Annotated in this window: 35 protein-coding genes and 1 tRNA gene (2 of these 36 running past the window's edge); 11 read left to right on the top strand and 25 right to left on the bottom strand. The window is 69.3% G+C overall.

All coding sequences use genetic code 11. The annotated features are described in order from the left end of the window. Together ACI796_RS03880 and ACI796_RS03875 are read right to left on the bottom strand one after the other, a co-directional pair. On the bottom strand, positions 1-770 hold the 5' portion of the coding sequence (locus tag ACI796_RS03880) for a DUF2470 domain-containing protein (protein ID WP_456939949.1). 1 nt of this gene lie to the left of the window's left edge; 770 of the gene's 771 nt are visible here — the first part of the coding sequence; it begins with the start codon at positions 768-770; its stop codon straddles the left edge of the window (only 2 of its three bases are visible, at positions 1-2). Between the two features lie 65 nt (positions 771-835). Further along, positions 836-1,324: a hypothetical protein gene (locus tag ACI796_RS03875; RefSeq protein WP_456939948.1), complete on the bottom strand. Its 489-nt coding sequence runs from the start codon at positions 1,322-1,324 to the stop codon at positions 836-838. Positions 1,325-1,433: 109 nt separating this feature from the next. Between ACI796_RS03875 and surE the strand changes: the two genes are divergently transcribed. Beyond that, entirely contained in the window at positions 1,434-2,201 is a 768-nt protein-coding gene (gene surE, locus ACI796_RS03870; RefSeq protein WP_456939947.1) for a 5'/3'-nucleotidase SurE, read from the top strand. Positions 2,202-2,345: 144 nt separating this feature from the next. Here surE and ACI796_RS03865 read toward each other — a convergent pair whose 3' ends face one another. Continuing rightward, positions 2,346-2,609 (bottom strand): hypothetical protein, encoded by a 264-nt coding sequence (locus ACI796_RS03865; RefSeq protein ID WP_456939946.1) that lies wholly within the window; start codon positions 2,607-2,609, stop codon positions 2,346-2,348. Between the two features lie 121 nt (positions 2,610-2,730). On the opposite strand from ACI796_RS03865, the gene ACI796_RS03860 reads away from it, so the two are divergent. The 4 genes from ACI796_RS03860 (at position 2,731) to ACI796_RS03845 (ending at position 5,637) form a co-directional block, all read left to right on the top strand. Then, positions 2,731-2,931 (top strand): DUF5703 family protein, encoded by a 201-nt coding sequence (locus ACI796_RS03860; RefSeq protein ID WP_387989578.1) that lies wholly within the window; start codon positions 2,731-2,733, stop codon positions 2,929-2,931. 71 nt (positions 2,932-3,002) lie between these two features. Then, positions 3,003-3,587 carry a TetR/AcrR family transcriptional regulator gene (locus ACI796_RS03855; RefSeq protein WP_456939945.1) on the top strand — a complete coding sequence of 195 codons (585 nt, stop codon included), beginning with the start codon at positions 3,003-3,005 and terminating at the stop codon, positions 3,585-3,587. 11 nt (positions 3,588-3,598) lie between these two features. Continuing rightward, entirely contained in the window at positions 3,599-4,873 is a 1,275-nt protein-coding gene (locus tag ACI796_RS03850; RefSeq protein WP_456939944.1) for a nucleotide disphospho-sugar-binding domain-containing protein, read from the top strand. Positions 4,874-4,896: 23 nt separating this feature from the next. After that, complete coding sequence (locus tag ACI796_RS03845) at positions 4,897-5,637, top strand: hemerythrin domain-containing protein (RefSeq protein ID WP_456939943.1); 741 nt, start codon at positions 4,897-4,899, stop codon at positions 5,635-5,637. Between the two features lie 42 nt (positions 5,638-5,679). Here ACI796_RS03845 and ACI796_RS03840 read toward each other — a convergent pair whose 3' ends face one another. Genes ACI796_RS03840 through ACI796_RS03830 form a run of 3 tightly spaced genes read right to left on the bottom strand, consistent with a single transcriptional unit; the run spans position 5,680 to position 8,871 of the window. After that, positions 5,680-6,633, bottom strand: a complete 954-nt coding sequence (locus ACI796_RS03840) for an NADPH:quinone oxidoreductase family protein (RefSeq protein ID WP_456939942.1) — start codon at positions 6,631-6,633, stop codon at positions 5,680-5,682. 57 nt (positions 6,634-6,690) lie between these two features. After that, positions 6,691-7,497: an SDR family oxidoreductase gene (locus tag ACI796_RS03835; protein ID WP_456939941.1), complete on the bottom strand. Its 807-nt coding sequence runs from the start codon at positions 7,495-7,497 to the stop codon at positions 6,691-6,693. A gap of 54 nt (positions 7,498-7,551) precedes the next feature. Beyond that, complete coding sequence (locus tag ACI796_RS03830; protein ID WP_456939940.1) at positions 7,552-8,871, bottom strand: M20/M25/M40 family metallo-hydrolase; 1,320 nt, start codon at positions 8,869-8,871, stop codon at positions 7,552-7,554. Between the two features lie 118 nt (positions 8,872-8,989). Between ACI796_RS03830 and ACI796_RS03825 the strand changes: the two genes are divergently transcribed. Beyond that, a tRNA-Leu gene (locus ACI796_RS03825) sits at positions 8,990-9,077 on the top strand. Here the strand turns inward: ACI796_RS03825 and ACI796_RS03820 are convergent. The 4 genes from ACI796_RS03820 to ACI796_RS03805 all read right to left on the bottom strand — a co-directional run bounded on the left by ACI796_RS03820 (position 9,056) and on the right by ACI796_RS03805 (position 15,311). Continuing rightward, the gene (locus ACI796_RS03820; protein ID WP_456939939.1) at positions 9,056-10,759 is read right to left on the bottom strand and encodes a recombinase family protein; all 1,704 of its coding nucleotides are present in this window, start codon (positions 10,757-10,759) and stop codon (positions 9,056-9,058) included. The two genes, ACI796_RS03825 and ACI796_RS03820, sit on opposite strands and share 22 nt — an antisense overlap. A gap of 106 nt (positions 10,760-10,865) precedes the next feature. After that, complete coding sequence (locus tag ACI796_RS03815; RefSeq protein ID WP_456939938.1) at positions 10,866-12,539, bottom strand: recombinase family protein; 1,674 nt, start codon at positions 12,537-12,539, stop codon at positions 10,866-10,868. A gap of 402 nt (positions 12,540-12,941) precedes the next feature. Then, positions 12,942-14,144 (bottom strand): replication-relaxation family protein, encoded by a 1,203-nt coding sequence (locus ACI796_RS03810; protein ID WP_456939937.1) that lies wholly within the window; start codon positions 14,142-14,144, stop codon positions 12,942-12,944. 912 nt (positions 14,145-15,056) lie between these two features. Further along, a complete protein-coding gene (locus tag ACI796_RS03805) occupies positions 15,057-15,311 on the bottom strand; it encodes a hypothetical protein (protein WP_456939936.1) in 255 nt (84 codons plus the stop codon). A 598-nt stretch (positions 15,312-15,909) separates the two neighbouring features. Here ACI796_RS03805 and ACI796_RS03800 point away from each other — a divergent pair. The 4 genes from ACI796_RS03800 (at position 15,910) to ACI796_RS03785 (ending at position 19,487) form a co-directional block, all read left to right on the top strand. Then, the gene (locus ACI796_RS03800) at positions 15,910-16,488 is read left to right on the top strand and encodes a hypothetical protein (protein WP_456939935.1); all 579 of its coding nucleotides are present in this window, start codon (positions 15,910-15,912) and stop codon (positions 16,486-16,488) included. Between the two features lie 994 nt (positions 16,489-17,482). Further along, a complete protein-coding gene (locus ACI796_RS03795; RefSeq protein ID WP_456939934.1) occupies positions 17,483-17,758 on the top strand; it encodes a helix-turn-helix transcriptional regulator in 276 nt (91 codons plus the stop codon). Between the two features lie 103 nt (positions 17,759-17,861). Continuing rightward, positions 17,862-18,407: a hypothetical protein gene (locus tag ACI796_RS03790; protein WP_456939933.1), complete on the top strand. Its 546-nt coding sequence runs from the start codon at positions 17,862-17,864 to the stop codon at positions 18,405-18,407. A 510-nt stretch (positions 18,408-18,917) separates the two neighbouring features. Continuing rightward, positions 18,918-19,487: a homing endonuclease associated repeat-containing protein gene (locus ACI796_RS03785; protein ID WP_456940120.1), complete on the top strand. Its 570-nt coding sequence runs from the start codon at positions 18,918-18,920 to the stop codon at positions 19,485-19,487. 181 nt (positions 19,488-19,668) lie between these two features. On the opposite strand, the gene ACI796_RS03780 is transcribed toward ACI796_RS03785, so the two are convergent. From ACI796_RS03780 to pglW, 6 genes are all read right to left on the bottom strand, one after another. Beyond that, positions 19,669-21,783 carry a DEAD/DEAH box helicase gene (locus ACI796_RS03780; protein WP_456939932.1) on the bottom strand — a complete coding sequence of 705 codons (2,115 nt, stop codon included), beginning with the start codon at positions 21,781-21,783 and terminating at the stop codon, positions 19,669-19,671. A 3-nt stretch (positions 21,784-21,786) separates the two neighbouring features. Beyond that, positions 21,787-23,124 (bottom strand): BREX system ATP-binding protein BrxD, encoded by a 1,338-nt coding sequence (brxD, locus tag ACI796_RS03775; protein ID WP_456939931.1) that lies wholly within the window; start codon positions 23,122-23,124, stop codon positions 21,787-21,789. Further along, positions 23,124-25,823 carry a BREX-2 system phosphatase PglZ gene (gene pglZ, locus ACI796_RS03770; protein WP_456939930.1) on the bottom strand — a complete coding sequence of 900 codons (2,700 nt, stop codon included), beginning with the start codon at positions 25,821-25,823 and terminating at the stop codon, positions 23,124-23,126. Before pglZ ends, brxD begins: the two co-directional genes overlap by 1 nt. Continuing rightward, positions 25,820-29,659, bottom strand: a complete 3,840-nt coding sequence (locus ACI796_RS03765) for a DUF6079 family protein (RefSeq protein ID WP_456939929.1) — start codon at positions 29,657-29,659, stop codon at positions 25,820-25,822. The genes pglZ and ACI796_RS03765 overlap by 4 nt, the downstream gene beginning before the upstream one ends. Before the next feature lie 64 nt (positions 29,660-29,723). Beyond that, positions 29,724-33,317, bottom strand: a complete 3,594-nt coding sequence (pglX, locus tag ACI796_RS03760) for a BREX-2 system adenine-specific DNA-methyltransferase PglX (protein WP_456939928.1) — start codon at positions 33,315-33,317, stop codon at positions 29,724-29,726. Then, positions 33,314-37,486, bottom strand: a complete 4,173-nt coding sequence (pglW, locus tag ACI796_RS03755) for a BREX system serine/threonine kinase PglW (protein WP_456939927.1) — start codon at positions 37,484-37,486, stop codon at positions 33,314-33,316. The genes pglX and pglW overlap by 4 nt, the downstream gene beginning before the upstream one ends. Before the next feature lie 560 nt (positions 37,487-38,046). Between pglW and ACI796_RS03750 the strand changes: the two genes are divergently transcribed. Further along, a complete protein-coding gene (locus tag ACI796_RS03750; RefSeq protein WP_456939926.1) occupies positions 38,047-38,586 on the top strand; it encodes an OST-HTH/LOTUS domain-containing protein in 540 nt (179 codons plus the stop codon). 309 nt (positions 38,587-38,895) lie between these two features. Here ACI796_RS03750 and ACI796_RS03745 read toward each other — a convergent pair whose 3' ends face one another. The 9 genes from ACI796_RS03745 to ACI796_RS03705 form a co-directional block, all read right to left on the bottom strand. Beyond that, positions 38,896-39,963: an ADP-ribosylglycohydrolase family protein gene (locus ACI796_RS03745; RefSeq protein ID WP_456939925.1), complete on the bottom strand. Its 1,068-nt coding sequence runs from the start codon at positions 39,961-39,963 to the stop codon at positions 38,896-38,898. Positions 39,964-40,142: 179 nt separating this feature from the next. After that, a complete protein-coding gene (locus ACI796_RS03740; protein ID WP_456939924.1) occupies positions 40,143-43,859 on the bottom strand; it encodes an AAA family ATPase in 3,717 nt (1,238 codons plus the stop codon). Beyond that, on the bottom strand, positions 43,856-47,155 hold the full coding sequence (locus tag ACI796_RS03735; RefSeq protein WP_456939923.1) for a DEAD/DEAH box helicase: 3,300 nt from the start codon (positions 47,153-47,155) through the stop codon (positions 43,856-43,858). Before ACI796_RS03735 ends, ACI796_RS03740 begins: the two co-directional genes overlap by 4 nt. Before the next feature lie 80 nt (positions 47,156-47,235). Then, positions 47,236-48,699 carry a GTPase gene (locus tag ACI796_RS03730; RefSeq protein WP_456939922.1) on the bottom strand — a complete coding sequence of 488 codons (1,464 nt, stop codon included), beginning with the start codon at positions 48,697-48,699 and terminating at the stop codon, positions 47,236-47,238. A gap of 107 nt (positions 48,700-48,806) precedes the next feature. Beyond that, a complete protein-coding gene (locus ACI796_RS03725; RefSeq protein WP_456939921.1) occupies positions 48,807-52,460 on the bottom strand; it encodes a GTPase in 3,654 nt (1,217 codons plus the stop codon). 195 nt (positions 52,461-52,655) lie between these two features. Continuing rightward, positions 52,656-54,410, bottom strand: coding sequence for a helicase-related protein (locus ACI796_RS03720; RefSeq protein ID WP_456939920.1), 1,755 nt, complete (start codon positions 54,408-54,410; stop codon positions 52,656-52,658). A 46-nt stretch (positions 54,411-54,456) separates the two neighbouring features. Next, a complete protein-coding gene (locus tag ACI796_RS03715) occupies positions 54,457-55,014 on the bottom strand; it encodes a hypothetical protein (protein ID WP_456939919.1) in 558 nt (185 codons plus the stop codon). Continuing rightward, positions 55,014-55,451 (bottom strand): hypothetical protein, encoded by a 438-nt coding sequence (locus ACI796_RS03710; protein ID WP_456939918.1) that lies wholly within the window; start codon positions 55,449-55,451, stop codon positions 55,014-55,016. Before ACI796_RS03710 ends, ACI796_RS03715 begins: the two co-directional genes overlap by 1 nt. Next, positions 55,448-57,671, bottom strand: partial view of a hypothetical protein gene (locus ACI796_RS03705; protein WP_456939917.1) — the 3' portion only. 98 nt of this gene lie beyond the right edge of the window; only the last 2,224 of its 2,322 coding nucleotides appear in the window; the start codon falls outside the window, past its right edge — the gene reads right to left on this strand; it ends in the stop codon at positions 55,448-55,450. The genes ACI796_RS03710 and ACI796_RS03705 overlap by 4 nt, the downstream gene beginning before the upstream one ends.

Raw genomic sequence — 57,671 nt, 5'->3', positions numbered from 1 at the left:
TAGTCCCGGCGGGTGAGGCCGGCGCGGAGGGCGCACAGCAGCTGGGACGTCGCCGCGCGCAGCTGGCCGGGGCAGGTGAGCGGCCGGGGGAAGGGCACCCGGACGTCGCGGTGCCCGCCCGGCCGCTCCACGCGCAGCCGGTAGCCGAACCGGTCGACGCCCAGCGGGCGCACCGTCTCCCCCGGCGCGGCCGGCACCCGGCTGCGCAGGACGGCGAGCACGTCGGGGTGGTCGCGGTCGAGGTGCTGCAGCATCCGCGCCTCGACGGCGGCGAGCGGGTCGGGGCGGGCGGCGGCGAACTCGCCCGGCGCCACCTCGGTGCACGCGTCGCCCTCGCGCAGCACGACCTCGGCGAGGTCCAGGCGCAGCAGCGTGGCCGCCGTCCCGACGTCGAGCAGCGCGCCCTCGGGCCGGACCTCGGCGAAGGCGACCGCGGCCGCCCGCCGGTCGACCTCGGGCACCGGGGTGAGCCAGCCGGCCAGCCACAGGGTGGCCCGCACCGGGTCGCGCAGCGGCACCGGCGCGCGGTCGCTGACCATGAGCAGCGCCGAGACGTCCCGGCCCGGCGCGGCCCCGAGCGCGGCGGCGACCTCGCCGTCGGCGGGGACCAGCACGAGCACCTGCCCGGCGGCGGTGGTGGCGTGCGCGAGGGGGCGGCTCGGCTCGCGGCCGGCGACGCACAGCGCCGCGGCGCTGCGGGTCGCGGCGGTGCGGGCCCGTTCGGGGGCGCCGGCGACGGAGAGCGCAGGAGAACCCGGGCAGGTGGTCATGGCTCCCCTTCAGGACGACGGTAAGGGAAGCCTAACCACACTCCCGGCGCAGGGGAAGCGGAACGTCATCCCCCGTTGGCGGTGCGCGCCCGCCGCAGGTTGCGCCGGACCGTCGCCGGGAGCAGCGCCAGGTTGGCGATCGCCCCCGCGGCGAGCACCACCAGCAGGTAGACCACCCCGCCGGCGTCGAGCACCACGGCCAGGACCACCGCGGCCAGCAGGCACAGCCCGGCCAGCCCGAGGACGACGGACGCGGCGCGGTCGCGGCGGGCGTGCGCGGCGGACTGCTCGTCGAGGACGGCCAGCGTCGTGCCGGCCCAGTCGGCGGCCGCCGGGCGCAGCCGCGCGTCGCCCACCGCCCGGCCGCGGGTCACCGCCGTCTGCACGGTGTCGGCCTCGGCACCGCTCAGCCCGTGCCGGGCGACCACCTCGGCGCGCAGGTCGCGGGTGCCCGGGCCGCGCAGGTCCGCCCAGAACCGGCGACCGGCCAGCGACCAGGCCAGCAGCGGCAGCACGAGCGCGACGAGGAGCAGGAACACCAGCACGAGGGGCACCCGCCGAGCATGCCGGGGGGCGCCCGCCCGGGGACGTGGCCACCCCGGACGGGTGTGCCGGACGCGCCCGCGGGGCACCGGGTCGCCGACCCGACCGGGAGGGGGCGGCGTGCACGCACTGGTGACCAACGACGACGGGGTCGACAGCCCGGGTGTGCACCTGCTGGCCCGGGTGGCGGCGGAGACCGGCCTGGAGGTGACGCTGGCCGCGCCCGACCGGGAGTCCAGCGGGTCCAGCGCGTCGCTGACCGCGCTGCTGCAGGGCGACCGGCTGGCGGTCCGGGAGCGCCGGCCGCCCGGTGCGGGCGCCGTCCGCTCCCTGGCCGTCGAGGCCTCCCCCGCGCTCATCGCCTTCGCCGGGGTGCGCGGCGCGTTCGGGCCGCGGCCGGACCTCGTGCTCTCCGGCGTCAACCGGGGTCCCAACACCGGGACGGCGGTGCTGCACTCGGGCACCGTGGGCGCCGCGCTGACCGGCACCCTGCACGGGCTCCCCGGGCTGGCGGTGTCCCTGGCCGGCAGCGCCGACCCGACCGCGGCGCACGCGTGGGCCACCGCCGAGGAGGTCACCCGCCGGGCGCTGCGGTGGACCCTCGCGCACCCGCCGGGGCCGGTGGTGGTCAACGTCAACGTCCCCGACGTCCCGCCGGAGCGGCTGCGCGGGCTGTGCCCGGCCCGGCTGGCGTCCTTCGGCGCGGTGCAGGTCGAGGTGGGCGAGACCGGCGAGGACTTCGTGGCGCTCACCTTCCGCGAGACCCCCGACGGGCCCGTGCCGGGCACCGACGACGCCCTGCTGCAGGAGGGGTGGGCCACGGTGACCCTGCTGCGGCCGCCCGCCGAGGCGCCCGGGGCGGACTACCCGGGGCTCGACGGCGCCTGAGCGGGCAGCGGGCGCAGGTGCTCGTGCGCCCGGGAGGCGAGCGTCGCCGGCGTGGTGGTGGGGACGGTGCGCGGCCCTCGGACCTGGCGTCCCGCAGGACCGCGGCCGTGCCGGGGGTCCACCGGCCCCCGCCGACGGTCCCGGTCAGGCGGTGCGGTCGTCGTCGTCGAAGGGGACGTCCGCCTCCTGCTCCAGGACGTCGGCCTCGTTGGCGTCGACGTCGCCGACCGGGCGCAGCGGGCCGGCCGAGCCCGGCGCGGTCGCCAGCTGCTGCTCGAGCGCGTCGGCCTCGTTCGCGTCGAGGTCGCCGACCGGTCCCGCGTCGCCGGCCCCGGCGGGGGCCGCGGGCTCGAGGAGGGCCTCCTGCTCGGCGCGGTCGGCGTCGGTGGCGGAACCGGGATCGGTCACGTCGTCCTCCCTCGGGTGCGGACCGGGTCGCCGTCCATCCTGCCGCCGGTCCCCGGCAGCGGCAGTCCGGGGGCCGCCGCCCGGGTGACCAGCAGGTGTCCACCGTGGCAACATCGGGCGGGTGAACGCCGCCGACTGGGAGTACGCGCCGCTGCGGATCCCCCCGGGCACGTCCCGTTCCGCAGCGGCGACCATGTTGAGCCTCCAATCCGACGTCGGCGGGTGGGAGCTGGCCCGCCTCCAGCTGCACGCGGACGGCACCCGCAAGGTCGTCCTGCGGCGCCGCGCGCGGCTGTCCTACCTGCCGATGCCCGTCACCTGACCCCGGCTCCCGTTTGAGCCGACGTCAAGGACTCGCTTGACCACAGGTCAAACGAGGGCCACGCTCTGCCTGTGACGCAGAGCACGTCCGGCACGCGGGCGGGTGCCGTCGAGCGCACCCGCGAGCGCGTCCTCGCCGTCGCCCGCGACCGCTTCGTGGACCGGCCCTACGACGAGGTCCGCATCGCCGAGATCGCCGCGACGGCGGGCGTGACCCAGCAGACGCTGCTCAACCACTTCCGGTCCAAGGAGGGGTTGTTCCTCGCCGTCGCCGAGCTGCTGCGGCCCGAGGTGGAGGCACTGCGCGGCCGCGTCGTCCCCGGGGACGTCCCCGGGTTCGTCCGCGGGCTGGTGCGGCAGTACGAGGCGCTCGGCGACGCCAACGTCCGCCTGGAGGCCGTCGCCGAGCGCATCGCCGACCTCGCCGTGGCGGTCGGCCGGGCCCGTGTCCACCACCGCGCGCTGCTCGAGCAGGCCTTCGCCCCGGACCTGCCGGACGAGCCGCGGGCCCGGCGACGCGCGCTGGCCGCGCTCTACGCGGTCACGGACGTGCACGCGTGGAAGCTGCTGCGCCGCGACCTCGGGCACTCCCGCGCCGAGACCACGGCGGTCCTCACCCACCTCGTCCGGGCCGCCCTCGCGACCGCCCCGTCCTGAGGAGGCGTGCCGTGCACGTACAGGTCGCGCTGTGGGACGGCGGCGGCACCGTGCCGGCGGAGGTCGGGGTCGTGCGGCGGCTGGTGTCCCGGGGCCACACGGTCGACGTCCTGGGCGATCCCACGCTGGAGCCCGGGGTCCGCGCGGCCGGGGCCGCGTTCCGCCCCTGGCGGCAGGCGCCGCACCGCCGGTCCTCGGCCGACCGGGACCTGGTCGACGACACGGCCTGCCGGACGCCGCTGCAGGTGCTCGACCGGCTGCTCACCCGGGTCCTCACCGGCCCCGCCGGGGCCTACGCCGCCGAGGTCGGGGCCGCACTGGCGGCGCGGCCGGCCGACGTGCTCGTGGCCAGCGGGGTGCTCCTGGGCGCCCTGGTGGCCGCGGAGGCCTCGGGCACCCCCTCCGTGGCGCTCTGCGCGAACGCCTACTCCCGGCCCACGCCGGACCTGCCGCCGTTCGGGTCGGGCCTGCCCCCGGCGCGCGGGCCCCTCGGCCGGGCGCGCGACCGGTCGCTCGACACCCTGGTCCGGCGCGCGTGGAACCGGGGTCTCCCCGACCTCAACGCCGTCCGGGCCGGGCTCGGCCTGGCCCCGCTGCGCGACCTGTGGGCGCAGTGGGACCGTGCCGCCCGGGTGCTCGTGCTCACCTCCGCGGCCTTCGACCTGCCCGCGCGGCTGCCGCCGAACGTGCGGTACGTCGGGCCGGTGCTCGACGACCCGGTCTGGGCCGGGCCGGTCGCACCGCCGGCCGGGGACGGGCCGCTGGTGGTCGCGGGGTTCTCCAGCACCTACCAGGCCCAGGAGGACGTGCTGCGCCGCGTCGCCACCGCCCTCGGGCGCCTGCCGGTGCGCGCCGTCGTCCCCACCGGCCCGATGGTCGACCCCGCCTGCGTCCCGGGGGCCGGCGGCGTCGTGGTGGTGCCGTCGGCGGCACACGCCCCGCTGTTCGCGGTCGCCGACGTCGTCGTCACGCACGCCGGGCACGGGACGCTGCTGAAGGCCCTCGCGGCCGGCGTCCCCGCGCTGTGCCTGCCCATGGGCCGCGACCAGCGGGACAACGTCGTCCGGGCCCGCCGGCACGGTGCGGTCCTGAGCCTCCGGCCGGGCGCCTCACCCGACCGGATCGCGGCCGCCGTGCGGCGGCTGCTCGCCGACCCCCGCTACCGGCGCGCCGCCCGGGCACTCGGGACCCGGCTCCGCGCCGACGCCGCCGGTCCCCGCCTGGTCGAGGAGATCGAGTGCGGCGCGGGGACCGGCACGTCCGACGACCGGCGGACGCCGGCCTGAACCCCCACCCACCGGAGGACGCCATGTCCACCACCCTGACCCCGCACCGACCGGCCTCGGCCCAGCTCCGCCTCCCCGGCCAGGCCGACGCACCGGACGGCCCGGTCGACCTCACCCTGATGTGGGTGATGCACCACGGCTTCCGCCGTGACCTCGCCGCCTTCGGCCGCGCGGTCGAGCACACGCCGCTCGAGGACCGCCGGACGTGGGAGCTGCTGCGCCGGCGCTGGGAGTACTTCGCCGCGACCCTCCACCACCACCACACCGCCGAGGACGCCGGGCTGTGGCCCCTGCTGCTCGAGCGGACAGCCGCGGCCGGGGACGCGGAGGGCCGGGCGACCCTGGAGGCGATGGCGGCGGAGCACGCGGCGATCGACCCGCTGCTCGGGGAGTGCTCGCACGGTTTCGCGCGGCTGGCGGGTGTGGCCGACGGGCCCGCACGGGAGGCGCTGGCCGCGGCCGTCACGTCCGCCCACGTCCACGTCGACCGGCACCTGGCCCACGAGGAGCGCGACGCCATGCGGGTGCTGCAGGACCACCTGCAGCCGGCCGACTGGGAGTGGGTCGGCGCCCGGTTCTTCGACACCGCGTACACCACCCCGCGGCTGCTGGACCTGGTCGCCTGGGTCCTGCACGAGATGCCCCCGGAGGGCGTGGCCGCCCTGGAGCGGCAGGAGCGCGGGCGGGCCCTCGTGGCCGTCTGGCGTCTGGTCCTCCGGCGCCCGTTCCGGCGGCGGGAGCGGGCGGTCTTCCGCCACGCCTGACCCCGGTCCGCCGGGCGGCCCGAGGCCGCCCGGCGCATCTGGTCAGGGGACGAGCACGACCTTGCCGACGGTGCCGCGGTCGGCCAGCGCGGCCAGCGCCTGCGGCGCCCGGTCCAGCGGCAGGACCTGGCCGACGAGCGGGTCGATCGCGCCCGCGGTGACCAGCCGGACCAGCTCGTCGTGCGTCTGCCCGATCACGGCCGGGTCCTTCTTCTTGTACAGCCCCCAGTGCAGGCCGACGACGCTGTAGTTCTTGACCAGCGCGTGGTTGGCCGGCGCCTCGGGGATCCGCCCGCTGGTGAACCCGACGACGACCAGCCGGCCCTCGAAGGCGATGCACTTCCGGCTCCTGTCGAACACGTCGCCGCCGACCGGGTCGTAGACGACGTCGGCGCCCTCGCCGCCGGTGAGCTCCTTGACGACGGGGACGAAGTCCTCGGTCGTGTAGTCGACGACGTGGTCGGCGCCGAGCTCGCGGCACACCTCGACCTTGTGCGCGCCGCCGGCGGTGGCGACGACCTTCGCGCCGGCGGCCTTGCCGAGCTGGATCGCCGCCGAGCCGACGCCGCCCGCGCCGGCGTGCACCAGCAGCCACTCCCCCGCCTGCAGGTGCGCCCGGCGGTGCAGGCCGACGTGGCCGGTCTGGTAGGTGATCCACAGCGCCGCGGCCTTCTCGTCGGACAGCACGTCGGGCACCGGCCAGGCGTCGCGGGCGTCCATCAGCGCGTACTCGGCGAAGGCGCCGGGGCCGCCGGCCGGCGGGCCGATCACCCGCCGGCCGTCCTCGGTCTCCCCGCACAGCTCCATGCCGGGCGTGTAGGGCAGCGGCGGGCGCTCCTGGTACCGCCCCTGCGCCATGAGCACGTCGGGGAAGTTCAGCGCCGCCGCCCGGACGCGGACCTTGACCTGGCCCTCGGCCGGGGTCGGCTCCTCGACGTCCTCCAGCCGCATGACCTCCGAGGGGTCGCCGAGCTCGTGTACCCGCCACGCACGCATGCGCCCGACCCTGCCAGAGGGCCGGTGACGCCGGTCACCGGCCCCCGGCAGGAGCGCTCAGAGCATGGACGGCGGCCGCAGCGCCTCGGGGACGACGGCGGTCTCGCCGGTCGCGGTCTTCGCGCTCGGCACGCCCTTGAACTTGTAGGGCACCGTGCCGACGCCGGGCTGGATGACGTACGCGGCGCCGGGCTCGCCCGAGGTCCAGGCCATGACCATCGCGTCGGCGACCTCGGCGGCCGGGATGACCGGGAAGTCCGCGGCCTCGAACTCGTGCCGGATGCGGTCGATGATCGCGGTGTCGGCGAAGCCGGGGCAGATCGCGCTGATGGTGATGCCCTCGCGGGTCAGCCGCGGCGCCATCGACCGGACGAACGCGATCGCGCCGCCCTTGGCCACGCTGTAGCCGGGGTCGGTGGGCATCGGCGACAGGCCCGCCAGCGACGCCGTCACCACGATCGCGCCGCCACCGGCCCGCTTGATCGCCGGGCGCGCGGCCTGCACGCCGTAGACGACGCCGAACAGGTCGATGTCGACCACGCGCATGAACTCGTCGAGGTCGAGGGCGTCGTCGCTCTTGGCCGCGGAGATGCCGGCGTTGAGGTAGGCGGCGTCGAGCCGGCCGTGCTCGGCCTCCACCTGCGCGACGACGGCCTCGTTGGCGGCGCGGTCGGTGACGTCGAGGGCGACGAAGTGCGCGCCGAGCTCCTCGGCCACCGACCGGTTGCGCTCGGAGTCGAGGTCGGCGGCGACGACGGTGACGTCCCGCTCGCGCAGCTTCTGGGTGAGGGCGCGGCCGAAGCCGCCGGTCCCTCCGGTGATCAGCGCGACGGAACCCGGTCCGGGAGGTGTGGGAGAGGTCACCCCGGCATCACACCACGGCGCCCGCCCGGCGCTCCCGGGCCCTCCTGGGCCGCGTCAGACGCCGCGGAGGAAGCGGTCGAGCACCCGGACGCCGAAGCGCAGCGACTCCACCGGCACCCGCTCGTCGATGCCGTGGAACAGCGAGGCGAAGTCGAGGTCGGCGGGCAGCCGCAGCGGCGAGAAGCCGAAGCAGCGCATGCCCAGCCGCTCGAAGCTCTTGGCGTCGGTGCCGCCGCTCATCGTGAACGGCACCGGCCGCGCGCCGTCGTCCTCGGCCTCCAGCGCCGCGGTCATCATGTCGACCAGCGGGCCGTCGAACGTCGTCTCCACGGCCTGGTCGTGGACGATCCACTCGCGCTGGATGCCCTCGCCGACGAGGGAGGCGAGCTGCCGCTCGAACTCCTCCTCCTGGCCGTGCAGGAAGCGGCCGTCGACGGTGGCGCTCGCCGTCCCGGGGATCACGTTGGTCTTGTAGCCGGCGGCGAGCATCGTGGGGTTGGCGGTGTTGCGCAGCGCCGCGCCGATCATCCGGCTGATGCTGCCCAGCCGGGCCAGCGCCTCCTCCGGCTCGTCCGGGTCGATCTCGATGCCGTAGGCGTCCTCGACCGCGGCGAGGAACTGCCGCATCGGCGGGGTGAGCACGGTGGGCAGCCGGGTCGAGCCCAGCCGCGCGACGGCCTGGCACAGCCGGGTGACGGCGTTGTCGTCGTGGACGAACGAGCCGTGCCCGGGCCGCCCGCCGGCGGTCAGGCGCATCCACGCCAGGCCCTTCTCCGCCGTCTGGACCAGGTAGAGGCGCAGGTCGTCGCGGACGGTGATGGAGAAGCCGCCGACCTCGCTGATCGCCTCGGAGCAGTCGGCGAACAGGTCGGGGTGCTCGTCGACCAGCCAGCGGGCACCGAGCCTCCCGCCGGCCTCCTCGTCGGCGACGAAGGCGAGGACGACGTCGCGCGGCGGCTGCACGCCGGTGCGGGCCCACTCGCGCACCAGCGCCAGGACCATCGCGTCCATGTCCTTCATGTCGACCGCGCCGCGGCCCCACACGTAGCCGTCGCGCTCCTCGCCGGAGAACGGGTGCACGCTCCACTCGGCCGGGTCCGCGGGGACGACGTCGAGGTGGCCGTGCACCAGCAGCGCCGGGCGGCTGCGGTCGGCGCCGGGGACGCGGGCGACGAGGCTGGCCCGCCCGCGCTCGGACTCCAGGATCTGCGAGGCGATGCCGACCTCGTCCAGCTTGCCGGCGACCCACTCGGCGGCGGTCCGCTCGCCGGCGCTGGTGGCGGTGTCGCCGGTGTTGGTCGTGTCGATCCGGATCAGCTCCCTGAGCAGCTCGGCGACCTCGGCCTGGGCCTGGACGGGACCTCGGTTCTCCACCCCGGCGACACTACGGCCCGCCCCGGCCTCCGATCGGGACGGACGACCGGGCGATGCGACACGGCGGGGTACCCGTGCCGGACCGCGGAGGGCGTCGGGTAGTCTCGGTCCCGCACTCGTCCGGGTGGCGGAATGGCAGACGCGCTAGCTTGAGGTGCTAGTGCCCTTTATCGGGCGTGGGGGTTCAAGTCCCCCCTCGGACACCACGTTTTGCACACGCCTCGGCCGTGTTCACTTCGGCGACCAGTTCTCCGCTGTCATGGTGGTAGTCCAGGCGTACTCCGAGGTCACCGTAGAGCGCGGCCTTGGTCTCGGCAGACGCCGCTGACAGGCGGCTGACCAGCAGAGACATGTCGCCGAGCACTGCGGTGAGGTCCGCCCGGCTGATCTCGGCCGGGACTTCGTTGTTGAGCAGTGCGAGGTCGGTGCGCGCTCGGGCGAGATCGGCCTGGGCCTCGTTGATCCAGGTGCTCACGACTGCCGGATCGGCGCCGTGGGCCAAGGCGGCCTTGAACTGGTCGAGGCGTTGCTGCGAGTCGGTGAGGCGTCGCGTGATGGCCATTCGCCTGCTGTCCTCAGCAAGGGAAACGTGATCCGTCGCGCTGAGGTCTTCGACCAGGGTCTCGACGCCGTCGGGATCGAGCGCCTTGACGAGCCAGTCGTCGAGTTGACGGACGAGGGCGTCCTCGCGGAGGTAGACGGTGCTCGGGTGTGCGGCTTGCTGTGATGGGACGAGATCGGTGGCGCGGCAACGGTAGTAGAGCGTCGGTCCGCGGCGGTGACCTGACATACGGCGGCCGCACAGGCCGCAGTGCAAGCGTCCACGCAGTTGGTACGGGCTGGTGGAGGAGCGGACTGTCCGAGGGCGCTCCCCTGCGTCTCGAGAGCCCGAGGTGAGCAGGTCCTGGACGCGCGTGAACGTCTCGTTCGACACGAGAGCGGGATGCGCCCGCTCGGTGCTGGTCACGACACGTTCGGGGCCGCTCTTCCGGAAGACGGTGACTGTCCCGGCGGCGACGTCCTTCGGGTCGAGCAGCCGCTCGACACGGTGCCAGCGGCCCCAGACCTGGTGGCCGAGGTACCGGGGGTTCGTGAGGACGGCGCGGACGGTGGAGGCCTGCCAGCCGTCCTTGAGCCGGTGGGTGTTGCGGTTCGGGTCGTGCGCCGATGGGCAGGGCAGCCCCTCGGTGTTCAGCCGTGCGGCGATCGCCCGGAGGCCCGTGCCCCCGACATAGAGGTCGAAGATCCGTTGCACCACCGGCGCCGTCACGGGGTCCGCTTCGAGCACATGCAACGTGATGCCGTCGGCGGCCTTGCTCGGGTTGGGATGTGGGCCGGCGCTCACGATGACGTAGCCGTAGGGCGGCCGGCCGCCGAGGAAGCGCCCCTGGTTGACGGTCGCCGCTTCCATTGCGCCGATGACCCGTCGCTGGATGCGTCGGCGTTCGCCCTTCGAGATGCCCCCGAAGATGGTCATCATCAATTCGTGGACGTCGGAGTCGGGGTCGATCCTGCCGCCGACGTCTGGCACCCACAGATCGACGCCGAAGTGCTGGAGGACGGGGAAGGTGTCGCTGAACTGGGCCCCGTAGAACGCGCGCTGCGGCTCGCCGATGACCACCGCGTCGAAGGTGCGGCTGGGTGCGGCGATGGCTTCCAGGAGGCGCGTCGCCTCCGGACGACGCCGCCAGGGAAGGGATCGGCTGTAGCCGATGTCGAAGAACTCCTCGACGATCGCCCCGTGCCCCTCGGTGAGTAGCGTGGCCGCGCGCCGCTGCCAGCCGAGGCTGGTCTGCGGGTCCTGAAGGTCCTCCGTGGAGCAGCGGCCGTAGAACGCGAAGCGCGTCAGACCTCCGCTGGTGCTTCCGGTCGTGCTGCTGCTCGCCATGTGGCCTCCCGTGCGTGTGACCTGCTCGACTGCAGGATCTAGCACGGGTCCGACAGGACACGGCGGTCTCCGGAGGTCCGGACGGGTGACCTCTCGGCTCAGCCGCCTACTGAGCCTCGACGGCTGCTTCCTCAGGTCGGTATACGAGGCGAACGTCCAACGCTTCGTAGAGGGCGGCCTTCTGTCCCGGCGCGGCGTGCTCGAGACACCTGCGGACCGCATCGAGGTCACCAGTAAGGCGTTCGATGTCCTCTCGGGTGAGCCGGTCCTCCGAGGCTTCATCCAGTTCCGCCAACGCCCCGCGTGCTGCGGCGAGATCCGCCTGAGCCTCCTCCAGCCACGTCACCACGAGAGCCGGATCGGCTCCGGCACCGAGGGCGGCCTTGTACTGCGACAACCGCTTCTCCTGCTCGGCCACCCTGCGCGTCATCGCCTGCCGCTGGGCTGTCTCTGTAAGGGAGGGGCGGTCCGCGGCCAGGAGGGCATCGACCGTGGCCTCGAACTGGGTTGGGGCCAAGAGCCCGAGGATCCAGTCGTCCAGAGCAGGGACGATGTGGCCCTCCTTGACGTAGACCGTGCTCGGGTGCTGCACATCCCGCAGACCCGGGACCGCCTCCTTGGCGCGGCAGCGGTAGTACACCTGGCCGTGGTTGCGGTTGCCCTGCATCCGGCGTCCGCAGATCCCGCAATGGAGGCGCCCCCGCAGCAGGTAGGGGGCGGACGATGCCCGCGGGCTGCGGGACCGCCGCGGCCCGTTGGCGGCGGTCGGTGCGGCAAGGCGCGCTTGCACCTGCTCGAAGACGTCCGGCGTGATGACCGACGGGTGCGCCTTCTCGCGACTGGTCACGATTCGATGCGGCTCACTGCGGCGAAACCCCACCACAGTCCCTGCAGCAACGTCCATCGGGTTGAGGAGCCTCTCGACCCGATGCGAGCGCGCCCACTGCGCGTAGCCCGTGTAGCGCCGGTTCGTCAGGATGGCGCGGACGGTGGAGGGCTGCCAGCCGTCCGCGGCGCGGTGCGGATTGCGCTCGCGATCGTGCGCCGAGGGGCATGGGACGCCCTCCGTGTTGAGCCGCTCCGCGATGGCGCGCAGGCCCACGCCACGCAAGTAGAGCGTGAAGATGCGCTCGACGACGGGGGCCGCGGCGGGATCCAGTTCGAGGACGTGCAGTTGCAGACCCTCGGCTGCCTTGCGCGGATTGGGATGGGGGCCGGCGGGGGCGAGCCGGTAGCCGTAGGGAGGACGCCCGCCTAGGAACCTCCCCTGGTCCACGGTGGCCGCTTCCATTGCACCGGTCACGCGCGCCTGCACGCGCTTGCGCTCCGCCTTGGACACGCCGCCGAAGATGGTCATCACCAGGTCGTGCGCATCAGAGTCCGGGTCGACGGGACCGCCGATCTCGGGCACCCACAGAGTCAGCCCGTAGTGCTGGAAGAGGGGAAAGGTGTTGCCGAACTGGTTGCCGTAGAAGGCGCGCTGCGGCTCCCCGATCACGACGGCGTCGAAACCACGATCCGGACGGGCCATGGCCTCGAGCAGACGGGCAGCCTCTGGACGACGCTGCCAGGGCAGAGAGCGACTCTGGCCCAGGTCGAAGAACTCCGTGACCACTCGGCCATGACCCGCGATGAGTTGCTCCGCGGCGCGCAGTTGCCAGCCGCGGCTCGTCGTCGGGTCCTGCAGATCCTCGGTCGAGCAGCGGCCGTACCAGGCGAATGTCAGTTCTCCGCTGGCGGTCCCGTGGCCGATCGCAGCGCTTTCCGAGAAGCGGTTCATGACGCCTGCTCCATGTGATGAGTCGAAGGCACCGCGCCCGCAGCGGAGTCACCAGAACGCAGGATGGCCAGAAGGATCCGGGCAGCATCGGGCGTCAGCACAGGGAAGGCGGACCCGGTCCGAAAGGCGATCCGACTTTCGCTGGTGACTGCGGTTGAGCGGTGCATGAGCAGTCACATCGGCCGGCCGCGCGCCAATTTGGGCGATTCGGAACAGAAGATGCTCACCCGTTTGAGTGATTTCATGCCTCGAATGATGTTTCGGGCTTGCGACACGCCACTTTTAACACTCCGTCGGGATGGTTCAACCAATGGTGGACCCATGGAAGCGACCCATTCCTCGCGATGGTGGCATTGATGCCGCAGGGCGGTATTGCGGAGTCGGTTCCTTGCCGAACAGCGCTCAGGAACGCATGCCGGGTCGCCTGCCGGAGTGGGGGTCGGCCGACTCGGCTGAATCGTCGATCGGTTCCAAGGCTTCGGCGGCTGCGTCGGCGAGGCCCATGTCCTGCAGCCAAGCGATCAGGTCCCGCTTGGGGACCTGACGAAGCATGCGTTCAGGCGGCATCTCGGGTTGGGGGCGCTTGGGCCGTAGAGGCGTGGTCCGCTCCGGGAAGCGGTCATAGCGCGGCTGTGGGGCTGCGAGTGTGAGCACCATGTCTTCGGCGCCGACCTCGATTGCCGCGGCTCGTACCTTGGCCAGGATCGTCTGCGAAGGACTGATGTAGAGGACGTGGGCGTACTTGCCTGTTCGCTCAGCGGTCCTCCGATAGGCCAACAGCACCCGCTGGTAGTCCCGTGGGTCCTTGTCCGTGCGCTCGTACTCGACGGCGATTGCTCCACGGACTCGCCCTCCGCGCTGTGATCCGACGGAAACGATCAGGGCGTCGGGAAAGGCACGGGACCCGTTCACGGAGAGGTAGCCGTAGACCGGCTCGTCGGGCATGTACGGCTCGCCACCAGGCGCGAGAAACACTCGGGACTGCTCGCGCGCCTGATACTGCGCCGGCCTCCGCATCGGCGCCTTGTCCACGGCAGTGATCTCGCGTTCTGTCACGATTCGGACCGGACGGGAGAACCCGTCCGGGAGCCAGCCTCGACCGTTCTCCCACGCGATCACGCAGTCATTGAGCAGCAAGGTGTGCTCGAGCGTGGCTGCCGAGGGGTGGGCGAGGTACTGCGTCTCGACGTCCGGATACACGTCGCAGGAGACGTCATAGCCGGCGCGGGTCAGTTGATAGACGGGCCAGCGAGTGGCCAGCGGGGTGCGCTTCTCCACCCACCCGAGGCGCTGCAGCCGCGACAGCAGCGCCGACACGGCCTGACGGGGAGGCATGGCCTCACGGGGCCATACCCGCCGCATCACCTGCGGGGCGGTTGCCAGACGCACGCGTGCGAGCCAGCCGACGACCTCGAGGTCCCTCCCCTGCGGGAAGACCCCGCGCTCAGCCACCCCTCGGCGGGGACGCTGCTTCCGGGAGAGGTTCCCGGGCCTGGAGGTGAGTGCATCCCCGGCGGGGTCGGCGCGGGGAGCCGGGGTACCCGCGAAGATGTTTACCTCCCCGCCGCTCAGGACGAACGGGGAGTCGAAGGCGTTGCTGGTCATGAGGAACTCCGTCGTGGGAGGCAGGTGTCGTCGCCTCATGTGTCGACGGCTCAGGGCTCATGCTTGACGTTGCTCCTGTCGTTGTTCGAGCGTTGCCCCGGGACAACGGCAGCCAGTCGGGTTTGTCGGCAAGAAACCGCAGGTCAACCGGTAGTAGACGCTCCAACCGCGAGCCAAGTCCAGGGGCACCTGAGGGGCCTCCTCGCTCCGCTCGTCGGGGCTTCCGGTCGAGCGGTCCACCGGAGCGCTCCATCCTGACGGTCGCTGGCGGTGGCCCGGGCGGCCCAGGTGGCTTCCCCTGCGGGGGTCGCATCGCTGCGCTCGCTTCCCCGCAGCGTTCCCCCTCGGCCTCTGAGGGGTGGCCCGCAACGGAGGGGGCCTGGGTGGCCGGACTACCTACCCGCTGACTGACGGCTCCCCTCCCCCGCGTGAGTCCCCCCGTACGGCTTCTCTCATCGCCCCGGCAGGCGGTCCTCCCTCCCCCCTCCCTCCCTCACTCCCCTGGGTCGCGGAGGAACCGGGTACCCCGGCTCCCCTCCCCCTTGTCGGGGTGATGTCGGGTGCCGGGATCGGTGGCGTTCTGCCCCCCGATGCGTCGCACTGCGCTCGCAGGGCTCGCTCCGGGCCAACGCAGGGCAGGCCGCCACCTCGCCGCTAACGACGGCTCGGCTTCTCGTGCCTCAATCGGACGGCGCAGTCGCGCCCTGGGGGCGCTCCTGAGCGGCGCCGCGTCTGGCAGCCCGACCCCTTCGGGGCCGCGCTGCTGTTTCGTCTTTCCCCGCCCGGGCGCGCAGCGCCCAAAGACCGCAGCCTCGTGTGCCTTACCGCCGCCGCGTTGCGCGATCTCGATCTGGGTGCCTGGTCCCGGATCCACTCCGGTTCTTCCAGCGGACACATCGGGGTAGCCGGTCCTCAGTCGGGCACCGGGGCTGCCACGGCGTCGGCCTCGTCGCCGTCTAACTGCCGGTTCACCAGTCCGGGACGCTCATTGGTGTCGATCTGGATTACCGATGGCGCCCAACTGTCCGAGGACACGCTGCGCCGTATGTCGACCGGAACGGTGGCCGTGAGCCCATTGATCGCCGCCTGGGCGTGCCGCCAGTCGTGGGGCCAAAGGAAGCCGCCGTTTCCGTGGTCCCGTGTCGGGGACGCGGCGGCCTCGTTCACCGGTCCTCCGGAGGGCGTCAGGTGCGGGCTGGTGAGAGGACTGTTGACCGTCTCGACTGAGCACAGGTCCGGCGATACCTTGCCGGGCCTGCCTGGATCTGGTCCACGGTGCGATTGGCCATACCGTCGAATACGGTCACCGGCTCACACTGTGGGTGCCCCTCAGCGCGCGCCTTCGCGGTGCCGAGACGCGGACTGCTTCCGCACCCGCTGCTGTGGAAGCAGTCCGGTGTACCGATCTTGACACCGGCCATGGGCCGGTGGGTGCACGACCCCGATAGACCCCGCGCACCCAGCCGGGGCCGGGAGTGCGTGCGCTCGTGCCGCGAGCCGCGCGAAGCGAGGCAGCGGCCACGGCGCCTACCCCGCAGACCGGCGACAGGCTCCGACGCTGGGTGGCCCGGTGGCCTCGACGCAAAGGCGTGGGACACGCCTCCCCGGCGATCCGGAATTCCGGCGGCCCGCCGGGGAACGTCCCCCGGCGTTGACCCCGACCGCCGGCCGGACGTCACAAGGCGGGTTGACGCCGTGGCCGGGGCGGTGCTGCACGGTGACGGGGGTGGGGGGGCGGTCATGAGGGCTGCGGCGCACACAGTCCGTGTTCCAGTTCGGCGCCGGTGTTCAGGGACTGCGGAGCGAGGCCGACAACCGACTGGACCACCAAGAACACAGACTGTATCCGCGGGGAGAGGGAACACCGATGCCGAAGAAGAGGGGCGAGCCAAAGCCGCCGCCGATCCTGAAGTTCCAGACGTCGACGGAGTACGAACACGCCGAGCGCATCCGAGAACTGCTCGATCAAGCCCGCCTGATCGCCGCGACTGGCAGCGTCGGCGCCGTTGCCCGCAAGCGGCAGTACCTCAATGCCTTTATCAACCCGCACGCCACCTCGTTCGTATACGAGGACCACGGAGGGCAGCGACGAGCCACGGTGACCCTTTCCAGCAATATCGCGCGGGATCGGCTCGACTCCGTCCGGGCCCTGCGCATCGACGGACGGACCCGCGAGGAGGTCGGTGATTTGCTGGGCGTCACTAAGTCAGCGGTGCAGGCTCTCGAGGAGCGGGCCGAGGGCAAGCGAGCCAAGCAGAAGCGAATCAGCCTCAAGGACGCCGAACGCCTGGAAGCGGTCAAGATCGCCGATGCCGCGATGGCGCCTCCCGTGCCGGCCCTCTGAACCGTCCAAGCGCGGGCGGGACCGCGTCGGCAGTGCCGTCGGACCCTGTAGTCCTGCCTTGAGTTCCCGAGATGACGCGCCGAGGGTGGGGTGTGGAGCGTCGCCGAGGCTACTGAGGCCCGGCCGGGTGTCGCACTGGTCCGCTCTGCCCCGGGACACCGGAGGCAGAGCGGGTGCCCGAGCCGACCTGGCTCCGGCTCGCGCACACCCTGGGCCGCCCGCTACGCGGCCCAGGGGCCAGTGATCCCAGGACCCGGCCATCAGCCCTGGGTTCTGGGTGGAGCCGTCTGTCATCCGGCTCCACCCAGTAGGGACCGTAGGGCCGCCCTACGACAGCCCCTATAGACCCCGCGTCTGCTGCACTCGAATCGAAGCGTTACGAGTTGCCCAGACGAGTGTGGAGGGAACACCGCTCAAGAAGCCCTCTGACCGCTTACTTCGTCCCCTGGGCCCCGCCGGGCATCAACATCACGATGGCCGGCCGGCGTCGAGGTACGGCGAGGTGGTGCACTTCTACTGTCACGTCCACTTGGTGAACATCGCGGCACCTCCTTGGTCAGGCAGCAGAACGTCAGCGCGGTCGGCGACGTTGCTTGCGGCTCGCCATGGCGCGAGGCGGGGAAGCCACTTCTTCGCGTGCGGCAGAGCGAACTGGACGGCTGCCAACGCCAGGTTGCTGCGTGTCGGGCGGAATCCGGGCTTCCAGTCTGGTTGGCGTCATCGTTCATCTCGTCGACGAACCGGTCGAACTGGTTTGCCCACGTCGTCGGGCATCACGATGCTGGCCTTGGACATGCTGGGCGCCATGGGCTCTGGGGAGCGAGCACTCGTTCGGCGGCAGCGCCCGTCGTCGCGCACCGTGTCCAGCCACGGATGGGGCTCCTCCTTGGCCTTAGCGATTGCCCCCGCCAGGAGAGCTGACTGCGTCAACAGTCGAGTCGAACCGTGTTGATCGGGATAAGGACTGTGCCCCCTGAGTCCTCAAGATCGTTGGGTGCCCGCGACCGCCGAAGTCAGGACGGCCAGGCGCAAGGCACAAGGCGCCGCCGTGCGAGACCGACGGCAATTCCTGGGCCTCAGTCAGGAAGCACTGGCACAACGAGCCGGAGTGGAACGCAAATCCGTTAGCCGCGTGAAGACGGGTACGTACTCACCGTCCGTCGATCGACTCTGGGATATCTGCGACGCCCTGGAGGTTTCTCTACCTGTTCTCCTCTCACCGACAGGCCCAGATGGACAACGCGACGGGTCTGTAACCAATTCAAACTGACGCGCCGAAGCCACGTGGCGAGGTATTCCGCCTCCACCCTGGCACCCGACATCACGAGGCTGGTCGTAGAAGACCTCAAGTCGGCCGGGAACGAGCCGACATCATGGGCATGACTTCTTCGCTCGTGATCAGCACCGATGCCGCGACCTCGCCTCACCTGGTGAATCTCACGGTCGACGCGAATCCCGCCAATCCCTTCGTGCGGCTCGCCATGTCGGGCCGGATGTGGTGTGTCGCCCACCAGGTTCCCCTTATCCCGTGCCCTTCTCCCTGTGCCGGGCACCAAGTCGAGGCCACCCTGCGCCTCCCGCGAAGTTCGGTGCTGACGGTCGCGGAAGCGCTGCGCGAGAGGATCCGCGACGCGGTCGGAGGCGAAGTCCCCGTCAGCGCGTCGGTGTACCCGGAGGGGGACTTGAGCGTCGCCGGCTCCCGGGTTTGGAGCAATCCAGCGATGCTCGTCGAGCACAGGAGGCCGGACCTGTTCCAGATTAGGATCCTTCTCGAGGAGGACTTCGGGGAAGACGCAACGCAGGACCGGCAGATCACGATGCCGCTGCCGCAAGGGGCGTCCGCCTACCTGGAAGGCGCACTCACCAACTGGCTACAGCGGCGTGTCACTCCGGCGCGAAAGGGTCTCGCCCGGTCGTAGCAGAACGCCCGGTCGGTCACGGTGTCGCCACACTCCCCCAGCCCGACGAGGCGTTTACTGCCGCTGCCGGTCGGCGCTTGAGCGGCGCTGAGGGGTGACCTCGTACAGGGTCCGTCAAGGCATCGGCCGTCGTTGATGCGCTGTCCCCCGAAGATGATCATTCAAGGGTAATTGGCGGCAGTTCCCACCTCACGGCGGTCACCGATGCGGACGCCAACGGCGGCGGCACGCTGTACCTGCCTTGCGGCGTCGAGCTGCGCCAGGACGGAGAGGTTGGGTTGCTGTCCCGGCGGACCGCGGCGTCCGTTGGTCCAAGCAGACAAGTCAACCCCGTGGCTTGCCCAACAGGTCAGCGTGCTGCGTGGCGCCATCGGCAACGCTCGACTCCTTGCCGCGTAGCGTGGAACTGTGGAGCCGAGCAAGACGCCGCCCAGGGGGCCCACCATCGGCGAACGCGATCTCATTCGGCTCCGCCGAAGTGCACAGCGCTTGCTCGACTCACAAGGCCCAATGACAGCGACCGAGCTAGCCGAACGCCTTGGCGTCGATTTAAGTATCATTGGTGCAATACTGCCCAGCAGGGGCAAGGGTGACTTATTGCATGGCGGTGTTCGGACGTCTGAAAGATTCACCGACGAAGCTATCCTCGCCGAGCTGCGAGCACTTTCCGCTGCGCTGGGCGGGACGGCCGTCTCCCTATCGGCTTGGAGCAAGTTGCGGCGAAAAGACAGAACCCCGAGTGGCCGCGTTGTCGTTGAGCGATTTGGATCGTGGGTTCTTGCATGCGAAGCCGCTGGGATCCCTACGAGCCGGGGGCGTGGTAGCTATGTCTCCCAATGGACTGACGATCAGGTCCTGCAGGCGCTCGCTGACTTCCTGCGTGATGGAACCGGCGAACATACGTCGTACAACTACGACAGATGGGCTTCCGGTCGGCCTGGGACGCCGTCTGGAAGCACGCTTCGACAGCGATTTGGCGGTTGGAATGCCGCTCGACGTACCCTCGCCTCGCGGGTTAGGACCGAAGGCAACACCCGTGCCAATGACCGGAAGGGGCCGTCGACAAGCACACGGTCATAGAGGCGGCTTCCGGTGAAGCGATCCCGCTCACGGCGGAGGACGTCGTCTGATGCCCGCAGCGGCCTGTGGACCCACTCGTGGCGCGTCCGGCAGAGCAAGCGACGTACTTGACGGTCAGTCCCTCAACCTTCGAGCCGACCAGTCTTAACCCGGAGTTGAACAACTCGACTCGACTGCACATTCATCGCCCACCGACGGCCATCGGTGGATCGCCACCCGCTGCAGCGCTTATGTCTCGGGCGACGAAGTGCGCGCCGGCGCGGTCAGCGAACCGCTCGGCGAGCGTCTTGAGCGCGGTCGACCCCGGAAGGGCAGCCGAGAATTTGAGGCTCTCGACCATCTCCATCGGAACGCGGGGCACGACGTCGTCGAATGAAACTTCGGCCAGTCGGGCGAGCTCGCCCGCACCGCGGAGGACCATCACATCGTTGTATGATTGCCCCTCCGCCCCACCCAGAGCGGCGCGCAGGGTCTCGTTCGCTTTCAGCCCCGCCCACGTCCACAGGTGAACGTCGTCCCCGGACCTCTCGACGACGGGCCCCTCGACTGAGACCTGGTTCGCTCGGGCTTCGCGCGCGAGGTCCAGCCGGTCGACCGCTCGCCGCGACAGCGGAACGTCCGGCGTCGCGCCGAGGAGCACGTCGCGTTGCGCGCGCATCATTTCGAACGACAACGCGATGGCGTCGCTGTGCCATCGGACGTCGCCCTTGTAGGCCACCGGGCTGACGAGGACCTCGAACCTCTCCCAGTTCACCTGCTCGACGTGCCAAGCCCGCCCGTTCATGAGGATGGGTTTCGCGTCGAGCCTCGCGGATCCTTCGCGCGGAAGCGCAAGTGGCGAGATGAAGCCGAGTTCCTTGTTGCCGCTCACCACTCGAAGTTCCTTCTCCGCGTCGAAGGAGCTGAGCAGGTCCATGAAGTGGCGTCGCCCGAAGGCCTTTTCGGCGGCGGGTCCGATCATCAGCAGGCCGCCGTCATCGACGAGAAAGCCCTCGTCGCGCAGGTAGGCGAGCACTTCGTCGCCGTCGTCCATCAGCGCGAGCGTCCCCCACCACTCCCGCCACGTGTTGGCCCCGTAGGAGCCTTCCTGAAGGGCGAGCGCCAGCAACTGCTGGGCGGTGAGATGCCGCGGATGCGGAGGCGGAGTGATGGGTTCGACGAAGCCTCGCTTCCACAACAGGAGGAGCCCAGCAGCTTCGAGGAAGGCATCGGAGCTCGTGGCGAGGAACAACGCGTTCCGCGAGGTCCCCGGCCGGCGACCCGTTCGACCGAGTCGCTGAAGAAACGACGCGACGGTGCGGGGTGCGTCGATCTGGATGACGCGGTCGAGGTCTCCGATGTCGATGCCAAGCTCGAGCGTCGAGGTCGCGACGATGACGGTGTTCTGGCCTTCGGCGAACGCCCACTCCGACCTGCGCCGTTCCTCCGCGGACAGCGAGGAGTGGGACACGAATGTCTCGACGCCCAGGTCGCGCAACTCGAACGCGAGCTGTTCGCTCACCCGGCGGGACTCGCAGAAGACGAGTCGCTTCTCGCCGCGGTGCAGCGACGCGACGACCTTGGCTGCGTTCGCCACCGAGCCGACGTAGTCGAGCAGCACCTCGGGTTGGGGCGCCGTCGCGGTGGCCTCTTCCGAAACCAGCCGCAGTTCCCGCTCGCCGACGTCGCCCTGGGCCTCCCCGCTCTGTAGCCAGCGCCCGATCTCCTGCGGGTTGCCGACAGTCGCGGAGAGCCCAATTCGCTGGATCGGCCGCCCGGCCAACCTCGCGAGTCGCGCGAGCACACCGAGAAGGTGCCATCCGCGGTCGGAGGCCGCGAACGAGTGCAACTCGTCCACAACGATGGCTCGCAGGCCGGCGAAGAGTCTGTCGTGGTCGACGCGACGCGAGACGAGCATCGCTTCGAGTGACTCGGGTGTGGTCAGCAGGATGTCGGGCGGCTCGGTGAGGATGCGCTTACGGGCGGTGTCGCCGACGTCGCCGTGCCAGATCCCGACTCGACGGCCCAGCCAGTCGCCGTACCTGGTGATGCGTGGGTTCAGGTTGTTCAGAAGGGCTCGGAGCGGCGTCACGTAGAGAACGGAGAGTCCCTGCCACTGCTCCTGAACCATCGAGGAGAGCAGCGGGAAGACGGCGGCCTCGGTCTTTCCCCCTGCAGTCGGTGCGATGAGCATGCAGTCGGCACCCGATCGCACGGGCTCGACGGCGGCCGCCTGCAGCGGGCGGAGGTCAGTCCAACCGAGCGAGTTGACGACGTGGTACTCGATGGCCTCGTCCAGGCCTGTGCCGCCTGCCATTTGCTAGAAGCCGAGGTCGACGTCGTCGACCGAGGACGCGGCGCGCAGGTTCCCCCTGGTCTGCGCCTCGCGCTCGACGTCGCTCAACTCGGACACGCTCACGGTGAGCTGGTAGTCCCTGCGCGGGTCGAAGTCCGGGAATTGGTCCACGCGGTCAAGGACGTCGGCGACGAGCTTCTTGAGGAAAACACGGGGCGCCACTCCGGTTCGGCCGCCCAACTCTCCAGTGACTGCGCCGGCGAGGTCGGAGATGTAGGCGTGGTCGACGACGGCGTGGATGCGCTCGGGGTCACCGCTCCCAGCGGCGTAGATGTCCCGAACACGACTGCCGAGCTCAACCAGCGACTCGCTCGTGAACCCCTGCAGACGGATCTGCGGTGCGCGCGGGTTGTCGAAGCGAGCGTCCGTCGCGAAGTCTGTCTGCAGTCGCTGGGCAAGCGGCGCAAGGCGCTGCACGCCCTGCTGGCCGTCGTAGAAGGCGGGCGTACCGGTCATCAGCAGGTACAAGCCCGGGAACCGCCCACTGTCGACCTCATCCATGAGTTGGCGCAGTGCATTGAGCGACTTCTCGCGAACGTCGGAGCGCATGCGCTGGAGCGTCTCGACCTCATCCAGGACGAGGACGAGCCCCGCGTAGTCAGAGTCACGCAGGACAGTCAGCAGCCCTTGGAGAAAGCCCAGAGCGCCAAAGTGGTCGAGTTCCCCTCGGACGCCGGCAGACCGTCGAGCGCTGGCTGAGACGTGCGGCTGGCCCCCAAGCCACGCCAGCAACGCATCAGCTTCGGCGTTCTGCCCGGTCGAGCTCATCTGCCGGTACGCACGGAGTGCCATCGCGAACGCGGGCGCCTCCTTCGAAACCGCGGCGAGGCGCTTTTCCATGAGCTCGTCAGTACGGCGTTCGACGTCCGCGGATGCAACAGGACCGGCGGCCTGAACGTCTTGTCCGAGTACGTACAGCCACCCGTCGACGACGTCGCTCAACGCGCCGGTGGGAACCCCTGGCGTCGAAAGGTTTTCAACTATGCGTCGATACACCTTCTCCAGCTTGTACAACGGTGTCTCGGTCTCGGAGATCTGGATCTCGGCCGTCGCGAAGTTCCTCTTCTTCGCCCGTTCGGTCAGCCAACGAGAGAAGAACGTCTTGCCGGATCCGTAGTCGCCCCGCACTGCCTTGAACTGCGCTGCGCCTTGCTTGACGGCATCGAGCTCGTCATCGATCGAGGTCTCGAACTTGCCTAGCCCCACCGCCATGACATCAAGCCCTTGCTGCGGCACCGTGCCCCTGCGCAGAGCGTCGATGATCTCCCTGCGCCGGCGTGGGCTGATCGCAACGTCCGTCATCACGCCACCTCGAACTGATCCTTCAGCAGCTCGAGGTCGAGCCGCAGGGTCTCACCGTCACTGTCGACGGAGAGGATGTCGTACCCCTCGACGTTCAGGACGCGCTTGACGACTGCGAGCCCCTGCCCGATAGCTGCGGACGGCAGGCCCGCTGCCGAGGCCACCGTGTCCTGGTGCGCCCGCCCGCCACGGTCGACGAGTGCACGCAGCACGTTCTCCACCAGTGACCCAGCCCCAGCGGCGGCACGACCTGCCAGCCTGAGTTGGTCGGAATAGACAGGAGAAGCAAGCAGCCGCACCACCAGATCGCGTGAGCCGCTCGCAGGCACCTCGACCTCAAGCTCCGCTGAACCAAAGCCGACGTCGAAGAGAGTGGGTGCAGCGTTGTCCACTACAGCAGCCTTACGGGTCTTCTTCACCGGCGCCGCCGCCGCAGGTACGACCTCGGCCCCGACGACCGGGTCATTCCACCAGGCTGGCGCCTGCGGAGGCGCCGGCTCCCAACCGTTAGGTGCCGACTGGGCCAACGACCGCTGGTACAGCAGCACCGGCACCGTTAGTTCGGCCAGCGACGCACCGCCGTGGTAGCCGGCCCGGGCTGCTCCGTACCTCACGTCCTCGCGCCACAGCATGACGACCTGGCCGTCGTCGAGCGCGACGCGCGGCCCGCGTACCAGCACCTCGCCTTGCTGCACGGGACCAGACGGCACCGACCGCCAGCGCGCGTCTCCGCCCGGAACCGCGGGACGCATCTGGGTGTCCCGCTCGATGACATGACCGTGGTCGGAGGTGAGCACGACGGCGCGGCCGGCAATCGACGCCGCGTTGAGCAGCGCCCGCAGCGGATCTAGATCCGCCATGGTCCACGGCTGAGTTCGCTCGTTCTTGTGCGTCGCGTCGTCGATAGCGTTGATGACCACGCCGACGACAGGGACGGCCGGATCGGAGATCGCGGCAGCCACGTCATCTGCGAGCTGAGCGCCTCCCCTGGCCCGCAACTCGCCTTTGTGGAACACGCGGGCACCGGGGAAAGCCACGGCGAGGCCAGTCTTCTCCGTCGCGGAGTTCCCATTACGGATTTCACCGCAGAACAAGCTCGTTCTCGACACCCCGGTCATCGACGGCAGGGCGGCCACTGCCGCGAGCCGACGCTTGGTGGCGGCCGGGACCCATTCGACGAGCCCGGAGCGCCCCACCTCGCTGGCGAGGTCGACCGCGACAGCGCCGCTCATGCCGTCCAGGACCACCAGCAGCACGCCGCCCTGGGACCTCCACGGGTCGACGACTGCACGAAGAACGTCCTCAATTCCGAGGACCCCGTTGCCCAGCCGCTCCGCAGGCGAACGTTCGATCGTCGACTCCGCCAGGTGCGATGCAGTCCCTTCATCGCGCGAACGGCGCCGGGCGTGCACGCGCTCGATCAGCCGGCCGTAAGCGGCGCCCACCTCGGAGTCGGAGGAACCACTCCACAGCACGCTGAGGGCAGCGTCTACCCAGGCGCCATCGTCGAGCTGCCGCTGCAGGTCCTGGCCAAGACCGTGTGACACTGCCTCCGGCGTCGCGAGCCAGCGGGAGAGCCGCACGGCCATCCGCGGTGCCAAGTCCTGCTCCGCAAGCCGCGCCTCGCGATGGTCGAGCACCGCAGCAAGCGCCTCTTCGACGCCTGAGCCGTTGTCGAGCGCCTGCCCGAGGTTTCGAAGCCGCGCGGTGAACCCGGGGCGCAATATCACCGACCGCTCGGCGCCGGCCGGCCAGCCCAGGTTGTCGCGCAGCAGCGCCTCGGCCTGATCGAGGACGACGCCCAGCCGGCCCTCCGGATCGCCTTCCCTCGACAGCCGAAGGACCGCGGACACCGACGCGTCGGCGATCTCCCGCGCCTGCAGCGGTGTGACAGACCCGCCTCTCACATAGCGCTCGAGCAAGCGGGTACGCGCCGCAACCTGCGCCTCGGTGAGGTCTCCGGCAGGTTCGGGCCACAAGACGTCGATGGCCAGTCCGAGCGCCAGAGGTTTGACGAGCCCGCCCGGGCCGCCGGTCGTGCGCAACGCGAACGCGGCGGCGGTGCCGTACTGCTGCTCTGCCCACCCGATCAGGTGTTCCTGAAGCGCCGCATTCACCGCAGACCAGGACGAGCGGGATCCGTTGCTCAGAGCGGTGAGGATCGTGACGCCATCGAGGCCGCCCGGGTTGATCTCGAGAAGGTGTGCGAGCAAGCCGCCGATCGCGTGATCGGCGGTCACGGCGAGATCGGTCGACGGCGCCCATCCCTCCGCAGGCTCGTGGTCGAGCAGCGCGGTGGCCGCCCAGTCCAGTCGGCGCAACTCGCGGCTCACTTCCCGTGCTGCGCCGAACAGCGAGGGCACGCTTCCCCACTCGTCGGGGTCTTCGACCTGCTGTCGGTAGGCCCGAGCGAGCACGGTGTCGCCGAGATCGGAGCGTGGCCGGTCAGTGAGCACCACGAGGTACTCGTCCTCGGCCTGGGCGGCGTAGGCATCGAGGATGGCGAGCTGGGAGATGCCCTCGACCACTCGAACGTGCTGACCGTCGATCGTCAAGTCCCCACCGGGCCAGCGCGGTTGGGCGCGCAGTACGAGCACGCGCGAGTCGCCGCCCTTGGCGATGAGCTCGGCGGCGCGCGAGCGCACGAGCGCCTCGGAGACGGCGACGGTGCGGGTCGCCTCGGTTGGGGCGCTCGTCACTCCCACCTCCAGCTGACCCTGAGCGTCTTGCCTTCCACCGGGTTGGCCAGCTCCTTGACGATCGTCTGTCCGATCTCCTGAATCTCGACGGCGCGCGAGACGATCTGACTCTTCTCCGATAGCCGGGCTCGTTCACGCTCTTCAAGCTCCAGGCGGATGCGGTCGAGCTCGGCCTTCTGCCGGGCGATCTCCGCGTCGCGTTCGGCCTGCTCCCGTCGCTTGGCCTCGATCTCATCTTGCTGCCTCGCGTATTCGGCCTCCCGCGCTGCCCGCTCTTCGGCGGCCCTGCGTTGGGCCTCCTCGCGCAGTCGACGAGCCTCCTCCGCCGCCTCGAGGCGCGCTTCCTCCTCCCGACGACGACGCTCGACCTCATCCGGATCGACGGCGATGATCTCGAGTGCCTCGTTCGCCGCGGTGTCCAGCGCGGGCTTGAGCGGCGCGTGCAGTTCGGCCTGTCGCGCGACTTCGCGCAGCGCGGTGAGCGCTCGCGCCGCGCGATCGCCACCCAGCGTAGGCAGCCGGTCGATCAGGCTCCAGTTCGCCCCCCGGAGAGCGGCGACGACGTCACCGGATGCAGCGATAGAGCGGCCGATGGGCTGGGCCTCGGCGGGGAGACCAAACTGGGCAAGCGCCTCGATCGTTGCCACCGGACCATCGGCCCTGACGATCACGTCAATCAGGTCCCGACCGCGGGACGACGTCTGCCAACGCGGCGAGGTCTCCTCCAGCCCCAGAGTCTCGCGATGCGCGGTCAGCTCCGCCACGACGTCCGTCGTCGTGCGGAGCAGCTGGCGCGCATTGGCAAGAACCGCGTCGCCGACGCGCTGGACGGCGGCGGTGGACAGGTGGTACTCGTCGGCCCCCACGCCGAACAGCGCCTTGGCGCGGGTGAGCGCGAGCTGCCACTCCTTCTCGGAGGGCAGCACGGGCTCGCGCAGCAGCATCTCCGGAGCCAGCGAACCGATACCTGGCTCAGACGTGCGGGCGCCGGCGCGGTACCACTCGCGGTCGGCGATCTTCGCCCACGCCAGGACCAACAAGTCCATGGTGTCGGTCGTCATGCCTCGCTCGAGCAGTACGCCCCGCAGCGCCCCGACCGTCACGTCCCCGGCGCCAGCCGCGCGCGTGAACTCGTCGAAGAACGCGAAGTGCTGGGCATCCAGCGCGTAGGTGGTCTCCCGCAGTGCGCCGACGCCGTAGGCGGTCACCACGCGCCGCACCCGGCTCCCGGTTGCTCGCTCCACATCGGCCAGACGACCACCGGCGTCCGCGGCCCTGCGCGCCAGCTCGAGCACGGAGTTCAGCTCCGACCGGCGGACCTCCTCGGCGCCCCGCTCGATCTCGGGGTGCTTGGGGAAGCGAGCGGTCAACGCGGAGCCAAGCACGCCCACGACGGCGTCACGCAACGTTGCGGCCGAGGGCTGCGTCGGCGTGAACCCGTCGGCCAAGGTGACGAAGTTGGTGCCGGCGACGAAGCTCCCGAGGTTCTCCTCGTTTCTGGCGTCAACGCCGTAGGCCTGGCGCAAGTAAGCGGCGAGTTGGTTGCGCAGGGAGTTGCGCTGGCTGGTCAGCTGTTGCCGGGCCGGCTCGCGGTGATCGACCGGCAGGCTGGCGGCGTACTGCTCGAAGCGCTCCCCCGTCAGCAGGTACTCGAGCTGGACGAGCTTGCCCACGTCCTCCATGCGCTGCGCCGTCAGGAAGTGCGGCACCCAGGCGATGGTGTCCGAAACGACGCCGTCCTGCTTGAGCTCGAAGATCCGCGTCACGTCGTCCGACGGTCCACGATCCTCAAGGTCGTCGAACGGGAAGTCGACGACGAGCTTCCACCGCCCGTCGGCCGCCTTCAGCGCCTCCACCGGAAGGGCAGCCTTGTCCCGGATGTTGCCGAACACGACGTCGACCGTTCGCTTCTGGCCCCGCCAGACGTGGTCGAGCGTGTAGTCAGCGGCGTACGACCCTGTGGTGACAGCCTCAATCTCCCCCACGAGAGCGTCACGGATGAGCCTGCGTCGGTTCGCGTAGGAGTCCTCTTGGGTGACGTGCGCGAGGATCGCGTCGAAGTCGACACCGGACAACTGCAGCGTGATGACCGGGTCTGCGGTCGAGCCGACAGTGACCTCGGAGAACTTGGCTTGCCACTCGGTGGCCAAGGTGACGACCTGGGCGGACACGTTCCCGCCGAACATCGACACGACGCTGCCGAAGTTCAGCGCTGCGAGCTTGGAGGCGGTCAGATCCTTCAGCGAGGTGGCTCCTGGCGCGATCGCCGCCACGAGAAGGGTCTTGGCCAGCCGGTCCTCACGGCGGAAAGGGTGGCTGCGGCCGAGGCTTCGAGCGTCGGCTTCGCTGACGTGGTGTCTCTCCAGCAGGTAGGGGCGCATCTTGCCCCGGTAGAACGAGGCGGCCGCCTCGAAAACCTTGACCATGTCCTCGGTCAGCGGCTTGGCATCTCCGAGGACGACGACGTCGAAAAGATCGCCGACCGGGATCACGTCTCCGACGGTCAGCTCGTCGCGCCCGCGGTATAGCAGCTCGCTCATGATCTTCAGCGCGGTGCGCTCGCGCTGCATGATGGCTGACAGCGCGACCATTGCATCTACCAGCGCCGGCGAGAACGGGTACACCTTCTCGAAGTCGACGGCGCCCGACCCTGCCGCATCCGTGAGCAGGTGTTTCCAGTCCGTCGGGTTCGCCCGTACGCGGGCGACGGCAGTGGCCAGGGCTGTCTTGCCTGTGTCCGACGTCGGGGTAAGCAGGCGCTTGTTGACGATCTCCGGAAGGTCGGCAGCTGCAAGGGTGATCTTGTCGAAACGGTCTTCCCACCACTGGAACGAGTCCTCGAGCGCGACCTGCTCGGCGCCGACGTTGCCGCCGCCGAGGAACTCCTTCAGTGCTCGTTGCCGGGCGACGAACGAGATCATCGGGATGGCCATCTGCCCCGAGCCGGTCTCGACGAGCTTGGCGACCTTCGACGTCTCGTTCTGGATGAACGCCGAGTCCCGCAGGTGGTTGGCCAGCCACAGCACGAGTTCATCGAGGAACAGGACCAGGCCGTCGTACCCCAGACCCTTGGCGTGGGCGGTCAAGATGCGAAGCCCCTGATCGATGGGCAGCCAGGATGACGTGGAGGTGTAGGCCGGGAAGTACGTCTCCACCAACGTGGCCGCCACCGCTTGCCGGTCGCGCTCGCTGGCGGTGCCGTCAGCGGCAGCATCGAGGTCGGCTGCAGTCAGGCCGCCCGCGCTCAGGCCGCCGAGCACGGGATCGAAGTCGGCAGCAAATTTCGAGAAGAAGAGCTCGTTGCCGATCTGCGCGCGCAGATCTTGGGCGTTCTGGAACAGCAGGTCGCTCTGGTGGAGGACCGGGGCGGCTGCCTCCGGGTGCTTCGCCTTGACGGTGTTGATGTACCCCGAGAACAAGGCGGCCTCGAAGGATTCCGCGCCGATGAGGTGGTAGTCGACGGCTAAGAACTTCCGAGACAAGACATCTGCATGCTCGGCGACAACGGCCTGTAGCCCTTCAAGCGCTCGCGCGTGTCGATTTCCGGTGAGCAGCAGGTGCAGTACCGCCATGTAGTGCGACTTACCTGCACCGAATGAGCCGTGGATGAACGCGCCTTTGGCGTTGCCCCGAGTGAGGGCCGAGTTCACCAGGGTGAGGCCCTCGTCGAATGCTTCGGCGATCTTCTCCGTGACGACGTAGTCCTTGAGGGTCTGCTCGGCGGCAGGGACGCCCTCATGGATGCGCATGACGAAGTCGTCGTCGTGGACGGCCTCTGGTACGTGGATCGCGTCGCGCAGCAACATCGCCAGGTTGCCTGCGGTGGGGGTGCTCATCAGTGCGAACTTCCGATCATCAGGTATCTCGGGTTGCATCGACTTCGGCGTCTGGAGGGCGCTATCAAGCCTGGGGGCGTCGCCCTCGCGCTGCCGCCGGCGGACGCCACGCGTTCACGTCGTCGCGCGTCATCTGTAGCTGCGCCAGGAATTGGTCGATCTGGCTGGTGACTGCTCGCGCCGCGCTGGATCCGAACTCCGGTTCAAGCTCGGTGTGCCACTGGTGCAGCCACGGCTCCAGCTCGACGAGCCCAGCAATCAGGGGTACGAGCGCTTCGAGCGGGACGCCGAGGGCCTGCTGGTTCATAACCTCGCGGACCAGCGCGACCGCCTGATCGCGGTGGTTCCAGCCTGCCCAACCAAGGACGGGGCTCTTGTCGCCTTCGCGGCCGACCCCCGGATAGAGCACGAAACGCTCCTTGGGCACGTCCAGCTTGCCGCGCGCCTTCCAGTACTCGGCCTTCTGGAAGTCTGGCGTCGAATACCTCGGCGGAACCTGGATCGTGACCTTCTCCCCGGAATCCTCGCGTCGCTGAAGTTCCCAGACCCCCTGCCACTCACGGAACTTTTCCAGCCCCGAAAGCTTGTACCGATAGGCAGCGAGATAGGGCACCGCTTCGGTCAGCGCCAGGGAGCCGATCACTGCCACGAGATCTGGTTCTTGGTTGCCGGCCAGCTCGCGTGCCAATTCATTCAGGAGCTCATCGTTACGCAGTAGATCAGCGAGCTGCACCACTGAGCGCGTGCTGGGCCCTTGGTGGTCACGCCACAGCTCCGCGTCCTCAAGACGGTCCAGAATCGCCGTCTCCAGCGCCTCCCGGAGCTGCTTGCCCCATGGAGCAATCGCCCACCGACGCTTGTACTCTGGACGCTCGAGCAGCCCAATGCTCCGGTCCGACGCCATAAGCGCAAGCCGCTTCTCCACGAGGGCCCGATAGTCCTCAGGCCACTCCGTCGGCAATGCATACGTCGGGGTCGAGCCATGCCGCTCGAACCAGGCAGCGCCCTCTTCGCCACCCTCGATACGTCGCGCTAACGCGACCTCGAAGGGGCGCTGCCCAAGGCGGATCGCGTCAACCGACGAACCCTCATAGGTCATCGGCTCGTCCACGAGGCCATAGAGCGCGTAGGTCTCCCAGTCGAGCTCCTCCTGCTCGAAAACGAGACGTTCACGCAACCTCGACCACTCCTCATGAGCCCGAGCCAGCGCACCCACGAGGACCCTCGGAATACCGGCCCTTCCCCAATCGGCGACCACTGCACGAGGCGTCACACGTACGAGTGCCTGTGCTAGATCGTCGATGACTGTCCCTCGCTCCCTTGGGAGCTCCGGCGGCAGCGGAAACTGTCTCACCTTGGTGCCATTGAACTGGTAGAAGTCCTCCCAGGGGACCGTCGTCTGACGGGCGCCGTTGGAGTCAACCGTCGAACCCTTGTTGTGCGCTACCTGCTTGAGCCAGAAACACGCCACGGAGCTATTTAGCAGGCCCATCAACTCGACGTACTGCGCCTCAGTTGATCCATCCGGCATCTTAATCACGGGCGCTGTTTGCTTGAATACCTTCCCACCTCGGTCGAGCACGAAGTGATTGTGCGTGGCCACTTCCGCGAACGAGAGCGCCAGAGCAGATCGATGACGCGATGCGAAAAACATCGCGTGGTCGAACCACCGCTTGCCACGCTCTTCGGGACGCTGCCCGAAGTAGAGGCGACTTGAGAGATTGGCTCGGTATCGCCAGAACCAACGCGCGAGTGGAATCGAGGGCTCCAGCAGTTGACCGTTGATCCTGTTTGGCAGCACACTGTGGTCCGTCGCCGCGATCGAATAGTCGCGGACTTGGTCCCCCTCTACGAGCACCGGGCTCCACTCTTCCCACGCGAGACGACGCGTGACCTGCTGTGGAAGGACGTAGACATCGTCTTCTCCAGTCAGATCGGTCATGCCGATGTCGACATTGAGATCGCTCAACGTCCGACCGTTCGCACGCTCTACCAGCATTTTTAGATCCGCTGCGCCACCGCCGGTTAGTGACCATGGATGCGTGGACAAGACCTCGCGCTGAAGGTCAGTGACGCTGACGTACGCGCCGTTGAAGTCTGCCTCATCAACGTGCTCGACGATTTCCGTCCACACAAGGCCCTTTGCTGGGTTCCCTGGCGTGCCGGGCTCGCCACGAACACCGAGAACTGCCCGAACCGCTCTCGCGACGGGCCGGCGTCTCCGTCCGACGAGGATGACGGTCGGCGTGCCATGCCCCGGGATGTAAGCGCCCGAAGTATCGATCACCTGTGTCAGATCGACAGGATTACCGAGGTGGCGTCCCGCGAAGAGGTCCTCGATGAGCTTCTTGCCGAATTCACGTTTCATGAACGAGTTTGACGTAATCTGTCCGACGTGCCCCGCACCCTGCCCCGATCCTCCCTTGAATGCGAGGCGGAAGAACAGCTCCATAAAAGGCACAGACAGTGCGTACTTGCCAGAGGCCGTCGAATAGGCCGTTCGGTAAACCTCGTTGAGCTTCTTGTCCTTGACCGTGATGTAGGGCGGGTTGCCAACAACCACGTGGTAGCTGCCTGGCTTGAGGATGGCGCCGTACTCGCGGAGGTCCTCGGTGGCATAGGTGTATGGGTCGTCGCCAAAGAGCCCTTCGGCCACTCCCTGCTCGCCAAGTAGCGAGTCACCGATGGCCAGGCGAAATCCAAGCTCCTCCACACCGACCAGCGACTTCTCCCCCGCGGCGAGGATGCCAGCAACAGTTAGGCGGAAGCGGGCGATCGCGACAGCGAACGGGTTGAGGTCGACCCCGTGGATTGACTCCATCGCCTGACGCACGCGTTGCTTGGGATCCATCCCTGGCGCCTCGACGGCCCACTGCCGATTGAGGCGCTCGAACGCGCCCAACAGGAAGTGGCCGGATCCGCAGGTCGGGTCGATGAGCTTCAGCCCGTCTATGCCGAACTCGGCGATCGCAGGTGTCAGCGTTCTGTCGAGGATGAACTCCTCGACGAATACCGGCGTCTGCAACAGCGCATAGGTCTTCTTCGCGTGCTCGGACAGGTCCTGGTAGAGGTCTCCGAGGAAGCGGGTGCCCAGGTCTGGGTCGGTGAAGTCATGCACCAGCGCGCCGCCGTCGTCCGTACGCCGCCAGAAGTCGACCAGGCCCTTCGCGGACTCGGCGCTGATCTCGGCCGTCCAGATCGGGTTGTGCTTTGGGTCGACGAGAGCCGCTCCGGCAGGCTGAGTGGCCAGCACGCGGAAGGACTGCTGGAGCCAGTCGCGGTCGTGGTGGCTGGTGTTCACCCGGAAGTAGGCGGTTTGGTTCTCCCGCGCCCGGACGGTGCGGTCACCAGGTCCGGCGATCCAGCCCACAGCAACAGGCAAGCCGTCCAGAGTGGCCCCCGCCAGCAGGTCGTTGTCCTCGCAGAACCGAACGAACGTCGTCGCCACGATCCAAGCCACTGCCGCCTGATCGACCTCGTTGTCCCGCCACACGCTCCATGACAGACCAGTGCGCTCACGCCGCAGCGCTTCGGCGTAGTCCCGCTTGAGGGCGCCGCCCCACGTGGTGGCGGGGTCGTCCGCGCGCTCCTTGAGGTCCGCCTGCAGGACCCGTAGCTGGACCTTCAGGTCGGCGAGGAGGGCAGAAGAGTCGATCATGCAGGGTCTCCAGAAGTGGTGCGCTTGAGTTCAGGGCTCTCATCGTCGGCGAGCTGGGCCAGGTCACGGGGGAGATCAATCCAGCCACTTGGCCCTAGGGGTACCGACCGACCTTCCAGGAGCGGGGCGCGAGCGTCGCCGGCCTTGGCAACGAGCAGCCAGCGTGCGGCCGGCCTCTTGGTGCCTGTGTCGAGCAGCGTCGCAAGTAAGGACGTCATGCCGTAGCGCACCAGCGGGCCGGCGTTTGTCAACAGCAGCGGTCGGTGCGAGCCGAGGCGTTCGGTCCAGACTGGTTCGACCGACCTCTGGACGACCCCTTCAAGTGCCTTCCACTGCTTGCTTTCCCGGTCCAGGGCGTCATAGCCGAGCAGACCGCTCCACATGCCACCTGCCATCTCGATCTGCTCTTTGGTCGCGGAAACGACAACTGCAGCGACATCGAGCACATCGATGTCGAACTTCGAGGCGAGCGTCTTGGAGGCGGCCACGTACCGCTTGGGCGCCACGGTGAGAGTGAGCGCAGAACGCCGGGTGAGCGAGTCAGCGAGCTTGCGCGCCACCTCGGCAGCAGGGGTGGGCGCGAAGTGGGTTTTCGAGACCGTGCCCGTGCTGTACAGCGCCGTGCTCTTGGGGGCGTAGATCCCATTCCGGTTGACCAGTTCGGGGTACAGCTCGCGCATGAGTGCGTCGAGCCGACCGCTCTTCGGCAGTGGCTCGGCCAGGTGCGGGAACCGAGCACTGAGGGTCCGCTGCACCGCTGATCGACTGATGGTGCGCCCCGGCTTCCCACGAATCGCGTGCTCCAACGCCACCTTCACAGGCAACGCGCGCGGGTACAGCTCCTGGAAGCCGGACACGGCCGCCGTCTGACTCACGGCCGCAGCCAGACGCACCAAGCGCGGGTCGGTCACCTGCCACTGACCGGCGCCGTCGAGCTGCCTAACCACCTCGCGGAGCTTGGTGACGGCCGTGCTAGCCGTGACGACGCCACTGACGACCAAGTCGTCGGCCCGGCTGCCGAGTTCGCCCGCCAGGTCAGCGAGCAGGTCCGCGGGTGGGACTGAGTCACCGTCGTCCTCGACGGCTGCGTTCTTGGTCAGCATGAGGAGGTCGCCCCTCGCCGCCGCACGGCGGCGCAAGGCAAAGGCAGGATGCATCTCGCGGGCATCGAGCTCGAGGACGGCTCGCACAAGCGCCGTGCCGTACGTCGCGCGTTCGGTGCCGTTGAGCGTGGAGCCGCGCAGGGTCACGAGAGCGGCGACCGCCTCAGGAACCGTCATGACGCGTCCGGCACTTGCCAGGATGCCGATCAGCTCGCCGCGCGCGGCGCAGAACGGCTTGTTCTTCGACCATTCGGCAACGGCATCCTCGAGCATGCTGCTGACGCGTCCGCGGTCCACCTGGAAGCTCGCCGCGATCTCGGCGACCGTCGGCCACGGGGCGCCGTCGCCAAGAGCGAGAAGGCCCCGTGCGAGCGGCTGGTCCGCGGGAGGAAGCATCTCGAGCAAGTTCTCGACCACGCGATCTACGCCGAGCGCGACCTCGAGGCCCGGAGGAGCTTCCGTGGGGCGCAAGGCGGTGCGCCACTGGGTGATGCGCCCCTGGATTTCCTTGCGGTACTTCTCCCCCAAGCCCCGGATGCCGTTGATTTTGACCGGATGCACGCCGAGGACATCGCCCACCGTGACGACGCCGTCCAGTCGGCGCAGCGCCGAGAGTGCGTGCGCCGACAGGCCGGACTGCTCCAACGGGGTCTCCAGAGTCACCTTTGAGGCGAGCTCGTCGTCCTTCTGCCGAGCGTCGGCGTCCAGGGCGAGGCTTGCGAAGACGTCGCCCCAGGCGCGCAGCAGGTCCTCGACATTCCCGAACCGCTCCTTGACATCCGGCGACAGTGCCTTGCGGAACAGTTCGGTGAGAGGAGCGCCGACGGCGGGATCGAAGGAGGTTGGCTCTACCACCGGACGGTCGGTTGCATTGGCGGGGGCGCTTGCACCATTGGGCCACCAGGGCAGCACGCCGGTTGCCATCTCGAACAGCGTCGCCGAGACGGCCCAGAGCTCGGCTGCCCGGTCGTAGCGGGTGCGGCGCCCCTTGCCCAGGTACGGGTCGAGGTACCCCGGCGTTCCCGACGTGACATTCTCAAGTGCCTCGCGGGCCAGTGAGAAGTCGAACAGGGTCAGGTGAGGCTTGCGGTATTGCGGGTCGGGCGCGATCCCGAGGTTCGCGGGCTTGATATCCCGATGGAAGACGCCCTTGACGTCGACCAGGTAGGCCATGGCTTCCAGCAGGTCGGTGCCCCAGCGCTGCAATTGCTCCAGGGTCGACTGGCCCTCCTTGACGAGGCGTGTCGCGAGGGTTTCCTTGCCTGCATCGGACATGAGCAGGACACGTCGGCCACCGAGCTCGAGCGCCTCGACGAACCGGACGATGCGCGGATGGTCAAGCCCGGCGAGGACCTCTGCCTCGACGTCGAGTCGGCGTCCGGCAGCCTCGTCGCGCGCGACCTTGAGGATCAGCTCCTTGTCGTCCGGCGTGTCGCCATCCAGAACGGCGAAGGCAACGCCCGACGACCCCTCGCCACGACGCCCCTCGACAAGGAACCGCCCGCTGATCATGTCGGCGGTCTGGGCGTCGAGCGGATCCTCGATCTCGACCGGCGGGGCCTGCTCGTCGGGTCGGCGCACCTCATCCCACGCCATCCGGAACAGCGCCAGCGCGTCTTCCACCGAGGCGGGTCGATCGGCCTCGGCGACGGCGGTCAAGTCGCATACGACCTCGGCCAGGCCGTCCGGCAGGGCTGCTGTCACCGCGCGGGGATCGAAGCGACCGGCTCGCTCCTGGAGCGCCTGGACCTCGGCGATCGTCGTCGCCGGCGCCTTGCCCGTGAGGATGAGAAAGGCGAGGGCGCCGAATCCGAAGACGTCCAACGGCGCGCCTGGGACGTCGGTGAGCGAATGGCGCGCTTCGGGGGCAAGCCACACCAGGTCGTCCGCCCCCGCGACCCCGAGCAGATCTGTCACGCCACGGCTGATCACGGTCCAACGCGTCGAGGAGGCCGTTTCACGGTCTTTCTGCGCCGAGTACCAGTCGCGCACCTCGAGGCGGGGCGCACCCGATGCACGACGCACCCACACCCGGTGAGGAGAGAGGGCCCGGTGGAAGAGATGACGGTTGTGCGCAAACCGGAGGATGTCCCCGAGCTGCTCAACCATCGCGACGCGATCGTCGAGCGTGAGGCTGACGCCCTCGTCGGCGAGGAACGCGTCGAGCGGCCGCTCAGCGTCCTGGTACTCGAACACGAGAGCGGGACCGTCGTCGGTCACCAAGAACTGCTGGGGCACCGCGATGCCCTCATGGCGGATGCCGAACGTCAACTGGTACTCGCGCTGTGCGAGCTGCTCGATGCGCTTGCGTTCCGACGCCGATGCCTTGGGCGGCACGTCGTACAGGCGGAGTCGTTGCTTGATCTTGGGCAGGTTGGGGTGCGTGACAACGACGTCCTGCCAGTCGACGCCCTCGGCCACTGGGTCGGACTCAGCCACCGCGAAGTCGCCGACCATCCGCGTCTTCGGCGTTGGACGGAAGTCTGCCTTGTCGCACAGGCGGCGCACGAGCTGAGCACGCTGCGGGTCGATCGCATCCCTCGGATTCGCCGGGGGCGTCGCCAGGAACTCGCTCAACCGCTGCAGCGGAGGCTTGGACGTGACTTCGTAGGTATCGAGCTTCAGGACACCGGCACGACCAGAGGAGTCGACGTCGAACGTGGATCCCTGACCGTGCATGACGATGAGCGCATTGACCCAAGGCACAGCCCGTTCCATCTGCTCGCCCGACGCGTACGACTTGAGCAGCGACGCGAGACGCTTGGCCTTGCGGTCGGTGACCACGAAAGGGTTCGGGTGCGTCTTGCCGGGCTGATGCCAGCGCTGCGAATTACCGGTGATGGTTCCGTGCCAGCCTTTGAGCTCGACGCAGAAGAGACCGACCGGTGTCAGCAGGAGGACGTCAACCTCGGCGGTGCGGTTGTTCGTGTCGATGAAGGTCAGGTTGACCCACGCCGTGGTGCGACCGTCTTCGGAGAGAACCTCGCGGAATGCCTCGAGCGCGGCGGCTTCCTCCGGCGTCGCGGGCGGGCCCATCACTTTCCAGTGGGGCGAGTCAGCCTTCATCGGGTGTTCGTTGCTCCTGAGGGTGCGACGTCAACATGCCTGTCGGCTAACGTACTGTGTACTTACTCTCTGTAGGCACATGGTCACGATTTCGAGGCAAGTGGGAGTCTACGGAGCCCCGGAGTCCCAGGGTTGCCCAGACTCTCCACGCCCGGTAAGCACCGACTTGCGCGATCGAGACTGCGAGCCAGGTGGTCTCCCCCACCGGGGGTCCCCGGCACGCGCCGCCGCCTGGCCGTCGACGGTGGGCGCGCCCCGCCTGGCTGCCGCCAAGCGACTGTGCGGCTCATCACGGGCTCTGGCAGCCGGCATCGATCGCAGCAGCCTCGTGGAGCGCCGCGACGACGTCCGCGGGAGAGGTGTCACTTGCCCCCGACACCCCTGGCGCCCAACGACTGGTCCCAGGCTCCCGACGTTCCGTCCTGCAGCATGTCGGACGCGCCCCGCCGCGAAGCCCAAGTGCCCGCATCGCGCCGTGACCCGCAGATGCATCCGGAGGACCAAGTAGGCCCCGATCCCCGGCCGTCCTCAGCGGCGTCGACGGAACCCTTAAGGAGATGGTGATGACAATCCACGTCTGTCCCTTCCACGCCGACGAAGGAATCCACGGCACGCGGCTGCACGACGAGGCCAAGACCGAGGTGTTCGAGTGCCGCCGGCAAGGCCATCCCCGGCCGGGGCCCTGGACCTGGTCCTTCGTCCCTGAGCCACCCCACGCGGCCGGCGTCAGCGGGCTGGCCGCCGAACTCGGCCTGCACTTGGAGCTGCCCGCTGCGCTCAACTCCTACCCCGGGCAATGGGTCGAGTACGGCCTGGTCGAACGTGCCTACGCCCAGGCCCATCCCGAGGACTTCCGCCAGCTTGTCCGGCGGTACGGCCACACCAACCTCGCGCCGTCGCAGTACACCGCGTCGGCCTACCTCGCCCGCACCCTCGGCGAGCTCAGCCGCACGGGCAGCGTGCTCTTCCGGCCGGGCCGCGGCACCGGCCGCTGGAGCTACAACAGCGACATCTCCTACTGGGCCCTCCCGCCGGAGCCGAACTGGGACGACCGGCTCAGCTGGGAGCAGGCCGCCGTGGAGGTTGACTATCTGAGCTGACCTGACCTCACCCGGCCCGGCGAGCCTCGGACAGACGGGAACCGCCCTCCGACAGGCATGGCTCGTTCCCGCCGGGTGCATGACGCCGTCGCCGACCCGAACGATGCAGCCACTGCGCGGACGGGCCACCGTCACTGAATGCGCCGGCTCAACAGGTCGGGCCACTTCCCCTGTGCCACACCGCGCGTGGCCCCCGACCGCATGTCGCCGCGAGTCATCACGCGCCCAGAGACGCGTGGCGGCGACTGCAATTCACGAGGCGAGATGACCGGCGGGTGCTCGGTCACGCCAAAGCCGGGCGCTTCACAGTCACCATCCCGGATAGCGCTCCCACCAGCCGGAATCGTCGCGTTCGAGCCAGGTGACCTGGTACTCCCCTGGCCTCGTCTCCGTCAGCGTCTCGTGCCCACCAGGCGCCCCCGAGAACTCGGCGACCAGGTCTCGGGCCAGCGTGTCGGTGGCCCACGCCAGCTCCAGACGACTGACCACGTCCACCGGCAGCACATCCACCCCGTGTAGGGCTCCGAGCAGAGCGCCGGTGACCATCGCGACGCCCGGGCCGGCCGCCGAAGCCGCGACGCGCAGCGCCTCCGCGACCTGTCCCGACCCGGAATATGAGCTCGCCACGTACACCGCAGCTCGCAGGGTGCCCTGGGCGGTGCGGTCGACACCGTGCCGCTTCAGCACAGCAGCGTCTGCCGGCTCCCGCTGTCCGTCGACCGCCGCCTGCGCGTACAGATTCACGCTGTGCGAATCGCGGTCGACCGCGGCGATCGCACCGAGCGCCTGCGCGATGCCTTCTTGAAGGTCCCGCGCGGAGAGCAAAGCGGCGGCGATCAAGGCCCCGTCGGCGGCCGCAATGTGGCCCCTCGGTTTGCCGTGGGTGAGGGCCGCAACGTCAGCCGCGAGCTCGAACGTCGCGTGCGGGTCGACCCCGAGCGCACCGACCGGGAGCGCGCGAATGAGTCCGTGGTAGCCCTCGCTTTGCGTCGCAGGCCGTTGCCGGGTTCCTTGCGTCCCACCCTGCAACGCCGCCACGGTGGCCGGTGCGGAACCGCGCCGCTCGTGCAGCGCCGAAACGGCGGCCAGCCACCCGTCGGGCCAGGCATCCCCCGCGTCGGACGCCCAGTTGGCGTACAGCTTCGGCGCCGGAATGCCCTGGCCGTACGCCCACCGCACGAGCGCGTGCCAGACGACGCTCGGCGGGTGGCAAATGCCCTTGCTGCGCTGCCGCACGGACGCCCGGATCAACCCCTCGACGGTGAAGAGGGTGAGCTGCGTGCCAACCCCGCTGCGCAGCTGGCTGGCCCCGGCAGGGCTGGGAGAGCCCGTTGCCAGGGCCTCACCGAGTGCGAGTCCGAGCAGCAGACCGCGCACCCGACGCGTCCTGCTGCTGACGCCGGGGCTGCCGGTCATCGCCACCCCCTCCGAGTGCCGGCGAGCCGTTCATCGGACGGATGCCTGCGAGGCATCGGCGGGGTAACGGCACGCAGAGTTGCTCCACCGCAAGAGCTGCCCGTTGTGGGGCCACCGGGCACCTGGAGGTTGGAGCTTGGTCAGGCAAACAGCTTGTCGATGAGCTCCTCGATCGCGGCTGACGAGATCGAGCCGTCGTCACCGTCGCGAGTGGTGATCAACGTGCCGTTCTCACCGCCGCCCGCTGCCTCGTCCAGGATCCCGTGGGCTGTGTACCACGCCTGCTTGGCCTCCCACTTCCTGCGGTATGACGGACGCTGCAGCATGCCGAGGTGCTCCCAGTAGAAGGTCTCGCCGGTATCGCTGTCAGCGATCGTGAAATCGGGCAGCTTGCGATCGCCATCCAAGTCAAGCGGACGCTCGTACTCGAAGTCGATCCCCTTCGAGTACAGGAGGTCAGCGATGATCACCTCAGACTTTGAGCGGACCGCGATGCCCTTGCGGGTCATGTGGATCAATCCGTCCTCGAGGTACCTGCCGTCCACATCGACCGGATTCGGAGCGCGGAAGAGGTTGGTGATCCGGGCCGCGGTCTCGGAGTACGACGCCTTGGCGTAGCGCAGGAGATCGGAGACGTCCCCCTGGTGGAGGACGGTCACGTGCTCGCGCTGTCGGGTGAGAGCCGTGTACAGGAGCTCGCGGGAAAGGGTCCGGCAGGGGCTAGGGATCACGACAAACGTGCGACCAAACTCGCTGCCCTGGGACTTGTGGATGGTGATCGCGTACGCCAGTTCGAGGGGAGGTGTTCCTTCCTCTCCCATCTCAGACATCCAGTACTTGTACGAGGTCCCGAGTTGGGTCGCGAACTCGACCTCGAGGAGGCCCAGGGGCGCGTTCCTTGTCGCGAAGCGTGTCGGACCGGTGATCACGCCGATCTCCCCGTTCGCCACGTACTCGAGCGCGTTGTCGATCTTCGGGTAGTACCTCGTCCGCTTCTTGTTGCGAACGTTGATGACCTTGTCCCCGTAAACGATCTCCTCAGGCCCAGCCGGCTTGGGAACCTTGCGGAATCGAGAGTCGTCCGGAGCGGCGAGCTGTCGGATTCCCTCCCGGTACGTCCGCTGCAAGTAGCGGTTCAGCTCGTTGACGCCACCGCCTGTTGCACGGACGGGGCTGAGCACCTGCCATGACTCCGCGCGCTCGGCCGCTCCGAGGTTGAAGTAGACGTATTCGCCCGACTGGGTCCCGCCGTAGGAGACCTGAAACCCGGTCGCGTCGTCGTCTCCCTGCATTGCGCTCAGGCTTGTCGCCAGCTCGGCCCTGAGGACGGCTCTGAGTTCCGCAGCGTTCTCCCAACGCCTCAGACGGACCGTCCCGAGGTCCTCCCCTCGTCGCAGCCGGTCCCAGATCTCATCCGCGCCCGGGCTCGTCTCGCTCCCCGCGAACCACTCGGCCAGCTGGAGGTCGGCACGATCGTCATCGCCGCTGGTGACCTGACGACGGGGAATCGTCAGCTCGGCGTAGGACGGCGCAACGCGTGGAAACGCGAGCTGCCCCGCCTCCTCGCGGAGGTAGTTCACGATGTCGACGAACGGACGGCCCGTTCCGATCGGGGGGAGCTGTCGGTGATCCCCCACGAGGATCAGGCGGTCGTAGCCTTCGAGAGCATCAAGGAGCGCATCGATCGCGTCCTCGGTCAACATCGAGCATTCGTCGACGATGATCGTCCGAGCCGTGTTGTCGCGATCCCGATCAGATCTCCTGTAGCGGCTCGTCTCGGGGTCGTAGCGCTCCGAGCGGAGGAGGAACTGAGCGATCGTCAGCGCGCGGGACTCGACCTCTTGGCCGATCGCCTCGTGCATGCGGACGCGGGCCTTACCGGTGGGGGCCAACAGGCTCACGCCGCCGTCCTTGACCGCGTCGAGGCTGCACAGAGCGCGCAAGAGGGTGGTCTTGCCGGTGCCGGCCGCCCCGATCAAGACGGAGATGCGTGAGGTTGCGAGCACCTCAAGCGCAGCGGCCTTCTCCCGCCGCGCTAGTTCTTCCTCAGGATCGCTCGCGGGCGCGGTGAAGCGCGCATCTATCACCGCGCGCCAGTCAGCGCTCACGGGAAGTGGCTTGGCTCGGCGCCGCCTTGTGACCGTCTTCGCGATCGCCTTCCTGATCTCGGCCAGGCGCGCAAGCTGCAGAGCCGGCTTCTGGTCGGCCATCGTCGCGACAACCACCTCGGGCGCGAGGTCCGGCACGATGACCGACATCACGTCATCGCCCAGCGGGCACGCAGGCTGCAATGCGGCATCGCTGATTTCCAGGACGACGTGGTCCTGCGGGCGCAGCGAGTGTCCCTCCACGGCCGCTGTCTCAAGACTGCTGACGATCAGAGCCCGGACACGGCGAGGATCGAGGGGATCGGTCACAAGGGACGGTGCCGGAAGCGGATGCGCCAGTCTGACCCGGTCGTCGGGGAAGACACCCCGGTCGACTGTGCCCACCGCAACCGGATCGGGGCATAGGCGACCGGTCTCGTAGACCAGATAGGGATTGGCGAGGATGCCGGAGTCGTCGACGTCGATGCCCGCGGCTTCTCGAACGACCCGCTGGTAGAGACGCCGGGCCTGGTCGGGCGTGAGCGCGAAACGCGAGAGCAGCTTGAGGAGGGCTCTTCGCTCGTCGGGAAGCGCAGCCCACGTACGGGACAGCATCGACTCGACTCGCTTGGCGGCCGCAGGATGCGCGCTGGGGTTCCTCAACCACGAGTCGACGAGCGGCCACGGATCCTCGTTATCGCCCAGCTCCCCCTGAGCCGAGAGGGCCAGAAGGACTCCTTCCGGCACCCCGAACGCGGACAGCGCCGCACCGAGCCCCGGACACGGGCCGCGTGCCTCCCACACTTCGGCCACTCGGTCGCTCAGCCACTGCCGGACGGCGTCCCACGTCCCGGGAACCAAGGGAGCGATCTTCTCCACCACGCGGTCGAGCTCGAGCAGGATGCTGAGCGCCGCGTCGTGGCTCACGTGCTCGGATGCGTAGGAGAACTGATCGGTGAACTCGTCGGGCACGAAGACGGTGCAGCTTTCGAGATCGATGCTCGCGTCCTCGTCCGCCAAGCGCAGGAGGTCGTGGTAGGGCAGGAGGAAGCCGTCGGTGCCGTTCGGGCGGATCGTGTGACCCACCATGCGTTCCCACAGCACTGAACCAAAGCCATCGCCGGACTGCTCGTATGGCTTGACCGCGCCCACGCTCGCCACGCGACCGACGCCGATGAGCACCCGACGGGGGTCCGCCGCGAGCGGCGACTCCTTCGCATAGACGAAGATCAGGCTCTTCTCCGGCTGGATCGCCGAGAAGAACGTGTCGAGCAGTGCTTGCTGGTTCGTCGCGTGCTGCACCCAAGCCGGGTTCTTGAGGTCGGCCTCCGCGTCGACCGCGGCCTCCAGGTCGCCCTCGTACGGGATCTCGTACTGGTCCGCGAGTGCCACCGCTTCGTCGCGGAGCATCCAGCGGAACGGCACGCAATCCGCGGAGTACGGAGGGACCTCGACAGCCGTCGGTTTGAACCGCTTGTAGACCTCGTTCCACGCCGCGTACGGGTGCGTCTTTACGCTTCCACGAGGCTTCGGCGACATGAAGCCCGCGCGTTCGGCCGCGCACGGTGGCAGCTGGCGGGGCTCGAGCTCCAGCCACGAACGGCCAGCGAGCGCCACCTCGTGGGCATCATCCCGCTCCTCCGCGATCCGCTTGAGACGCAGGCAGGCGCCGTTGGCCAGTGGATCAGCACAGATCCGGCCGTCGAACGCGGTGTCGTGCCAGGCAACCCGCACTGAGAGGTGCCGCAGGGGAAGGACGGGACCCGTCACTCGTCCTCCTCTGCGCCGATGTGCACGCGTGCGAGCGCGACGAGCCGCAGGTCGCCCGAACCGGTAGCCCGACGTTGAAGCGCCGCAAGTTGGTCCTCACGCTCCTGGCTGAGCTGCTCGATGAGCCGCTCGTCACGTGCCACGTTGGCCTTCCAGACGGGGATGATGGTCCGCCGTGTATCGGAGCTGTCGGCTGCCTCAAGCTGCCGGAGTGTCTGTTGGGAGCTTGCAAGCCGGTCTTGCGCAGCAACGTCGCGGTAGTCGAAGTAGTTCGCCATCTTGGCGCGTTCGCGCTCCAGAGCGCGCTGGGATTCCTCGCGGACCCGGACCTCGACGGCGCCCAGGTGCTCGTAGCAGCGGGCCTCAGCGGCGGCGATGGCCGTATCGAGGTCATCGAGGCTGAAGTCCGCCGGCGCCATCGCCCGGTCGTTGGGGAATGTCGCTGCGCGGTCTAGCAGCGCGCTGCCGCCCGCGGCGTCGAGATCGCCGCCATCGCGGACGAACAGCGGCATCAGCCCTCGCTCCTCTTTCAGACCTGGCACGCCGAGCTCGTGCACCACGAGCCAACCTTCGCCCGGCTCGATTCCGGCGTCGTCCTCGATCTCGAAGGCAGCGGCACCGCCCTCGTATGACGAGCTGGTTACGCGGGCGATGAGGTCGTCGACCACGGCGTTGCCCATCGCCAGGTACTCAACGTGCTCGCTGTCGGGGCGCACATCGGGCCGCATCGCCACGGTGCGCCGTCGCCGCTCCTTGGAGTGGTGCGGATAGTCACTGACGAAGGGTTCGTGGAACGTGATCTCGTAGGTGCCGTCGCTGTTCTTGCTGAGGTGTGTGTTCACGTCGGCCAGCAGCCGTACCACGAAGCGCTCTTGGTCTGCGGGGCTGATCGGCGAGGCGCCGGCAACAAGCTGCTGAGCGATCTCCCGCGTGTAGCTCTTCGTCTCCATGATGAAGTCGCGGAGCTGCTCATCAGCCGATCGCGCGTTCTGCATCCTGCGCTCGACCTGATCCTCATACTGCGCCAGCGCACGCTCCCGTTCCTCGCCACCGAGGCGCAGGATCTTGCCGAGGTCGCGCTCCGTGTCGCCGAGAATCGGGTCAAGTCCGCCGACGGTCTCCTCGAATACGTTGATCCGTTGCTCGAGGACGTCGAGCACGCGTTCCTCGATCGTGCCCTTCACCCAGAAGTTGAAGACCTGCACGGTGTCTGTTTGCCCGATGCGGTCTACGCGGCCGATTCGTTGCTCCACCCGCATGGGGTTCCACGGCAGGTCGTAGTTCACCAGCAGGTGACAGAACTGGAAGTTGCGGCCCTCCCCACCGGCTTCGGTGCTGAGCAGGATGCTCGGGCCGGCCGCCGACCGGAAGGCGTCGACCGACGCATCTTTGGCCTCAGGCTTCAGCTGCCCGTGGAAAAGGTTGACGTCCCAGCCGATCGATTCGAGGCGGCCACGCAGGTACTCCTGTGTCTCCCGGAACTCCGTGAAGAGCAAGACCTTCGGTGCCGGCTCTTGCTTGGCAAGCTCGGTCAGCTGCTCGACAAGCACGTCGCCCTTCGCGTCCGACGAAAGCGCGTCGAGCAGCTCGACCAGTCGGGCCAGCTCGTGCGCTTCCTCGGCGTCTGCTGCGGCGACCTCATCCAGAAGGCCCGCTACGAACTCGTCCCGGTCCAGGCCATCCTCAATGTCTGCGATGAGGGCGGCACGACGCTTGCCGAGGGCGGGCTTCGCTGCGCTGGTCTCGAGGCGTCGGCGACGGCGATCTAGCGAGACACGCAGCGCGCGGATACTGCTGGCCATCAGCTTCTGGAAGATCACCATGACGAAGCCGACCGCCAGGTCGTTTGTGCGGTCGGCTCGCGCGAACCCTTCGCGTACGTACTCCTCGACCGCGTTGAGGGCCTCGAGCTCCTCGGGCGTTGGGTTGACCTCCCACCGGTGCGCCTGGCGCGGCATGAAGCCGCCGATGATCTTCTTTCGGTTGCGGATGAGTACCTCAGACAGCAGGTGCCGGCTCGCAAGGTTCTCGCAGACCTGAGAGACCGATTGCTCGCCGGCGGAGAGCTCGGCCGCGATCTCGTCCACATCTCGATCAAGCCAGCCGGCGACACGGGCGATGATCTCCTCGGGGTCTTCGCCCGGTAGCGGGAAGCCATGAAGTGTCAAGTCGTGGACAAGTCGACTGAGCCCAGGGAGATCCGCACGGTGCCGTTCGAAGTGTTGAACGGTGGGGAACAACGCGGGGTCGAGGAGCTCGACGAGGCTGTAGAGCTCCTTACTGTCGAGCTGCATCGGGGTCGCCGTAAGGAACAGCGCCGCCCTCTTCGAGAACGCGTCAGGTGAGACGACCGTACGGACCGCGCGGTACAGCCGCGTCTCCTCGCGCTTCTTCCCCGAGATCCGTACGCGCGCGTGGTGGGCCTCGTCGACGATCACCATGTCCCACGGCACCTCGGCCATGAGCTTCGACCAGGGCTCGCCCGAGATCCACCCGCTCGACACGATGACGCTGTCGAACTTCTCGAACGGATTGCCGTCGAAGCCTTGCGAGGACTTGAGGTAGCGAACGGTGTCAGAGTTCAGGATCGAGAACACTTCGTTGAACTTGGACTTCAGCTCGAACTGCCACTGACGGACGAGGTTGGGCGGGACGATCGCGATGCATCGGGTCGCGCCGCCGCGTGCGCGGAGCTCCTTGAGGACGAGCCCGGCCTCGATCGTCTTGCCGAGGCCAACCTCGTCGCACAGCAGGTAGCGGTGCGGATAGTCGGACACCACCCGGTGGACGACAGAGACTTGGTGCGGCTTCAGATCGACGCGCGACTCTCCGAGCGAGACGAGGTCGTTCGTCTGCTGCTCGACCTCATAGCGCCGCGCCGTTACGGCAAGCGCGAACTGGCGGGCGCTCCCAAGCCGGCCGCCCTGTATGCGACTGCGAGGGTCGTCCAGGACGTGGGGCCGGAGATCACTCTCGGCGACAGTGATCACCCTGCCGTTGACAAACACCTGCCACCGGGGTGGAGCCGCCGTCGTCATGCCCTGGATGACTCCGACATCTCCCGTACTGGCCCGCTTAACCATGCCCGCCAAGACGACGCGTTCGAGAACGCCGGCGCGAGCGCTGAAGAGCTTGGGTTCGTCCTCGCCGTCGAAGACAACCGAGACTTGATGGCCTCCGGCGCTTTGGACGACTCCGGTAGGACATCCGGGGGCTGCGGGCCAGCGAACCAAGGCGCCGTCGGTTATCGGCCCCGCGGATGGAGGCGGCGTGTCCACAACCGGTTCAGCCTTCATGCCCAGGCCCCTGCCTCATCACTCGGCCAGACTGTCATGCAGCACCGACACGCAACGAACTGCGCAATAGCTCGTTGCGGTCAAGCAAGCGTTGATGCTCCGGCGATCAGCCTCTGTAGGCGCTCTCGGGCTTCATGAATGCCTTGTTCGGCGGCGGCTGCGGCCTCGAGCTCTGCACGTGCCCGTGCTTGCAAGTCCTGCAGACCTTGGGTCAGCTCGTCCATCCACTCGACGAAGGGCGCGGCAGCGGCATCGGCCGCTTGCGTGGCGGCCTTCAGGTAGCGCTGTCGCCGCCGACTCGCCTCCGCCGCTTCGTCCTCGTCGTGACCGCCGAGCTTCCACAGCAGGTCAACGGCGCTGATCGCGGCGGTCACGACATCGGCCTTCAACCACGTCTGTGCCGGTCGCAGCTTCGGCACGTCCGCGGCGAGCTTCTCGAAAGCGTTCGCGGTGTCCCGCAGCATGTCGCGGTTGTCCCGCAGCCGCTTCAACAGTGCGACAACGTGAGCAGGCCCTGGTTGGACGTCGGGCACGTCGTGGACCGGCGTGGGCCACGGAACTTCCGGTAGAACCAGACTCGCCGGAGCTTGAGCGGCCAGGGAGCCAAGACGGTCCGCGTGCGCCTGAATCCACCGCTGTATCGCCTTGGTGAGCCGGTCTCGCACCAGCTCGTCCCGGTCTGGTGTCGCGGCGGCCTGCATGTCCCGCCCCACCGCGCTCTCCAGGGCCTCGTCTCGCTCAACGCGTAGCTGATCGCGCAGGCGGCTGAGCTCCCGTGTGTACGACTGACACTGATGCAGGTTCTGCTCGGCAGTGCTCCGCTCCAGTGCAACCTGCGACATTGCGCCCGACAGAGCCTGCAGTTCAGTGGCGAGTGCGCGTAGACGCACGCGGACGGCGCGCTGCGCTCGCAACAGCGGTAGCGCGGCGGGGAGCTGTTGCAGCCACGATCCGACCGCCGGTATGCCGTCCCATCCTTCTCCGATGGCGTAGTCACCATCTTCGGGCTGTCTGTCGTGAACCAGCGCGAAGGGGTCACTGGCGGTCACGAATACGGCAAGGTCCTCTCGCTGCACGTCGCGAGACTGCAGGCTTGCGTGGAGCTCCGTCGTCTTGCGCTCCGTCAGCTGCTGGTAGATGTCGAGGTCCTCGAGCGGATCGGCGCCCGCCATATCGAACTTGTTGATGACAATCGCTCGCCATGCGGCGGGGGCAGGCAAGGCGCCTCCTCCCCAAGCATCACCGGTCAGAAGCGCCCAGGCGTCATCATCAGCGGCGGACAACAGCTGTGGTGTGAGGACCAGCACGAGCACATCAGTGTCTGCGCAAGTGTCCAGAGTTCGTTGATTGTGCAGCGCTTGGCCGCTGCCCAGGCCAGGCGTGTCTGTGAGGGTGAGCGACCCGGCCCGCTCAGTCCGTGGCTCGAACGTGGTTGGGTCCGCGCCCACGGCGAGATCCGCCGGAACCGGGATTCCGAAGTCGAACAACAGTCGCTTCAGCAGGGACGTCTTCCCGCTGCTGTACGCGCCGGCGAACGTGACCACGACCGGCTCGGACCCCGGCCCCCCGTTCGGCGCCACTGCCACCGCTTCAGACGACGGCAATTCAGCGTCGGCTTCCGCACACCATGCTGCAATGCGAGAAATGTCCATTAGCAAATCTGCTCCTCAAGGCGCTGTCGCGCCGTAGCCACACTTTTCAGTCCTTGTTCGACGTCCTCGCTCGCCGCCTCACGGTCACGGCGGAGCGCCTCTAGCGATGCAGCGAGGGCATCGATCTCCCGCTGAGCCGGGACGAACAGGCCTTGGGGAAGGGGATCGGGCTCGGACGGCTGCGCCCACAGGTAGTCGAGCAGGGCCGCGTCCACTGATTCGCGTGCTTGGGCGAGCACGTGCTCCTTGAGCTCGTTACGTTTTCTCGTCGCCCGGCGGTCGAAGTAGTGCTCGGCCACAGTGATCACGATGCCGACAGCGGCCAGGCGCGCCCCGAGCGCCTTCGCGGCATTGGCGCCCTTGATCGCACCCCACGGCTTGAACTTGTACGTGCCGCGGCTGATCGTCTTGACCAAGCCGTACCAAGTGTCGCGGCTCTGCCCTGCCTTGCTGGCCAGCTGGCTCGTCGTGGCAAAGAACTTGCCGAACTGCGTCGCGTCGGACCCCACCTTTCCGCCCACGCCGTCGGTGTGCAGACGCTGCCGACCGACCAGTTCCTGCAACTCCGCCGCATGGTCCTCGGCGAGACCCTCATACCGCACGAGGAACTGCCTCTGCCATGCCTCGAGTGCTTCGACGACGACTTCGTCGCTGGGCCACGCGTTCAGCTGCTGCAGCGCGTTCGTCATGGCAGACGCGTCGGGAGCCTGACAAGCGCGCAGGGCCAGTGCATCCACTCTGTCGGTGATGGAAGCCCTCAGCGACTCTTCGCTCTCCGCCAGCAGCCGCCTTCGTTCCGAAGCGCTGTGCTCGCACGCCGCGATCAGCTCATCCATCTGACGCAGCCGCAGCACGGCACCGTCTAGGTGTCCCTGAGCCCCGGCCAAGTCCAGGCTCGCCGCCTGGATCGCCGCGTGCCAACGCCGTGCCCAACTCGTACGTGGACGGCTGCTCACGAGCCCAGCCAGCTGCGGTAGTCCGAAGACGGAGGGATCGACCGGTACCTCGTCGGGGCGCAAGCCGAAGGGGGTCGGCGCGACGAAGAGAACCGTCTCTGGTGCCGCTTCGAGCCCGATGGTGCTCAGGTAGTTGGACAGCTCGACCGCCTTCCGAGCAATGACCGGTGGCACGGCCTCGGCCTCGAGCAGCAGGTCGGGCCCCATCTGGTCGAGGCCGGAGACGCAAAGGACTGAGCGCGAGAAGACCGCGTGGCGGTGCGGAGCGTCTGGCGCCAGAAGTACTCGCGCTGCGGACAGGCTGTGCAGGTCGATGTTCGGGGCAAGGAGCCAGATCAGCAGGTCGCAACCGACGGCGTCGTCTGCTGCGGCGGTGACCACCTCCCAGCCGGCTTCGTCCAACCGCTTGCGCAGCTCGACTGCGGTCGCATCGTCAGTGGCCGAGTCGCCGCCCACGATGCCGACCCGCAACGCTCCTGTCGGGTCCTCCGGTTCACACCGGTCTTCTGGGTCGCGCCGGTAGCTCAACCAGTTGTCGGCGCGCTCCTGCAGAGCCGCAATCAGTTCTGTGTGGTTGCCATCGGAGACCTCAAGGTCTGCTTGCCCGCTGCCGCGGGCTGTCTGTCCCAGGAGCGGGTCGCGGGGGGGGGGGGGGGGGGGGGGGGGGGGGGGGGGGGGGGGGGGGGGGGGGGGGGGGGGGGGGGGGGGGGGGGGGGGGGGGGGGGGGGGGGGGGGGGCGGCGGGCCCGCGGCGGCGGCCCCCCCCCCCCCCCCCCCCCCCCGAGGCGCGGACCGCACGAACAGCGGCCGTAATCACTTCAGTGGCGTCGGTGCGCCCGCTGCCCGAATTCGTTTCCAGCAGGTCCGCCGCCGTCGTCAGCGTGGCTACGCGAGCTGCCCGCCCTGCCACAGAAGGGGCCACGTGGCCAATGAGTGCCTGTGCCGCCCCGGTCGCCGCTTGCGTGACCGACTGCCAGAAATGCTCTTCAAGCGAGCGATGGACGCCATCTGCGGCTCGCCGTACGAGCGACACCGCCTCCGCGCGCACCTGGGCTCCTCGCGCCTCCGCCTGGCGAGAGGCCCTTCGCCTGAACCATCCGACCGCCAAGGACGCGACCGCCCCACCAGCCGCAGTGAGCCACCCCACCGGTCCGGTTGCAGCCAGGAGCACTGCCAGAGCGGTTCCAGCCTGTGTGAGCAGTTCCCCTGCCTCGAGCCAGCGCGCTGCCTTGCGGCCAGATCGGCCGTCGACTGCCTCGGCCGCCATGCGCGCGCCTTCGATCTGGAACTGCAACTGGACGCCCGCGAGTTGGTCGGCGAACTCCTCGGACAGAGCTTGCAGCGCTACTGCCGCGGCCTTCCTGGCCTCCTCTACGTGCGGCTCCAGCAGGAGCACGAGGGCATCGCCGTCGATGACCTTCTGCTCTCTGATGGCTTGGTGCGCAATGTCCTCGGCAGCGGCTCGCAACTTGCGACGATGCGGGGACAGGTGGATCGCGGCGAGCTCCTGCGCCGTCTGTTGCAGACGCCCACCGGAAGAAGTGTCAGCGAAGAGCTCAGGACGCAGTGCGGCGAGCGCCAAGAGAGCCTCGGCGCCCGGGACGTCCTTTCGCGCCCAGCGCCCGCGATGGGACGTCGCGCTGTCGTGCCCAGCACCCAGCACCTCCATCGATGAGCGAAGGGCTGCGACCCCGACCGTGACCTCGAGCGCGTCTTCCTCCGCTGTTTGCGTCAGTTGCTCCGCGACCACCTGCACCCGGGCCAACAGGTCGTTCTCCACGGACTGCAGCCGAAGTTGCGGGGCACCGTCCACAAGGCAACGCACGAGCAGCTGCTCGAGGCACGGGACGTTGGACATGTCGGCCAGCTCGGCGCGGCTGTAGCGCTCTCTGCGCCTGCGAACCTGTTCGGCGTTAGGTCCCTTGAAATCATCGCTCGCCAGGGCATCGGCTGCGCGCTGCATGTGCACAGCGACCACCGGAATCTGCGGCAGGCCCATTCGCCGCAGCTCGTCGCGGATGTGCCGGGCGTGCACGGTGACCTGACGCTCTAAGGTCGCAGCGGCTTGGGGACCTAGTAGCTGCTCCCTCCAGCGCGCATTCCGGATGTTGAGAACAGCGACGCACGGGCGCCCGAACCGCTGAATCTGGTCTCGCACGATGGCGAACTCGGATTCCTGCTGGTTCTGATCGTCGAAGCACAGGACAACGAGGTCGGCCCTGGCCACCATGCCGGCTGCTTCGGCTTCCAGTTCCTGGCGTGTTCGTGTGCGGCCCCAACCGCCGTAGCCGGGTGTGTCGATGAGCTCAAGTGGTCCCCAGGCAACTCTTCTTGGCGCTGTGGTGAAGTCACTCTCTCCGCTGGAGATGCTGCTGCCGTCACCTTGTGTGAACGCCTCGATGAATGTGCTCTTGCCCGCACCGGTTCGGCCGAACAGCACAACCTTGACCGTCTCGCTTTCGAGTCGGTGCGTCTCCAGTGCGTCTTCGAGCTCTCGCCGCAAGGCCTCGATTTCCGGTACGTCGCCAGCCTCCTGCACGACCTGCTGCAGTAGCCCCTCCAGACGCTTCTGTAGATCGTCGAGCAACGATGCCGTGACCGTGACGGCCCCTCGCACCGCCTCGGCCAGAGGGCTCTCCCCGCTGTCCGGCAGCCCCCCGGGCGACGTGGGGGCGACATGCGCGAGATGAGCGACCACAAGCGCATCATGCCGTTCACTCCGACGGTGGTAACGGAGAGCGAGCCGACCACCGCTCCGTGTCGTTCCCGCCTGTCGCAGCAGACGGACCGTCCACCCACCCGGCGAACCAGAAACTGGCCGAGCAGCCGTCTTCCGTCACGCCGGACAAGGCTGTCAACTCGACGACCAAGATCCGCCAGACAGCCCCTGGCGCTACGCGGCCCGCAGGTGCTCGAACAGAGCTGCGAGATCCTCCTGCTGGCCGTCCCCCAGCAGGAGCTCGGTGTCGCTGATGACGTCCTCGGACGCCGCCGGAAACGCCAGCGTCGCAAGCTGCCGGTCGTTGAGCCGTCGCGCCATGTCGCGCACCTTGAGTCCGAGCCGGCGGTCGACCACGTCGTCGATGGTGTCACCACCGCCTCGGCGCCGCGCCGCCATCAGGTACGTCACCGAGCAGTCGGCATCCACGGGCAGCCCCAGCCGGTGCGTGCGGTCAATCGCCTGCAGCAGCATCCCGGCGTTGAACGTCCGGTCCACATGAACCTGATGGGTCGTCGTGAAGTGCAACGACACCCCCTCCGACAGGGTGTGCGGTGTCGCAACCAGCACCCGGCACGCTGGATCGGCCCGAAACCGGGCGATCTGCTCCTGCCGTTCCACCCGGTCCAGGTCCCCGCAGACGACCGCCGGGCAATGCGGGGCGAGCAGCCGCTCCAAGCGACGCACGTGGCTGCGGAAACTCGCCCACACCAGCACCTTCCGCCCGGCCGCGGCGTGGGCGTCCACCAGCTGCACGACACGGACCAACTTCGTCGGCACGAACGCCGCCGGCAGCTCACGCACCAGCCGCTCCAGGTCGAGGTCGGCGCGGTCGGAGAGCATGCCCAGCTCCCCACCGTTGCCGAGCACCGCGGTCGGGTCGGTCGCGGCCTGCAACAAGAGCATCCCGATCCGCCCCGCCCGACGGAAGTCGCTGCGCAACCCCGGGTCGCGTAGCACCGCCCGCGCGGCGGCGTCCACCATCGCCTCATAGATCTGGTCGTGCGCGGCCGATAGCGGCACGTGCTCGGTGAACGGCACCAGCGGCGGCAGCCCCAGCTCCTCCTTCGTCACGCGGGTGTAGGCCGACATCAGCGAGTCGGTGTCCCGGGCGGCCAGACCGAACCCGTGACCGGGATAGGCCAGCTCGAGCACCCGGGCCAGGTCGGTCGGCGAGTTCGGCTGCGGCGTGCCGGTCAGCACACTGCGGCGGTGCGCCACCCCGGACAGCTCCAAGGCGGCCGCGCCACGGACGCCGGCCGGCCCGGCCTTCACCCGGTGCGCCTCGTCGAAGACAACGAAGGTCCGCCGCCGGCGGCAGAACGACACCAGCGCATCGAGGCGGCCCCGGTCCTCCAACCGCTCGTAGTTAGTCACCACGACCTCGGCCGCTCCGGCCGTGCCCGGGCCGACGTGCACCCGCGGCACCGCCCCCGGGGCGTACATCAGGCCCGGCTCGGTCGCCCACGCCTCGTGCGCGGAGATCGGTGCGAGCACGAGCATCTGCTCCACCTCCCCGAGCGCCTTCAGCGCGCTGTAGACCATGAACGTCATCGCGGTCTTGCCCGCCCCCGGCACGCCGAAGTTCGCCCCGCCCCCGAGGGCGACCAGCCGGGCCACGTCGCGGCGCTGCGGGGGCGTCGGCTCCCGGACGATGCCCAGGTCGGCGACGGACGCGATGCGCTCCGGCCACCGCGCCTGCTCCGCCGGGGCCCGACCCAGCACGTCCAGGCGCACCCCGTCCTCGGCGAGCCGGTGGCGCAGGTGCGCCACCAGGGACTCGCCGAAGGTGAACGGGCTACCCTGCGCGGTGAAGTACCACAGCCACCCGGCGACGTCCCGCAGCGGCAGGGTGACATACCCGGGCGCGGTGTCGCTGGCCACGTGGGCCAGCGCGTCGGACATCTCGGCGAACACCTTGGCCGGCACGCCGCCGCTGGGCACGGTGACGGCGTCGGGGCCGGACAGGTAGAGCTCAGCCACGGCCGGTCACCTCCAGCCGCTGCCGCAGGGACGCAGCAACCGCTCCCCCGCCCACGCGCCGCCCGCCGACGTCGACGACGCCGTCGCGCAGCGCCGCCACCGCCAGCTGCAGCACCCGGTAGCCGAGCGGGTCACGCGGATCGGCGAGCTGCAGCCCGGCCACGTCGACGACCGCGGGTGCGGGGTCGTCGGCGACAGGGTCGGGCAGCACGTCACGGACCCCGGCCCGGTGCACGACCGCCGCCGACGCCGGGTCGAGCCGGCCGACGACGGTCGCGGACATCCCCAGCAGCCACCCGGTGAGGCTCAGCCACCCGTAGCGCTCGGCGTGCCGCAGCTGCCCGCAGCGGCGCAGCTCGACGATCCGCTGGGCGCGCACCGCCGCCAGCCGGCTGGCCGGGTCCAGGGACCCGACCAGCTCGGAATCGCACCGCCCGGCGACGAACGCCACCGCCGCCTCCGGCGCGCACGGGGTCACTGGCGTCCCCGCCACGGCCACCGACCCCGACGCCGGCGCCACCTGCGCCCGCGTCACCGCGGCGCCGTTCATCACAGCGCCTCCGACGCCCGGAACTGCGGCGGGCAGTACACCGTGTTGTACGGCGGCCGGTAGGTGCGGATCATCCGCGCCTCGATGCGGTCCAGCGCCGCCTCCGGGCAGTCGGCCCGCAACGGCAGCACCCACAGCCCCGTCGCGAACGGCGGGATGGTGTGGTGCCCGTCGACACGGGCCACCACACCCCCGTAGCTGCGCCGGCACTGCCCGATGTACAGGCAGGCGCCGGCGTCGTCCACGGCGACGTAGATGCACACCAGCACCCACAAGGTGCGGTCGGCCAGGTAGGGCCCGCGCTCGTCGTGCTCGAGGGCGTACAGGTCGGCCGGGGCCAACGGGTCGACCAGCCGGCCCATGTGCTCCCGCCAGCGCCGCACGTCCCGCTCACCGAAGGCCGACGCCAGCTCCGCGGCCGGGACCGCCGCGCTCACTGCGCACCGTTCCCGTTGTCGTCGGGGTCGTTGTCGTCGGGGTCGGTGGTGTTGAGGTCGTCCACCACGGGGCCGCTGTGCATCGACGCGATGAACTCCCCGTGCTCGAGCACCTTCACGACCTTCCGCGCCTTGGGCAGCAGGTCCTCGGTGTACCCCGCCGGCAGGCCGGCCGCGAGGAAGCGGCGGCGGACCTTGACGTCGGCGGTGAGCGGGATGGCGCTGTTGGCGGCCGTGGTCACCGCGGCGCTGAGCTCGTCCAGCGCCCGGTCGAACTCGTCACCGGTCGCCGGCGTGGGCTTCGGCCCGTCGTCGTCGCGGGGCGCCCAGCCCATCGCGGCGGAGCGCAGGAAGCGCTCGGTGACGGTGCCCGCGGCTCCCGCGACGGGCTGACCCTTGCGGTCGTACTCCACGTAGCCCGGGTCCAGGGTGTTGTCCGGGACCTCCCCGGCCAGCGCGGCCCGCACGATCTCGGCCAGCTGCCGCACCCCGTCCTTCTTGTGCTGCGCGAGCACCTGGCTCATCACCAGGTCCGGGGTGGTCAGCGTGTTGCCCCGGGTGCCGCCGAGCCCGTTGAGGGTGAGCTGCCATGGGCTCGCCTGCTCGCCCTTCGCCGTCTCCCGGAAGGCCGGGTTGGTGGCCTGACCGATCGTGGCGAGGAACAGCAGCGCCCGGGTCGCCGGACCGTAGGTCCCCACGGAGGAGTCGTCGGGGCCGGCGTCGCTGCCCATCTTGTTGTCGAACTCCTGGAGCGACAGCTTCTCCAGTTCGCTGGCCGGACGGTGGAGGTGGCGCCACCACGGGTCGCTCGTACCGCCGGGGTGCTTCTGCACCGCGACGAACATGGGGTGGCGGGCGACGCGGTCGACCGTGGCGCGCGCCCGGTTGTAGTCGCTCTTGTCCTCGGTGGTGATGCCCAGGATCGGCATGGCCACCGACGCGGCCACCGCGGCGCGGTTCTCCCGGATCTTCGTGTGGTGCGTCGACATGGAGTGGCCGATCAGCGCCGCCTTCACGTCCGCCTCGGCGGTGTGGCCGGTGCAGACGAAGGTGGCCATCGCCTTGGCGGCCAGCCGCAGCGGGTGAGCCGGGTCGTCGGCGTCGGCGCCGTCCCAGTCGGTCGTCTTGTTCGCCCAGACGCGCTCGAGGTCGTCCTTGTCCAGCGGCATCTCGTAGCCGTGGATGTCGGAGCGGAGCCGGATCTGCTCCAGCGCCTCCAGCGAGACGTCCGTCGTCTGTGCCGCGGCGACCCATTCCTTCTGCGCGGCGCTCTTGATGTGCAGGCGGCGGATGTAGCGCTGCACCGCCTGGTGCGAGCGGGAGCGCCCGGCGCTGGTCTCGGCCAGGTTCCGGTACCCCAGCACCAGCCGCACGGGGATGACGCTGCAGCGCAGCAGGGTGCGCTGGGCCATGTTCGCCGTGGCCAGCCACTTCTCCACCGTCTCCGGTGCGGCCGAAGCCGGCCGCCAGTACGCCGGGTCCTTCAGCTGGGCCTTGCGCCGGGCGTGCCGGACGTCTGCGGCCGTCCAGTCCCGCAGCACCGGCGTTCCGTCGGGCTGGTAGAGGTGGTCGGCCCACGCCTCGATCTCGGAGGGGCTCAGGCGGGTCACCTCGCGCACGATGCGCCGCTGCATGGCCAGCCGGCGGTTGCCGTCGGCGAACTTGAGCATCCAGCGGCAGTTGCCGACGGCGTCCTGGACGATGGTCGGGATGACCAGCGCCGGGTCGTGCACACCCTGCAGCCCGACCCAGTTGATGTCGGCGCGGTCCTTGGCGTCGGTGACGTTGTTGGTGAACCCGAGCGCCCGTGCGGCCTCCTGCATGCTGTGGAGGAACTCGGCGGCGCTCTCCACGCGGAGCACGGGAGCTCCGGTCACTGGGTCGTCGGCGATCGCCTCCAGGTACGGCAGTCCCTGGGAGCGGGCGTCCGCGGCGTTCCGGCCGTTGTTGGGGTCGTGCTCGCCCACGAACGGGTTCATGAAGAACTCGCCGTGGACGATCGACCCCTTCTCGGTCGAGATGGAGCGCTGGCGGCCCGCGGCGAGGCCCTTCACGTTCTCCTCCGGCCACGCGTCGGCCGCGTCCACGAGGCGCAGCAGCCCCTCGGGGACCTCCTCGGGGTCCACGCCGTTGATCTCGGCGACGCGGGCGGCGAACTGGCGCGCCGTCTTGCTCAGCGCGTCGTCGCCCTCGGGGGCGGGCTTCGGCGGCGTAGGCGGG

This window comes from Geodermatophilus sp. SYSU D00525, assembly GCF_054050475.1.
This window is presented reverse-complemented; position numbering and strand designations above follow the sequence as displayed.

What these genes read in the sequence shown, in the direction of transcription:
- brxD (WP_456939931.1), bottom strand. Translation starts at nt 23,124, where the DNA reads ATGACGGACGTTGCGATCAGCCCACGCCGGCGCAGGGAGATCATCGAC.
- ACI796_RS03820 (WP_456939939.1), bottom strand. Translation starts at nt 10,759, where the DNA reads ATGGCGAGCAGCAGCACGACCGGAAGCACCAGCGGAGGTCTGACGCGC.
- ACI796_RS03735 (WP_456939923.1), bottom strand. Translation starts at nt 47,155, where the DNA reads ATGAAGGCTGAACCGGTTGTGGACACGCCGCCTCCATCCGCGGGGCCG.
- ACI796_RS03845 (WP_456939943.1), top strand. Translation starts at nt 4,897, where the DNA reads ATGTCCACCACCCTGACCCCGCACCGACCGGCCTCGGCCCAGCTCCGC.
- ACI796_RS03765 (WP_456939929.1), bottom strand. Translation starts at nt 29,659, where the DNA reads ATGAGCACCCCCACCGCAGGCAACCTGGCGATGTTGCTGCGCGACGCG.
- ACI796_RS03815 (WP_456939938.1), bottom strand. Translation starts at nt 12,539, where the DNA reads ATGAACCGCTTCTCGGAAAGCGCTGCGATCGGCCACGGGACCGCCAGC.
- ACI796_RS03810 (WP_456939937.1), bottom strand. Translation starts at nt 14,144, where the DNA reads ATGACCAGCAACGCCTTCGACTCCCCGTTCGTCCTGAGCGGCGGGGAG.
- ACI796_RS03780 (WP_456939932.1), bottom strand. Translation starts at nt 21,783, where the DNA reads ATGGCAGGCGGCACAGGCCTGGACGAGGCCATCGAGTACCACGTCGTC.
- pglW (WP_456939927.1), bottom strand. Translation starts at nt 37,486, where the DNA reads ATGAAGGCTGACTCGCCCCACTGGAAAGTGATGGGCCCGCCCGCGACG.
- ACI796_RS03715 (WP_456939919.1), bottom strand. Translation starts at nt 55,014, where the DNA reads ATGAACGGCGCCGCGGTGACGCGGGCGCAGGTGGCGCCGGCGTCGGGG.
- ACI796_RS03790 (WP_456939933.1), top strand. Translation starts at nt 17,862, where the DNA reads ATGGGCATGACTTCTTCGCTCGTGATCAGCACCGATGCCGCGACCTCG.
- ACI796_RS03785 (WP_456940120.1), top strand. Translation starts at nt 18,918, where the DNA reads ATGACAGCGACCGAGCTAGCCGAACGCCTTGGCGTCGATTTAAGTATC.
- ACI796_RS03840 (WP_456939942.1), bottom strand. Translation starts at nt 6,633, where the DNA reads ATGCGTGCGTGGCGGGTACACGAGCTCGGCGACCCCTCGGAGGTCATG.
- pglX (WP_456939928.1), bottom strand. Translation starts at nt 33,317, where the DNA reads ATGATCGACTCTTCTGCCCTCCTCGCCGACCTGAAGGTCCAGCTACGG.